The following is a 46,369-nucleotide window of genomic DNA, read 5'->3' as shown; positions in this document are numbered from 1 at the left end:
GCAAGCAGATTTTCAACGATATTCTTCACTTCCGCACGGTTGCGGCCGAGATTCTTGTCATTGTACACCGCTTCCACAATGTCAGCCTTGGTCAGAGCCTTGTTCATGCTTTCCTCCTGCCATTCCTTCCTGATACGGATTTACTATTCCAGACACGAGGCCACTTTCGCGGCCATGGCCTGCATGGCTTCGGCGTCAGGATAATTCCCCTGCTCCCACGCGCCGAGCCCATCCCCGTCGAAACGGGGAATGATGTGCCAATGGATATGAAACATGGTCTGCCCTGCGGACAATCCGTTATTCTGCATGACGTTGAACCCCGTGGCGCCGGTGGCCTTCATGACGGCCGCCCCCAGCTTCTTCAACGCGGAAAACACCGCAGGCGCGATGTCGCAGGATACTTCGAGCATGTCCTTGTAGTGTTTTTTGGGAATCACCAGCGTGTGGCCGGGATGCACGGGAGAAAGATCAAGAAATGCCAGGACAATATCATCCTCATACACCTTCGCGCAGGGAATGTCCCCGTTCGCGATGAGGCAGAAAACACATTTTTCTTCAGACATGACAGTACAGACCTCCAGAGACCCGCGTTTTTTGACACGGGGAAGACCTTGTCATCGTAAGCGCAAGCGATTAGAACATCAAGAGCTTTTCTCCCAAGGAAAAAAAATGTCACCTCTTTCGCCACATTCCGGTCGCGAGGCTCCCTGTGAAGTCCATTTCAATACAGGAGCCAGACAGCACAGAGCCGATCGCATCATTCCGGTATTTTTGCCTTTTCTCGGTTGTCCCTGTCACTGCGTATACTGCGCGCAGGACAAGCAGACAGGAGAAGACGCATCGGAAAACGTTCGTGACATTCTCGAAAAAGCCTGTGCCGCAACGTCCGAAATGCCTCCTTGCCGCGCCGGAGAAAACCGGGAACTCGCCTTTTACGGCGGCACCTTCACAGCTCTTCCATCCGTCGACCGCACATCGTGCCTCGACTTTCTGAGCAGACTTCGCAGGGAAGGACGCATCACGCGCGCCCGCTGCTCCACAAGACCGGATGCGCTTGCCCCAAAGGTGCTGAAAGAGCTTTTGCAAAACGGCGTGGACCTTGTGGAGCTCGGCATACAGAGCTTTGATGACGACGCGCTTGCCCTTTCCCGACGGGGCTACTCGGGCAGGGATGCTGAAGAAGGATGCAGAAAAGTGCACGAAGCCGGACTCTCGCTCGGCGTGCAGCTGCTTCCCGGCATGCCGGGAAGCACTCCGGAGGTCTTTCTTGCCGATGTAAGGAAAGCCCTTTCTCTCTCTCCTTCCTGTCTGCGCTTCTATCCCTGCCTCGTGCCCGAAGGCACCGTACTCGCGCGCTGGTACCGCGAAGGCCGCTACGTTCCATGGACGATAGAAGAAACCGTGAAAACACTGGGAGAAGCCCTTCGTCTCGCCTGGCAGGCGGATGTTTCCGTCATCCGGCTTTCCGTTGCTCCGGAACCAGCCTTCGACGCTGCGCTCCTCGCCGGCCCGAGGCATCCTGCGCTCGGAGCGCTCATTCAGGCGGAAGCGCTTCTTCTCTCCGCAGAAGATGCCGTTCGCAGGCTCGGGCATGCCCCCGTCCGTCTTACGCTGCCGCGTTTCTGTCAGGGTTTCATGTACGGCGACAAAGGCACGCTGAAAGAACGCTGGCAGGCACTCGGCCTGGGACCGGAACGCATCGTGTTCGACAGAAACACCCGCAGCGCGATGCTCTCCTGAGCGGCCCAATCGCACGCTTTCTGTCCCCGGATTCCCTGCAGGGGCAGGAGAAATGCGTCATTTGACCCGTCCGGGACTTGACGCTCCCCCCTTTTAACGTATGTTCCTTGACGACGGAGGCTCAACCTCCCTTTGAAATTCCTACTTGTGAGCGAGCTATGGGCAAGGATCTGATTATCGTGGAGTCACCGGCCAAGGTGAAGACCATCAAGAAATTTCTGGGAAACAAATACATGGTGCAGGCCAGCGTCGGTCACATCCGCGACCTGCCCACCAGAGAAATCGGCGTGGACGAGGCCCACGACTTTGCCCCTCACTATGAAATCATCAAGGGCAAGGAAAAAGTGGTGCGCGATCTGCAGGACGCGGCCTCCAAGGCAGACACCGTCTACCTTGCGCCCGACCCCGACCGTGAGGGCGAGGCCATTGCCTGGCACATCGCCGAAGTCATCAAGAACAAGGCGAAGAACATCAAGCGCATCCAGTTCAACGAAATCACCTCCCGCGCCGTGAAGAACGCGCTGGAACACCCCCACGACATCAACCCCAACCTCTTCGACGCGCAGCAGGCCCGCCGCGTGCTCGACCGTCTTGTGGGTTACAAGATTTCCCCTCTGCTCTGGAAAACCGTAAAGCGCGGCATTTCCGCCGGACGCGTGCAGTCCGTGGCGCTTCGGCTCATCGTGGAGCGCGAGGAGGAACGCCTTGCCTTCGTACCCGAAGAATTCTGGACCTTCCGCGCCCTGCTTGCCGGTGCCACGCCTCCCCCCTTCAAAGCGGAGCTCGTCAAGATAGAAACGAGCTTTGCCAAAAAGCTCAGAGAACTTTCCGACTCCGGCGAAGAGAGCAGGGACAAGGAAAAAAGCTCCCGCAAGATTCTCATTGCCAGCAAGGCCGCGGCGGACGCCATGGAACAGGCCATGGCAGGTCAGCCCTTCGTGGTGTCGCAGATGGAGGAAAAGGAGCGTTCCCGCAATCCGCTGCCGCCTTTCACCACCTCAACGCTGCAGCAGACGGCCAACCAGCGCATAGGCTTCACCTCCAAGCGCACCATGGCCACGGCACAGCGTCTGTATGAAGGCATAGAGCTCGGTGAACGCGGCACCACGGCACTCATTACCTATATGCGTACCGACTCCGTACGCATTGCCGACGAAGCCAAGAAAAGCGCCGCCGAGTACATAGAACAGCATTTCGGCAAGGATTACATGGCTCCCGGAGGCAAGGGGCGATCCTTCAAGGGCAAGACCTCCGCACAGGACGCCCATGAAGCCGTGCGTCCCGTCGACATCACGCTGACCCCTCAGGACGTGAAGGAATTTCTCACTCCCGATCAGTACCGCCTCTACAACCTCATCTGGTGTCGCTTCGTGGCCTCGCAGATGGCCGCCGCCACCTATCATGATACCTCCGTCTCCCTGACCTGCGGTCCCGGTCTGTGGAAGTCAAAGGGCGAACGCCTGCTCTTTCCCGGTTTTCTTGCGGTGATGCCCCGCTCCGTGGACGAAGAGGAAGCAGCGCTTCCCGCCCTTCACGAAGGCGAAGTGGTCACGCTGCAGAAGCTGGAAAAGGAACAGAAGTTCACGCAGCCTGCGCCGCGCTACACCGAAGCCTCCCTTGTCCGGGAACTTGAAGAACGGGGCATAGGCCGTCCTTCCACCTATGCCACCATCATTTCCACCATTGAAGATCGCGAGTACGTGCGCATCGAAGACAAGCACTTCGTGCCCACGGATCTCGGCAAGGTAGTCTGTTCCCAGCTGCGTGATCACTTCGCAAGGCTCATGGACGTGGGCTTCACTGCCGAAATGGAAAACAATCTCGACAAGGTGGCCGATGGAGAACTCGGCTGGGTGGACCTCATGAAGGACTTTTCCAAGGACTTCAACCCCACGCTGGAAGCCGCGGCAAAAAACATGGCCCCGGTGAAGGGAGGCCTCACCACCGACGTCCCCTGCCCCGAATGCGGCAAGCCCCTTGTGGTGAAGTTCGGCAAGAGCGGAGAATTCCTGGCGTGCACGGGCTATCCTGAATGCCGCTACACCACCAATTTCACCCGCGACGAAAAGGGCAGAATCATTCCTCAGGAGCGTCCGAAGGAAGAGCATCAGAAAATGGGCACCTGCCCTAAATGCGGCGGCGACGTCATTCTCAAGCAGTCCCGCACGGGAAGCCGCTTTTTGAGCTGTTCACGCTACCCCGAATGCGATTATGCCGCGCCCTTCTCCACAGGCGTGACCTGCCCCAAGTGCAGCAAGGGAACGCTGGTGGAAAAAAGCTCCCGCAAGGGCAAGCTGTTCTACTCCTGCTCCCGCTACCCTGAATGCGACTACGCCGTATGGGACTGGCCCGTGGCTGAAACCTGCCCGGAATGTCAGTCTCCCATTCTGGTCATCAAGACTACCCGCGCACGCGGTCGTCACATAGCCTGTCCCAATCCCAAGTGCCGGTACACAAGGGAGCTTGACGAAGGACAGAACTGACGTTCGTTTGAAAAATGGCCCGGAAACACATTCGCGGGCCATTTTTTTTGCCTCTGCCGGACTGCCGTCGCATCCGGCAGTCGAACCGACCTTTTCCCCTCCCCCAAACACTTTCACGGCTTCTTGCCGTCGCGACGACCGGCCCCACATCCATACCGAATCCCTGCCCCTTCCTTGGCCATGCTCATGCGCCAAAAAGCATCGTCCGTGCCTTTTCTCGAACATTCTTTATGTCAAGCAAAACTCAGGTCAGGAGTGAACCAAAAACAGACTCAACAACAGGACTTCCAGAACCATTTTTAACCATGTCTCAAAGACATGGACAAAGTTCCGCAAAACCTTACTCTAAGGGCACTCGTGAAGACCACCCTCAAATGGACGGTCACGTTCGTAGCAGGACGCCCTGCGCCCTTCTTTCCGTGCCTGTCCCGGAGCTCTGCCATGGAAAGCCCTTCCTACTGCGCCACCGTTTCTCAAAGCAACAATCCTCTGGCCACGAACGGCATGGTGACCTCTCCCAACCATCTGGCCACACAGGCCGGACTCGACATTCTGCGCCGCGGCGGCAATGCCGTGGACGCCGCCATAGCCACCGCCGTCACGCTTGCCGTGGTCTATCCGCAGATGTGCACGCCCGGGGGGGATAATTTCTGGCTCATCTACAACGCCGGAACCGGCGAACTTCGGGGCCTGAACGCCAGCGGACGCGCGGGAGCCGGGGCGAGCATCGACCTTTACGCCGCCAGAGGCCTTGCGGCCATTCCCCCCCGCGGCTACCTTGCCGCCATCACCGTGCCCGGCGCGGTATCCGGCTGGGACGAGGCCTACCGTTACAGTCAATCCGTTCTCAAGACGGCCATGCCCTGGAAGGAACTTTTCTCCTCGGCCGTTTCCTACGCCGAAAACGGCTTTCCGGTGAGCTCATCCCTGGCCTTCTGGAGCGCCGTGAATGCCGACCCAAACGGCAAGGTGTTTCGCAATCTTCAGAGATTCCCGGAGTTCGCCCGCGTGTTCATGAAGAACGGAAGCCCCCTGGCCGAAGGAGACCTGTTCCGTCAGCCGGATCTTGCCGCCACGCTGAGCATGATTGCTGAGAAGGGCTCTGAAGCATTCTACACGGGCGACATCGCAAAAAAGATTGTGGCGGATATGGAAAAGAACGGCGGCATGCTCACGCTCGAGGACCTCGCTTCACACAAGGCCGACTGGGTCACGCCCCTGCGCGTGAACTACCGGGGGCTTGAGGCCTGCAACCTGCCGCCGAACACGCAGGGCATGGCCTCCCTCGAGATTCTGAACATCCTGAACAATTTCGACGTAAAGGCCATGGGCGAAGGCAGCACGGATTACTATCATGCCATCATCGAGGCCACCAAGGAGGCCTTTGCCGACCGCGACCGCTATCTTTCCGACCCCGCCTTCGTCTCCATTCCTCTGGACGAGCTGCTTTCGGAAGCGCACGGCAAAAGGCAGGCTGCGCGCATCGACATGAAAAAGGCGGCCGACCCCAGGGCTCCTCTGGATCCCAAGGGCGACACCGTCTGGCTCGGCGTGGTGGACAGGGACGGCAACGCCGTCTCTCTCATCCAGAGCATCTATCATGACTTCGGTTCCGGCATCGTGGCCGAAGGTACGGGCGTGCTGCTCCAGAACCGCGGCAGCTTCTTCTCCCTTGATCCGAAGCATGTGAACCGTCTTGAGCCCGGCAAGCGCACCATGCACACGCTCAACCCCGCCATGCTCCTCAAAGACGGCAAACCCTGCCTTGTGTACGGAACCATGGGTGGCGAGGGGCAGCCGCAGACGCAGGCCGCCATTGTGACCCGCGTGGTGGACTTCGGCATGACGCCGCAGGAAGCCATTACCGCTCCCCGCTGGCTTTACGGCCGCACCTGGGGCGCAGCTTCCAACGACGTGAAGCTCGAGGGACGCATTCCCGCTGCCGTGGTCGAGGAACTTGCAAGGCGCGGCCACCCCGTAAGGGTCGTCAAGGACTTCACCGACACCATGGGCCATGCCGGTGCCATTCTCGTTCGTGAAAACGGCGTGCTTCAGGGCGCCGCCGATCCTCGCGGCGACGGCCTCGCGGCGGGATTCTAACGTCTGTTTCCTTCTGTGGAACGGAGCCGTATGCTCCGTTTCTCCCTCTCTTCCGTGAAAAAGTCAGGCAAAAGAGGTCCGAAGTGAAAGGCGGGACGGCTGTTCAGAGACTCTGAAACAACCGTCCCGCCTTTCATGCAGATCCAGCCTGCCGAAACTACAGTTCCACGCTGCCGTCCGGACGTGTCTGACTCTCCGGAGAGCGCTTCGGCTTCAGGCCTTCAACGGCGTCACCGAGTTCCCGCATGGCCCTGCCCATCTGACGCCCGAGGCTTTCGCCGAGCGCCGCCGCACCGTCGCGGGCATCATCCCATGCACGGGACACACGGTCGCCGGCACGCTTTTCCTCCAGAATGTCGAGCGTGCGGGAACCGAGACCTTCAAGACGCAGACCGAGCATTTCAAGACGTTCCCGCGACACCCTGCCGTCCACAAAGGCCTCGCGAACAAGCGGCAGAACTCTGTCCTCATAGTCCGCGGCGGAATACATGTCGCGCAGGATCAGCAGCCCGCCGTATTCGGCCGGCGTAATTTCCGCATCCCGCCACGCCTTCCGTTCCAGATAGACGTTTGCGGCAAAAAAAGCGCACGCCGCAGCCAGCACGACAATGATGATGTTCTTTCCCATGACTGCACCTCCTCGACAGAAAAAACAAACGAAAGACACGGCGTCAGGGCGGCCCGGTACTCAGCGTTCCCGGTACTCGAGCATGCCGCCGTAATATATGCCGTCCTCCTTCACGTGCACCACCGTGGGATACACTTCAACCCCGGACCGCACCGCAAGACGCAAAGCTTCGGCATACTCGGGATCGACGTAGTCGGCCGCGCCGAAACAGCGCCCGTCCGGACGCTGAATGACATACAGCATGGCGGCCCTGCACCCTTCCGACACAAGCCGCATGAGCGTGTGAAGATGCTTTGCCCCTCGGGTCGTGACCGCGTCGGGGAAGGCGGCCACATCGTCTTCCACAAGCGTCACGTTCTTGCATTCCACCCAGAGCTCAGGCAGAGACGGCCCGGAAAGAAGCCCGTCAAGGCGGCTCTCGCCGTTCACCGCCTCACGCCTGAGCGACGCATAGCCTCCGGCCCAGGCAAGCAGCCCTTTTTGAAACATGGCCTCGAGCAGTCTGTTGGGCGCGGACGTGTTCACGCCCACCCAGAAGAAGCCGCTTCCCCGGGGCTGTCCCAGAGCCTCCACCGTCCATTTGAGCTTGCGTGCGGGATTTTGGGCCGGCGACAGCAGTACCGGACAACCCGGACGAAGAAGACCGAGCATGGTACCGGTATTGTTGGTATGCGCCGTCACCACCTCCCCGTCCAGCTCCGCCATCACGAAAAAGCGCTTCTCCCTGCGGATGAACCGACCGACCCGGCAGCCTTCGGGGTACGACAGAAGCAGCGTTTCCATGACTTCCTTCCTTTTCCCTGAAAGGGACACCATGCTGCGACGCTGCATGGAAAGGCGCATGGCGTCCCGGGACAAAAAAGACGCGCAACCGTCTGCCGCAAGGACTTTCATGTACCAAACATCAATTTACAGGCCGCATTGAAGTTGATAGAGTTTATCGTGACCGTCAGGCCTTTTATTGCTCATATCAACCAGGAAGCGCAACCATGAACTTTGCCGAGAGAATGAAAAAGATAACCCCCTCCGCCACCCTTGCCATCAATGCCAAGGCCCTCGAAATGAAGGCGAAGGGCATAGCCGTCACCAGCCTCGCCGTGGGCGAGCCCGACGCCCCCACGCCGCGTCACATATGCGAAGCGGCCAAGAAGGCCATTGATGAAAACTTCACCAAGTACACCCCCGTCAACGGCATCATGGACGTTCGCAACGCGGTCTGCCACTATTTTCAGCGTCAGTATCAGGTGTCGGCAAAGCCTGAAAACGTCATTCTCACCACCGGCGGCAAGCAGTCTCTGGCCAACACGCTTCTCGTCATGCTCAACGACGGCGACGACGTGCTGCTGCCCTGCCCCTACTGGACCAGCTATCCCGACCTCATCCGTCTTGCCGGCGGCAATCCCGTGCTCGTGAAGGCCGACTCCTCCCGCGGCTTCCGCATCGACCCGTCCGATCTCGAAAAGGCCGTCACGCCCAGGACCCGCATGATGATCCTGAATTCTCCCTCCAATCCTACGGGTGTCGCCTACACACAGGAAGAGCTCGACGCGCTCGTCACCTGGTGCTTTGAGCATGATGTTTTCGTGCTGGCCGACGAAATGTATGAGCAGCTCGTATACGACGGCAAACCCGTGAGCGCCTCCCGCTGGTGGGAAAAATATCCTGAAAAGATCGCCATTCTGAACGGTCTGTCCAAGGCCTTCTCCATGCCCGGCTGGCGCGTGGGCTATACGCTCGGCCATGAAGATCTCATCAAGCAGTGCTCCAAGCTGCAGGGGCAGATGACCTCCCATATGTGCTCCATCGCTCAGAAGGCCGCCGTAGCCGCCCTGGACGGCCCCTACGACTGCGTGGAAGACATGCGCCTCTCCTTCCTGCGCCGCCGCGACCTCGCCATGGCCGAAATTTCCACCTGGCCCGGCGTGGTATGCCACCGCCCCGGCGGTGCCTTCTATCTGTTCCCGGACGTGAGCGCGCTCTTTACGCCCGAAATGCCCGACGGCAAGGCCGTCTGCTCCTACCTTCTGGAACAGGCCCGCGTGGCCTGCGTTCCCGGAGAAGCCTTCGGCGATCCGCACTGCATCCGTCTTTCCTACGCCGTTGCCGACGACGTTCTCATGGATGCCCTGCATCGCATAAAGGAAGCCCTGTACCGCTGACAGGACCGGTCCCCCTTGCTGCAGGGCCAAAGCCCCGTATACGTCGGACCTTCATTCCTTGACGAAACTTCGCTCAAAACCTCTTTACCGGATGGTATGTTTATGACTCAGGCTAAACTTGATTGGGCTCATGCATGGCTTGGCGGCGTTGCCGACCGTCCTTCCGACGACTCCCGCTTCATCGAAAAACTGAAGCAGGAGCTGCCGGTACTTCCCTTTCTCGCGCTTCCCTTTGCGGAAGATCTTATTCATCAGCTTGAAATTCATGAAGAATTTCTAAAAAGCTTCAAGCATATGCTGCTGCTTGGCATCGGCGGATCGGCGCTTGGTCCCCGCGCTCTCCAGCGCGCCTTCACCCCCGGACAGGACCGTCCCAACTACGACGGCCCGAGCCTCTGGATCGCCGACAACGTGCATCCCGAATGGCTTCAGGAGCATCTGGACAAGCTCGTGCCCGAAGACACGCTGGTGGTCGTGGTAAGCAAGTCCGGCGGCACCATCGAAACCATAGCCCAGTATCTCATCGTGCTGCCCTGGCTGCAGGCGAAGCTTCCCGGCACCTGGCAGGAGCATCTCTTCGTGGTGACCGATGCCAACAAGGGCTTTTTGCGCGACGAAGTGGACAAGTACGCCCTGCGCTCCCTGCCCGTGCCGGACAATCTCGGCGGCCGCTACTCCGTGCTCTCCGCCGTGGGCATGGTGCCTGCCGTGTTCCTCGGCATGGACTGGAAGGGACTCATTCAGGGCGCCATTTCCGTGGGGCGGCCTCTGGCAGAAAACCCCGACACACTCCTCGAGCATCCTTCCTGGAAGCTTGCCCGCTGGGCATGGCAGATGTCCGAAGCCGGCAAGAGTCAGATCATCTACTTCTGCTACATTCCCGCCTGGTCCACCTTCGGCCCCTGGTTCTGTCAGCTCTGGGCAGAAAGTCTCGGCAAGGACGGCAAGGGCACCATGCCCATTCCCGCCACGGGCGTGACCGATCAGCACTCTCTGCTTCAGATGTTCCTCGACGGTCCCAAGGACAAGATCTGCCTCTTCGTCAGCACCCCCGCCAACCAGAATCTGCTGCCCATGCCCACCAAGCTGCCCGAACAGTGGCAGTACCTGAAGGGCCACACCTTCGGCGACATTCTTGATGCCGAAACCCTGGCCACCCGCGCTACGCTGGCTCAGAAGGACGTGCCCGTCGTTCATCTCGACATGCCCGATGAAAGCGCCTTTTCCGCCGGCAAGATGATGATGCTGCTTGAAGCCGCCACCATCTTTACCGGCTGGCTCATGGGCATCAATCCTGTGGATCAGCCCGCCGTGGAAAACGGCAAGAAGCTGGCCCGCGCCCGTCTCGGCATGCCCGGTTCCGAGGAAGACGCGGCAAGACTGGCCATGTTCACCGCCATTCCGTCGCAGACCATGGACTTCTAGTCCCGACCGATGCAAAAGGCCGCATCTTCTGCCTGTGCCGAAGATGCCGTGCCTGACACCATGAACGCCCTCACACGCCGGTAACGACGCGAAGGCAACAAGACCCGGATTCAGGAGGGGGAGGCTCTACCTCCCCCTCTTCCATCGGAAACGTCCCGGCGACGCTTACGTTTTTTGAAGGAATTTCCATGGATGACGCAAGTCAGAACAGCGCAGAAAACAAACTGCCGTTCAATCTGGCCAAATTCTTTTCCTACATTTCGCTGGTGCTGATTCTCATTTCCAGCGTCATCCTCACGCTTTTCATAGGCAGCACCATGAACCGCTCCATGCTGGAAAGCCAGCAGGAATACGCGCTGCTGCTCGCGGACAACATCAACCGACAGATCTTCCGCAAGTTCACGCTTCCCGTCACTTACGCCTCAGGACGCGTGGCTCTTTCCAATCCCGCTCAGTACAAGCTGCTCGACGAGGTCATACAGTCGCAGCTGCATGGCCTTCAACTGGAAAGTGTGCGTCTTTTCGACGACCACTACACCATCCTGTATTCCACGGATCCCAAGGAAGTGCGCCGCACCGACATGTATACCGCGGGCATTCCGCTGGTATTCGAGGGCAAGCCCCATCACTTCGACGTGCTCTCTTCCATTCCCTACGCGCAGGCGCTCATCACGCCGAATCTGGAAAAAGGCACCTTTCTGCTGCGCACCATCTTTCCGCTTACCGTGGATTCCGACTTTCAGGGCCTCAGACTGCACGGTCAGCCCGTGCCCGTGCTGGGCGTGCTGGAAATCGTGCAGGACATGACTCCCCAGTACCGGGGAACCATCCGCTCTCAGTGGCTCATCATCACGGGTTTTCTCATCTCCACGCTCATACTCTTTTTCCTGCTTCACTTCGTGGCGCGGAAGGCCGAATATACCCTGAGTCGACGCATGGCCATGAATCGCCAGCTCGAAGCCCAGCTTCATCAGGCGGAAAAGCTGGCCAGCATGGGCCGCATGGTTGCCTCCATAGCCCATGAAATCAGAAACCCGCTGGGCATCATCCGCTCGAGCTCGGAATTTCTCATTCGTCGTCACAAGATCGAAGACGCCACCACGCAGGCCATGCTTTCCGCCATTTACGATGAATCCTGCCGTCTCGGCACCACGGTGAACGACTTTCTGGACTATGCCCGCCCGCGGCAGCCGAGACAGGACGTCGTGAGTCTTCAGGACCTCATCAACAAGGCCATGGCGTTTCTCGGCGGAGAGTTTCAACGTCAGGGCGTAGAGGTGCACATCAACGTCGCTCCAGACATCACCGTTCTCGGTGACGCCGACCTCCTTTACCGCGCCTTCTACAACATTCTTGCCAACGCGCAGCAGGCCATGCAGGGCAAGGGTGAAATTTTCATCGACAGCGTGCTCTCCACGGACGGACGGACAGTGCTCACCTTCCGGGACACGGGCCCCGGCTTCAGCGAGGACTCGCTTTCCAAGGCCATGGACCCGTTCTTCACCACCAAGGACAACGGCACCGGTCTCGGCCTGCCCATCGTACAGGCCATCATCGACTCGCACGGCGGCAGCATGAAGCTGGCCAACGCTCCGCAGGGCGGAGCCTTCATAACCATAAGCTTCCCCACACGACAGCCGTCGGAAGAACAAGGACAGAAACATGAGTGACATATCCCACATTCTCGTCATCGATGACGAGAAGAACTATCTCATCGTCATGGAAGCGCTGCTCAAGGACGCCGGATATGAGGTAACAGCCCTCAACGATCCGGAAATGGCGCTGCATTTTCTGGACGAATCGGAAGTCGACGTTGTCATCACCGACATGAAGATGCCGAAACTCTCGGGCAAGGAAGTGCTCCAGCGCATCAAAAAGTCCTGGCCCGATCTGCCCGTGCTCATCATGACGGCCTTCGGCAGCATTGAAAACGCGGTGGAAGCCATGCGCTACGGCGCCTTCGACTACATCACCAAACCCTTTGCCAACGACGAACTTCTGCTCTCCGTGCACAACGCCGTGGAGCTCTCCAAGGCACACCGTCAGTACAAGCTGCTTCAGGAGTCGCTGGAGGAACGCTACCGTACCCATCATATCATCGGAAAATCCAAGGCCATCAGAAACACGCTCTCCATCGTGGATCGCGTGGCCGTCAGCCGTTCCACGGTGCTCATTACCGGCGAATCCGGCACAGGCAAGGAGCTTGTGGCAAGAGCCATCCATTTCAGCTCTCCACGCAAGGAAGGTCCCTTCGTCTCGGTCAACTGCATGGCCTTCAACTCCGGCGTGCTGGAAAGCGAGCTCTTCGGCCATGAAAAGGGATCCTTCACCGGCGCGGTAGCCACACGCCGGGGACGCTTCGAACAGGCGGACCACGGAACGCTGTTTCTCGATGAAGTGGGCGAACTCAGCATGGATCTGCAGGTAAAGCTGCTGCGCGTGCTGCAGGAACGCGTGTTCGAGCGCGTGGGCGGCACCGAGCCCATCAGCGTGGACATCCGCGTAGTGGCCGCCACGAACCGGGATCTTTCCAAAATGGTGGAGGAAGGCACCTTCCGCGAAGACCTGTTCTATCGTCTCAATGTGGTGCAGATCCACATTCCGCCGCTGCGCGAGCGCAGGGAAGACATTCCCCTGCTTATCGCCCACTTCACGGAAAAAATCGCTGAAGACAACGGCATTCCCACCAAAAGCTTCAGTCCCGAAGCGCAGAACTACCTTACCGGCTATGACTGGCCGGGCAACATCCGCCAGCTTCAGAACGTGCTTGAGGGCTGCATGGTCATGGTCCCCGGTCCGGTCATCGGCGTGGAAGATCTGCCTCCGGAAATACGCGGCGAGGAATCGCAGTTCAAGAGCGCCGTGGACCTGCTGCCCGTGGAGCTCAATCTGGCCGATACGCTGGACAAGATAGAGGCCGCCCTCATCAAGCGTGCTCTCGTGCGAGCCGACTTCGTGCAGGCCCACGCTGCGGAACTGCTCGGCATATCCCGCAGTCTCATGCAGTACAAACTGAAGAAGTACAACATCACGGGTCACTGATCGACTCTTTGTGCCGGAAGGCCGCCCCGCGCATCCAAGTACGCACGGGACAGCTCATTTACCACACCTGAAATACCTTCCAGGGAGCGGACGTCAAAAGTCCGCTCCCTTTTTCGACCTGACGAAACACCGGACGCCGCGTCCGGATAAAAAGGCCTCTGACCTTCCCCGCTTGAAACAGCACCGCTCTGCGTTCATGCGGCATGCCTGCGGCACAGGGTATCCCGGGACACACGTTTTCGGCACAGCATTTTCCTGTCCTTTCCCGAACCGGAGCGGTCGAATTCCCCGTTTCTTTCGAGCAGCACTCCCGCTTCTTTCCGAAAAACTTCTTCCGTCAACAAGATTCCCTTTCTCATACGGATGCTAAGGCCAGCAAAGCTCCGGCCTTCCAGAGCCGTCTTGCTCCCGCCCTCTAAAAAAATAATGATTTCTGACGACAAGCCCCCTACACGGCCAAAACGCCTCCCCCTGAGTTTTCAACGCTCAGGAGTGTTTCACGTGAAACATGATCAATGTTCGGCTTGAATGTTTCACGTGAAACACTCCTTGCATTTACCCATGGCAGCGTTTATGTAAAAAAAGAATTTGGGAAAGGAGCTTGAAACTTGGCCAGAATCATTGCTGTTGCCAACCAGAAAGGCGGCGTGGGCAAAACCACCACGTCTGTCAACCTTTCCGCCTCTCTGGCTATCATGGAAAATCGTGTATTGCTGGTCGATTGCGACCCACAGGCGAACTCTACAAGCTCGCTCGGCTTCGATCAGCAGAACCTTTCGCGCAATCTCTATACGGCGCTCTGCGGCACGTCCACACTGGAAGAAACGCTTCTTCCCACGGCGACGCCCTATCTCTCGCTGCTGCCCTCATCCACGGATCTCGTCGGCATTGAAATAGAACTCGTAGACAAGATGGCCCGGGAATTCTATCTTGCCGACCTGCTCGGACAGATAGCCGACAACTACGACTACATCATCATCGACTGCCCTCCCTCCCTCGGCCTCATCACCATCAATACGCTGTGTGCCGCTCACGAAATTCTCATTCCCCTGCAGTGCGAATTTTTCGCCCTTGAAGGCATCGTCAAACTGCTGCACACCTATGAGCAGGTGCGCAAGCGCCTCAACAAGGAACTGAAGATTCTGGGAGTGCTTCTCACCATGTACGACTCGCGCAACAAGCTGGCCCGTCAGGTGAAGGCAGAGGCGGAACGCTGCTTCCCCAAGCATATGTTCAAAACCGTCATTCCCAGGAATGTGCGCCTGTCCGAAGCTCCCAGTCACGGTAAGTCCATACTTCACTACGACATCAAGTCAAAAGGAGCGGAAGCCTATCTTGAACTTGCCCGCGAGGTCGTGCACAAAACCGCACTGCCTTAGCCCGGACAGACGTTTTCTGCTCCCTCAGCTCTCTGAGCTGCCCTTCACCGACACCATGAAGCGTCGAAAGGACGAAAGCCGCGGAGCGCCTCCCTGCCATGAGGGACACCTTTTTCCACACTATGTTTCAGTCCACCGCAGGCGCAGAACGGAAAACGCCCTGCGATAATGGAGGTTCCATGAACATCCCTGAACGCGGCCTCGGACGGGGCCTGAGCTCTCTGCTCAGCTCCGCCGCAGAGACCAGCAGCGAAGAGCCCAGAAAGCTGGCCCTCACCCAGCTTGTCCCCGGCAAGCATCAGCCCCGCAAGGTTTTTGACAACAACGCCCTCGGAGAGCTGGCCGTTTCCATCAAAAATCAGGGCGTCATTCAGCCTCTTCTGGTACGTCTTCTGCCCGGAATGCCCCAGCGGTATGAAATCGTGGCAGGCGAGCGGCGCTGGCGCGCGGCCCGCATGGCAGGTCTGACGGAAGTACCCGTCATCGTGACGGAATACGACGACAAGGAAGCCATGACCGTGGCTCTTGTGGAAAATCTTCAGCGTGAAGACCTCAACCCCATGGAAGAGGCCGAAGCGCTCCAGGCCCTGCGCAAAGCCCATAATCTGAGTCAGGAAGCCCTGGCGGAGCAACTGGGAAAAAGCCGCTCGGCCGTTGCCAACGCCCTGCGCCTGCTCCAACTCTCCTCCGCCATGCAGGACGCACTTGCACGCGGCGACATCAGCGCAGGACACGCCCGCGCCCTGCTCTCCATAGGCGACGACAAGCTCCGGGAGGCATTGTACGAGGCCATCGTGCGACATAATCTGTCCGTTCGTGAGGCCGAAGCCGCCGCCGATACCTGCAAGCGCACCGGAAGGCTTCCGGAAAAACTCGCCCCCGAGCAGAGCCCCACGCCCCGAACGGCCCGCGCCCCGAAGCCCGAGCTCATCAAAAAACTTCAGAATCTCCTTCGACAGAACAGCGGTACCAGAGCCACCATCAGAGGCAACGAACAGCAGGGCCGCATACAGATTCCCTACACAAGTCCCGAAGAACTGGCCCGTATTCTCAGCCTTCTCGGACTGAACGAGGAAGAGAAATAAAAAGAGAAGAAACAGAAAAAACGGGTAAGCGCAGGGCTTCGCCCCGCACTCCGCATGGGAAAATAGTGTCCCCATGCTCCCTTGTTTTCGGGCGCGCCTCTTCGGCGCGCCCTCGACATTAAAAAGGCCGCGGAGCGCAACGCGACCTGAAAAATTACCAGGAAAGCCAGCAGCGCACAAACGCCCCGCTCAATCGGCTTTTCTAAGAACGGCCAGAAAAAGGGCGTCCTGCCCCGGGAAAAGGGGAAGAACGAGCCTCTGTTCCTCCAGACGGCAGGTGCGGCCCTTGCTTGCAAGAAAACGGGAAATCTGCTCCTCGTTTTCCTCGCGATTCAGCGCGCAGGTCACATAGAACAGCGCGCCGCCGGGCAAAAGCCGTTCCCAAGCGTGTTCAAGTATCTCGGCCTGCACGCGCGCAACTTCGGCACAACGTTCCGGGGAAAGGCGCAGCCTAAGCTCGGCATTGCGCGCCAGCGTTCCTGTACCGCTGCATGGAACATCCAATAATATCAATGGGAAAGACTCTTCAACATCCTGTGCCTGGCCATAGTGTAGCCTCGGCCACGGCAGACCAAGGCGCAAGAGGGAAGCCTTGAGTTCCTCCAGCCGGAAGTCCGCCGGTTCGCTGGCAAGCTCCACCTTTACCCCTTTTTCCAGAAGGGCCGTGGTCTTGCCGCCCCGCCCGCAGCAGGCATCCCACAAAGGAGCTTCGGCAAGCGTTTCACTGCCGAGAATCCACTCGGCCAGGTGTTCTGCGACAAGCTGAGACGATGCCCCCTGCCGCGTCAGGTTGCCCTGCTTTTCAAAGGTTGCCAGAAGCCCCTGTTCCTTTGCTGCTTCCGCCCTATTTTTGTCCAGCCCCTGCGCAGAAAAACCGCCCAGCCCCACGGGAGCGTATCCGCGTTCGATCCAGTGCTGAACGAGCATTTCGCCCCACGCCCTGGACAGGTTCGCGCGCCAGCACGGCGCAGGATGTTCAAGCGTATTCGCCGCCATCAGGCAGGCCTGTCTGCGACCGTAGTGCTTCTCCCACATTCCGGTGAGCCAGAGAGGCAGAGACGCGGCCCGGGCCATGCCCTCCGCGTCGAGAGTTGCTCTCATGAGCGCCTCTTCCTCCTGACGCAAAGCGGAGCGAAGCGCCTGGGATTCCCTGTCGACGGCGCGAAGCACGCCGTTGACCAGTCCGCCCAGTCCCTGTCCGAAACGACGCCTGGCCAGATTGACCAGCTCGTTCACCGTGGCCCGGGCGGGAATGCCGTCCATGAAAAGAATTTCATACGCGCCGAGCCTGAGCAGCATGCGCACCTGAAAGGAAAGCGCCTCCGGCTTTTTCAGAAAGCCGGCCAGGGCAAAGTCCAGCGCCGCGTGACGACGAAGCACGCCGTACGTCAGCTCGGAAAGCAGTGCCGTGTCACGCCCGTCCATGGCGACGGACTGCGCATGCCGGGCAAGCATGACCGGAAGAGGCGTCGAGTCTTCAGGATGTCGGAAGAGCTGATGCAGAATGTCCAGAGCGCCTTTTCGGGCGCCGGAAGAAGTCTGATTCTGAGGCGTTTTTTTCTTTTTTTCGACCATTGACTCGCGCCTTCGCTCATTCGTGTCTTAAAAAGGATTCTGGAGCGTTTTTCCATTTTTCAGGCTGACGGTTCCACCTTCAGGCAAGGAGACGGCACGGAGCGTTCCGCCGAATGCGGAGCGCTCCCGTGACGGTCAAATCCTACGCGTCCTTTCCGAGCAGCCTGCCCCAGGGCTCGGGCAGTCCACGCAGCCGACCGTTGCGGAAGTCCGCCGCACTCATGGTGGACTTGCCCGCCGGACGAAGATGCGTCATACGGTACGCGCCCGAACCGCAGGCCACAAGGAGCGCGTCGCCGTCCATACCTACCAGCGTGCCGGGTTCGGCGTCCGGCGTCTTGTCCACGGGCTCACCGGGCTCAATGCGAAGCATGACGGGGTCCCGGCCCTCGACATGGAGCACGCTCTTTGCACCGGGCGCAGGAGTAAGACCGCGAATGATGTTGTGAACGGTTTTAGCGTCCATGGACCAGTCCACATATTCCTCGGCTGCGGAAATCTTGGCCGCATGGGTGGCAAGCGCCTCGTTCTGAGGAACGAAGGCCGCCCTGCCCTCGGCTATCATGCCGAGCGCGCCGACCATGAGTTTTGCCCCGTGTTCGGCCAGCGTGTCGAACAGCGTGCCTGCCGTGTCGTCGGGCTCTATGCTCACCGCCTGCTGCAGAAGTATGGGGCCGGAATCGAGCCCGGCTTCCATCTTCATGATGGTCACGCCGGAAATGGCGTCACCGTTCATGACGGCGCGCTGTATGGGAGCGGCTCCCCGGTACTGCGGAAGCAGTGAGCCGTGCACGTTGTACGGACCCATGACGGGAATGTCGAGCACGCGCTGAGGCAGAATCAGGCCGTAAGCCGCCACCACAAGCACGTCGGGTCTGAGCTCGGCAAGGGCCTGCACGTCGGCGTCGTCACGAAAATTGCGAGGCTGAAGCACGGGAATCCCGAGCTCAAGGGCAAGCTCCTTGGTGGCGGAAGCCTTCAGCTTCTTTCCCCGACCGGCCGGCCTGTCGGGCTGAGTGTAAACGGCCACGACCTCTCCGCCCTCCCAGGCGGCCACGGCTTTCAGAATGACCGCCGCAAAATCCGGCGTGCCCATGAACACGATGCGCAGTTTCGACATGGCTTCTCCTGCTTGAAAAAGAAAAGGCTGCCCTTTTCCTGATGATTCGTTGTCTTCTGCAAAAAACAAGGCGGAACTCGCCATGCTTTCTCCTGAAAGAAGTCATCACACTGTACGGCCTAAGCCCTCCCCCGTCCAGCCTTCCATCAGACTGTTTCCATCCGGTGCAAAGAATGCAAAAGCCCGGACCGACGGCCCGGGCTTTTGCTGAATGATGCGGAGAAGCGGCTTTTCGACTACTTTCTGCCCTTTCTCATCTTCTTGTCGTAAAGAGAACGCTTCAGATAACTCAGGTAGTCGATGAAGAGCTTGCCGTCGAGATGATCGGTCTCGTGCTGCATGCAGGCGCCGTAGTAGCCTTCGCCTTCGATGTGGACGGGATTGCCGTCGAGATCAAGCGCATCGAGCGCCACGCGGCGGGGACGCTTCACCTTGGCGCGCAGCTCCGGTACGGAAAGACAGCCTTCGTTTTCCTCATGGCCCTTCGGATCGAGCACGGTGACCACGGGATTGACGAATACCCGGAAATCCTGAGGCAGATCAGGATCGTTCTTTTCCTGCGACACATCGATGATGACCACGCGCTTGAGCACGCCTATCTGAGGCGCGGCAATGCCCACGCCGCCCACGGTGGTGAGGGTGTCGAGCATATCCTTGGCAAGAGCGCGGATTTCGTCGTTGATCTCCGCCACAGGTTCGCTGACCTTGGCAAGCGTGGGATCGGGATACTGAAGAACGGGACGAAGCATGATTTACTCCGCGGAAGCGCTGGGGGCGGGAGCCGCCTTTTCACGCAGTCGAATGCCCAGTTCACGCAACTGCTTGTTGTCCACAGGGGACGGAGCTTCGGTAAGCAGGCAGGCGGCCTTCTGATTCTTGGGGAACGCGATAACGTCGCGGATGGAAGAAGCACCGGTGAGCAGCATGGCCACGCGGTCGAGACCGAAGGCTATGCCGCCGTGAGGCGGGGTACCGTAGTCCAGTGCCTGAATGAAGTAGCCGAACTGAGCCTTGGCGGACTCTTCGGTGAAGCCGAGACCTTCAAACATACGGGTCTGATCGGCGGGGTTGTGGATACGGATGGAACCGCCGCCGATTTCGTTGCCGTTCAGCACCATGTCGTAGGCGCGGGCCTTGGCGCGGGCGGGATCGGTGAGCATTATGTCGTAGCTGTCGTCCTGCGCGGCGGTGAAGGGATGATGGCAGGCCACCCAGCGGTGTTCTTCCTCGCTGTATTCAAAGAGCGGGAAGTCCGTGACCCAGAGCAGGTTCCAGGTATTTTCGGGAATGAGGCCGAGCTTGTTTCCGAGCTTCACGCGCAGGCTGCCGAGGGCATTGTTCACAAGACCGGGCTCTCCGGCCTGGAAGAACACGATATCGCCCACTTCAAGGCCGCAGACTTCGGCAATGCCCGCCCTTTCCTGATCGGAAAGGAACTTGGCGATGGGAGACTGCCACTCGTTTTCATGAATCTTGATCCAGGCCAGCCCCTGAGCGCCGAAGCCCTTCACGAAATCGGTAAGTTCGTCGATTTCCTTGCGGGTCATGGTAGCGCCGCCGGGCACGCGCAGAGCCTTTACCAGCCTGGCGCCGGCAAAGAGCTTGAAAGCGGAGCCGTGCACAATTTCAGTCACGTCCTTGAGCTTGAGATCAAAGCGGGTGTCGGGCTTGTCGGAGCCGTAGTCGCGCATGGCCTCGTCGTAGGGCATACGCTTGAGAGGCAGCTCGATGTCCACGCCGAGCGCTTCCTTGAACACGCGGGCAATGAGGCCTTCGGCCATGCTCATCACCTGCTCTTCGTCCACGAAGCTCATTTCAATGTCTACCTGCGTGAACTCGGGCTGACGGTCGGCACGCAGATCCTCGTCGCGGAAGCAGCGGGCCACCTGATAGTAGCGGTCCACGCCGCTCATCATGAGCATCTGCTTGAACTGCTGAGGCGACTGGGGCAGCGCGTAGAATTCGCCCGGAGCCATGCGGCTCGGCACGAGGAAGTCACGGGCGCCTTCGGGGGTGGACTTGGTGAGATAGGGAGTTTCGACTTCAAGGAAGTCGAGATCGTTCAGATAATTGCGGCAGGCCTTCACAATGTTGTGACGCACGCGCAGATTGTGTGCCATGGAAGGACGACGCAGGTCGAGATAGCGGTACTGCAGACGCACGGACTCAGAGCAGTCGGTACGATCCTCCACGAGGAAAGGCGGCGTCTTGGCAGTGTTGAGCAGCTTCCATTCCAGCACAACGACTTCGATTTCGCCGGTGTGCAGGTTGGGATTGGTCATACCCTCGGGACGGGGACGGACGCGGCCCTTGATGGCGATGACGTATTCGCTGCGCAGAATATGGGCGTCCTTGTGGGCTTCCGGAGCGACTTCGGGGCTGAACACCACCTGGGTGAGGCCGTCGCGGTCGCGCAGGTCCACAAAGATGAGGCCGCCGTGGTCGCGGCGATACTGAACCCAGCCCATGAGGCACACGATCTCACCGTTGTTGGCAATGGTCAGATCGTTGCAGTGATGACTGCGCTTCCAGTCGCCAAGCGGCTTGATGTATCGGGCGTGTTCCTTCTGAACATCCACGACGGTCTTTTCGTTTTCTTCAAACTGGCTCATGACCATTCCTCTTTATTGTTCGGCATTCAGGCTGGCGGCCACATCGGCGCAGGACACTTCACGCTGCTCGCCAGATTCCATGTTTTTAATGATGACGCTTCCGGAGGCCAGCTCGTTGGTCCCCATGATGAGCGTGAAGCGCGCGCCGGATTTGCCGGCCTGACGCATGGTGGACTTCATGCTGCGGCTCTCGTAGCCCATGGTGCCGGAAAATCCCTCGCGGCGCAGGCTCTGCGCCAGAGCAAAGGCAGCATCACGGCAGGAGTCGTCCAGCACGGCCACATAAAAATCGGGATGAACTTCGGGAAGTTCCCGGCCTTCCAGCAGAAGGGCCAGGCGCTCCATGCCGCAGGCGAAGCCTATGCCGGGCACGGAAGGACCGCCGAGCTGCTCCACAAGGCCGTCGTAACGGCCGCCGCCGGCCACGGAGCCCTGAGAGCCTATTTCGTTGGATACCACTTCCCAGGTCGTGCGGGTGTAGTAGTCAAGACCGCGTACCAGACGATGATTGATCTCGTAGGGAACCTTTTCCGCATCGAGGTGACGAAGCACGGCCTCGAAGTGAGCGCGGCAGTCAGGGCACTCGTTTTCCAGAATCACTGGAGCGTCGGCCGTAAGCGCCTTGCAGTCCGGAACCTTGCAGTCCAGAACGCGCAGCGGGTTGGTTTCCATGCGGCGGCGGCAGTCCTCGCAGAGCTTCGACTGATCAAGGGAGGTCAGCCAGTCGTGAAGCTTCTGGCGATACTGAGGACGGCAGCTGGAACAGCCGAGGGAGTTGATCTGAAGCGTCAGATTCTTCAGTCCGAGCTTTCCGAGAAATTCCATCATCATGCAGATGATTTCCGCATCGGCCTCGGGTTCCTGGGGGCCGAGGCATTCGCAGTTGATCTGATGGAACTGACGCATGCGGCCCTTCTGGGGGCGTTCATGCCGGAACATGGGGCCGATGGTGAAAAATCTGCTCACGGCTTCGCGGGCATAGATGCCGCTTTCAATGTAGGCGCGCATGACGCCGGCCGTGGCTTCGGGACGCAGAGACATGGAACGGCCCTTACTGTCGGGAATGCAGTACATCTCCTTCTGCACCACGTCGGTTTCCGTACCGATGCCGCGGCAGAAAAGGTCGGTGTATTCCATGAGCGGAGTACGAAGTTCACCAAAGCCGTAGCGGGGAAACACCTCGCGGGCAGTGGCTTCCATCATCTCAAAAAGACGGCTCTGCGCCGGAAACTGGTCGGCAAAGCCCTTGATAGCCTGAATCTGTGCCATGAACGGACTCCAGCAATGTAGAAATAACGCATGAGGATAGGGCCTTTTTTTTCCGTTGTCAAAGAGCCTCCCCCCTGAGAACGAAGGGAGCCGGGAGTCTTCTGCGGACGCGTCTGCAGACGTCGGAGTCTGAATGGAAGCTCCGACGGAACTCTTCCTGTCAGGGCACGCAGCCCTTCAGGGCATTACCGGCGCTCCGGCCTCGTTCCCTGCATCTGACCCCGGATAGGAAACCAGCAGATAGTCCCAGAACAGCTGTTCGACAGCGGAAAGGTGTGCCGCCCGCACGGCATGAACAGGCGCAACCTTTTCCACGCCGGGAAACGGTATGTCCTTCTCCACCAGCGCCCCCGCGCGGACAAGCCGGCTGCATCGAAGCGTCTGTGCGGGCAGAATGACCACAGCCTCGTTGCGTATGGCGAGCGAAAGCACGTCCTCAATGTCCGCCAGACGGTACTCGCCGGCGAAGTAAGACGTGTAGTGCCTCGATATATGATTCAATCCACCGGAATAGTAGGCTATGTACTCATTTTTCAAGTCCTCGGGCGTGAGCGTATCCCGGGCGGCAAGCGGATGTCCCGCACCGAGAAACATCTTCCGCGTGACCGTGCCGAGAAAGACCGCCTCACAGCCGAGCCCCTTCACACGTTCAATCACCCGTCCTTCTCTGCCGTCCAGCACGACGGCAAGTCTGGCGCCGCGCCTGAATTCCTCCACGACGTCTCCGATGTATACGGGCCGCAGCCGCACCCCCATGTCTGGATGACTGCTTTTGAACGGATTGACGACAGTCTCCTTCAGATACTGAAGCATGGATACCTGTGTGTCCACGCAAAAAGAAACCGGCACATTGGCATTGCCGCATGAGCGCATCTCTTCGGTGAGCGCCATGATCTGCTGCGCCATGTCGAGCACCCGCTCCCCTTCCGGGGTAAGAGACACTCCTGCCCTGCCCTTTAAAAAAAGCTCCTGACCGACGTCCTGTTCCAGCTTTTTGAGAGCGGTTGAAACTGCTGGACGCGTCATCCCCAGCCGTTCCGCCGCGGCGCTTATGGAACCAGCGTCCGCTGTTGTGATAAAATATTCAAGCCATTCCAAACGCATACTGTGTTTCCTTTTAGGCTGTTAGTACTACAAACACCCCTTCCGGGCAACAAAAGATTGTGAAACGTCTAACGTAAACAAAACTTTCCAGATGGCCATAAAAAATTAATATTTCCCTTTTCGAACATTAAAGAGCATAGAATTGTATTGGATATCAGCAAGATACCTTCAGAGGGAAGCACTGCGCCCATGTTCCGGCTTGTGATTTTAATTCCTTTTGCAAAAACAGCGCCTTCCCTTTGGCTACAGAAAAAAAATACTGACATGTGTCATTTAGTACAAAGGTAAGAAAAAAGCTCACGTCCTTCATCGGGGGAAAGAACACCGCGGATTCTTCTCCTGCTGAAGGATCAACCTTCAACTACACACTGGGGAGTCCGGGCATGCTGAATCAACTGAGCAAGAACAGCCCATGGTATTACCTGCATACTGTAGTCACGCTGCTGATCATCTTCTGCTTTTTCAATGTCGTTCCCGCGGTGGAACCGCTGACGCCGCTCGGCATAAGGGTTCTGGGCATCTTCATCGCCGTCCTGTACGGCTGGGTATTCTGCGACGTTGTCTGGCCCAGCCTTATGGGACTCATTTCACTGGGACTTTGCGGCTACGGCAGCATAACCAAGGTCTTTGCCAGTGCCATGGGCAACAGCACCGTCATCATGCTTGTTCTGTTCTGTGCCGTGACGGCCATCCTGAGCTCTGCGGGCATCGCGGAATACATCTCCGCCAGAATGGTCGGGCTGAAAATAGTACGCGGTCGCCCCTACATGCTGACATTCATGCTCATGCTGGTCATGGTGGCCTTCAACCTGCTCGTGAGCGCCACGGCCGCCATCATGATGTTCTATCCTCTCGTCAAGGAAGTAAGCAAGCAGTTCGGCTTCAAGGCCGGTGACAAGTGGCCGATATTCGTCATTCTTTCCGGTTCCTACATCGGCTGCCGCGCCTATCAGCTGCTGCCCTTCAAGTCGGGCCCCGCCGTAGTCTACGGTTCCTACACGCAGTTCTTCGGCGTCAACGACATCAACTACGCCGCACATATGGCCTGTGCCTTCGCCATTCTGGCCGCCAGCATCGGCATCGTCATGCTGCTGTGCCGCTTCGTGTTCAAGCCCGACGTCACCCCCATCATCAACGGTTCCGCCTCGCTTTCCGGCGCCGACGTGGAGCTGACCGGCCATCAGAAGTACGTGCTCATTTCCTTCCTCGTTCTGCTCGTTCTGCTGCTCTGGCCCAACGTGGCTCCCAAGGACTGGGCCATCACCAAGTTCCTGAACACGATGACCACCAACGGCATTCTCATGGCCTACATCGCCATTTATGTCTTCATTCACTTCCGTGAAGGCATCGGCTTCAAGGAAATCCTCTGCAAGGAAATGTCCTGGCCCGCCCTTTACGTGACCATGACCTCCCTCACCATGGCCGCGGCATTCCAGGCCGACTCCACCGGCATCATGACCTGGATCAAGGAAGCCATGGAACCCTTCATGGCGGGCAAGAGCGCCCTTGTCTTCGTGGCCATCATCACCTTCCTCTGCATGGTCGTCACCAACGTTGCCAACAACCTGGCCTGCCTTGCCATGTTCTCTCCCCTCGCCTGCACCATCGGCATGAGCCTCGGCGGAGACATACAGATGCCGGCCATTCTCTTCAGCATTCTCATGATCGGTTCGCTCGGCATCATCACGCCTCCCGCCTCCACGCTCACCGCATACCTGTACGGTGAAAAGGAATGGCTCCCCGGCAACTGCGTCATGACCTATGGCATCCTGTACAGCCTCATCAACTGGGTTGTCGTCATGGTGCTCGGCTACGGTCTCGGTTCCATTCTGTTCTAATTCTTTCAGTGCTTCACTAAAAAAAAGAGAGTTTCATTCATGATTCCCGCGTACATCAAAAAATATCCCAAGATGTTCGAACCTCTGACCATCCGTCGCGGCAGGAACGAGTTCGTGTTCAACAACCGCGTCATGATGTCCCCCGTGGGCATCTGCGCCACCGGCGGCGGTGCGGACAACGGCCGTATCAATATCTTCGGCGTGGACTACTGGACCGGCATCATCCGCGGCGGTTTCTCCTCCGTGTGCCTGCCCATGGAAATTCCCTCCAACGGCAGCCATGAAGGCGTGTTCGACTTGAACCCCAAGAAGTGCAACTACATGAACATGCACCTTCTGCAGCGTTCCGTTCACGCCTACAACGGAAAGACCTTCGCCGAACTCATCCACGGCGGCCGCTGCATGACCCGTCCCGACGTGCCGCTCATCGGCGCGAGCGACTCCGAGTATCAGGGCCGTCACGTGAAGGGCATGGACGCCAAGGACATGCAGGACATCATCGACATGTGCGTGGAGTTCGCCCATCAGGCCAGACGCGCTGGCTTTGACGGCATCATGATTCACTTCGCCCACGGCTGGCTCTTCCACGACTTCCTCTCCCCCCTCACCAACAAGCGTACCGACGAATTCGGCGGTTCCGTGGAAAACCGCTGCCGCTTCCCGCTCATGGTGCTCAAGGCCGTGCGTGAAGTCATAGGCGACGACCTTCTCATCGAACTGCGCCTGACCGGCAACGACGAAATGGAAGGCGGCATAGAACCTGAAGACGCGGCCCAGCAGGTCCTCATCTTCCAGGACTACGTGGACATGATTCACATAAGCTGCGGTACCCGCATCGACGTGACCAGCCGTCCCCGCATGACCCCCACGAGCTTCTTCCCCACCGAGCACAACGCCTACGCGAGCGCCATCGTGAAGAACACTCCCGGCGTGCGTATTCCCATCGGCACCGTCGGCGCCATCGGCGACCCGGTCCGTACCGAAAAGCTGCTTGAAGAAGGCAAGGCCGACTACGTGCTCATCGCCCGTGCCGCCATTGCCGACAATGAATGGGTGAAAAAAGTCAAGGAAGGCAGAGAAGAAGACATCCGTCCCTGCCTGCGCTGCAACATGTGCCTCGACCACGGCCGCAGAAAGTCCAAGATCAAGGGCAAGGAACTGGTCATGGCCTCCGAAGTGAGCTTCGACCGCCGCTGCGCCGTGAACCCCCTTTCCATGCAGGGCGCCACGAAAAAGATGTTCCCCGCTCCCGAGCGCAAGAAGAAGGTCGTGGTGGTCGGCGGCGGCGTGGCCGGCATGAACGCCGCCCTGAGCGCCGCCGAACGCGGACACGAAGTCACCCTGTACGAAAAGACCAACAAGCTCGGCGGTCAGGCACTGCTTTCCGACGGCATGTGGTTCAAGCAGGAAATGAAGGCCTATCACGAATGGCTGGAGCGCCAGGTACGCAAGAACGGCAACATCTTCGTGGTGCTCAACACCGAAGCCACCCCTGAAATGGTGTCCGACATCAACCCCGACGCCACCATCGTGGCCGTGGGCGCAAAGCAGATTGTGCCCCCCATCCCCGGCATCGAAAAGGCCACCATGGCCTTCGACGTGTTCGGCAACGAAGACAAGGTGGGCAAGAAGGTCGTCATCATCGGCGGCGGCGACATCGGCTGCGAACTTTCCATCCATCTGGCCGAAAAGGGCCACGACTGCACCGTGGTGGAACTCACCCACTTCCAGGCCGGCAACGCCGAACTGTGCATCCGCATGTCCATCCTCCAGTTCATGGAAAAGAACAACGTCACCACGCTGCTCGACACCAAGGCCACGGAAATCACCGACGAAGGCGTGTGGGTGGAGAACGAGAACGGCAGAACCCTGCTGCCCGCCGACACTGTCATCGTCTCCGTGGGCACCACGCCCCTCAGGGAAGAACGCGACAGCTTCCGGAACGTTTCCTACGACGTCATCAACATCGGCGACTGCAAGAAGGCCTCCAACATGCAGCACGCCGTGGAAACGGGCTTCGACGCGGGCCTTATTCTGTAACTTTCCAGCTTCACAAGAACTCCCCGCCCTCTGTCTCTCCCGGAAGGCGGGGAAAGCCGGGCGACGCGGCCCTTTCAGCTACTCCTGCAGCGCAGAGCCGCGTCGTCCATAAAGGAAATTTCCATGAAACCCATCTATAAGGAAAAGTATCCTCATCTGTTCCAGCCCATGTACGTGGGCAAGAACAAGGTCCGCTTCAACAACCGCGTGCTGGTCGGCCCCATGGGCTCCGGCGCCACGGGCGGCGGCGAGGACAGCGACGGCCGCATCAACACCTTCGGCATCGACTTCTGGATGCGCTACATTCAGGGCGGCTTCTCCTCCGTGGCTCTTCCCATGGAAGTGCCCATGGAAGGCAGCCATGAACATATGTTCAACCTGAACCCCAAAACCTGCAACCAGATGAACTTCCAGCGCCTGCAGCGCGCCGTGCACGCCTTCAACGGCAAGACCTTTGTGGAATTCATGCACGGCGGCCCCTACATGCGCGACGGATTCAAGAAGATTTCCGCCGATGACGAACCCCATCTCGGCGCCGTTGCGGCCACGAAGGAAGAACTGGAAGAAATCGCAGCCATGTTCGGCGAATACGCCCACTGGGCGCAGATTGCCAACTTCGACGGCATCATGCTCCACTACGGCCACGGCTGGCTGTTCAACTACTTCCTCTCTCCCCTCACCAACCACCGTACCGACGAATTCGGCGGCTCCATCGAGAACCGCTGCCGCTTCCCGCTCATGGTCATCAAGGCCATCCGCGAGACCGTGGGCGACAGCATGCTCATCGAGCTGCGCATGAACGGCAACGATGAGGCCGAAGGCGGCATCACTCCCGAAGAATGTGCCGAACAGGTGAAAATCTTTGAGCCCTACATCGACATGGTGCACATCACCTGCGGTCATCGCGTGGACGCCATGACCCGTCCCAAGCAGTGCCCCACCGGCTTCGACCGCACCGCCCACAACGCCTACGCCAGCGAAATCGTGAAGAAGTCCGGCGTAAAGATTCCCGTGGGCACCATCGGCGGCATCTACGATCCCGCCGTGGCCGAAGAAGTGCTGGCCAAGGGACAGGCCGACTACGTGCTCATGAGCCGCTCCGCCATGGCCGATCCTGAAATCATCAAGAAGGCCAAGGAAGGCCGCGAAGACGACATCCGTCCCTGCCTGCGCTGCAACTACTGCATGGACCACGGCCGTCGTGTGGCCATTTCCAAGGATCTGCACCTGCTCGCCTACCCGAGCTACGACCGTCACTGCATGGTCAACCCCCTGCAGTTCCAGAGCGCCCAGAAGCTTCGCATTCCTCCGGCGGAACGCTCCAAGAAGGTCGCCGTCGTGGGCGGCGGCGTGGCCGGCATGGAAGCCGCCATCAGCTGCTCCATGAGAGGCCACAGCGTGGTGCTCTATGAAAAGACCGACCGTCTCGGCGGCCAGGCCCTTCTCTCCGACCCCATGTGGTTCAAGAAGGAAATGAAGAAGTTCCACGAATATCTGGAACGCCAGGTAAAAAAACGCCCCTCCATCACCGTGGTATACAACACCGAAGCCACGCCCGAAATCATCGACCAGAACGACTTTGACGCCGTCATCGTGGCCGTGGGTGCGGAACAGATCGTTCCCCGCATCCCCGGCGTGGAAAAGGCCAAGATGTCCTTCGACGTGTTCGGCCATGAAGACATCGTGGGCAAGAAGGTCGTCATCATCGGCGGCGGCTCCATCGGCGTGGAGCTCGGCATTCATCTGAACGGCCTCGGCCGTGAGTGCACCGTGGTGGAAATGGGCGAATTCATCGCCGCCAAGGCCCAGCTCACCGAACGTACGGCGTATCTGAACGCCCTCAACCAGTACAATGTCAAAACCATGGTCAACGCCCGCTGCACCGAAATCACCGACAAGGGCGCCCAGGTGGAAACCCCCGAAGGCCCGAAGTTCCTCGAAGCCGACACCGTCATCATCGCCGTGGGCACCAAGTCCCTCGCGGCGGAACGCGACAAGTTCATCGACACCGCCTTCGACGTCATCAACGTGGGCGACTGCGTGGAAGCTTCCAGCATCGTGCATGCCGTGCACTCCGGCTTCGACGCCGGTCTCACGCTCTAAAACTCTTTTCCCTGCGGCATCCGCTTCCATTGCGTGCCGCAGGGAAACATGACACAATAACAGGCTCCGTGAACTTCACCGTTCACGGAGCCTATTTTTTTCGAAAGAGACTGCCCATGGAAGACATGATACTCCGCGAGATTGTCGTTCTCTTTATTCTTTCCATCATCGTTGTGCTCGTCTGCCTGCGCTTCCGCCTGCCGTCCATCGTGGGCTTTCTGCTCACCGGCGTGCTGTGCGGCCCCTCCGCCCTCGGGCTCATCCCGAGCCCCGAAGCCGTGGATACCATGGCCGACGTAGGCGTGGCTTTCCTCATGTTTTCCATAGGTATGGAGCTTTCAGGCAAGGAACTTGTGAGACTCAAAAAGCCGCTTTTTCTGGGCGGCTCCTCCCAGGTACTGCTCACCATGGCGTTCGTGTTTCTGCTCACCTTCTGGTGGAGCGGACCGAGGCTCGGCGTCGTGTACGGCTGCATGGTCACGCTTTCTTCCACGGCCATCGTGCTCAGCATTCTGCAGCAGAAGGCGCTCACCGAATCGCCTCAGGGACAGGTGTGCCTTGCCGTACTCATTTTTCAGGATCTCGCCATCGTGCCCATGGTGCTCATCTTCCCTCTGCTTGCCGGAGGGCTCGAGCTTGACACCAATTCCATGATCTTCGCCGTCGGCAAGGGCGTGCTCGTCATCGGCGCCATCCTTCTTTTCGGCAAGTACCTGCTGCACCGGCTCATGTTCAGCGTGGTGAGCACGCGCAGCCGCGAGCTCATGCTCATGACCACACTCGGTCTCTGCCTTGCCGTCGCGCTCATCACTTCGTGGCTCGGCCTCTCTCTCGCGCTCGGCGCGTTCCTCGCCGGGCTCATGATGGCCGAGTCGGAATACAGTCTGAACACCCTTGAAAGCATCATGCCCTTCAAGGAAGTGTTCTCAAGCATCTTCTTCATCTCCGTGGGCATGCTGCTCGACATACGGTTCTTCCTCACGCATCTGCCCATTATCTCTCTGTGCGCCGCAGCCATCATCATCGCCAAGATACTCATGGTCGTTCCCGCCGTGCGCGTTCTCCGCTATTCCATGCGCACAGCCCTGCTTGCAGCCTTCAGTCTCGCGCAGGTGGGCGAATTTTCCTTTGTGCTTGCCAAGTCCGCCCTTGGCCTCGAGCTTATCAGCAACGACGCCTACCAGGTATTTCTCGCCTCCAGCATTCTGACCATGGTGCTCACCCCGCTGCTCATCGGCGTCGCTCCCAAGGTAACGGCAAAAATTCTGAGGCGCCCCGACATGCAGACGGCAGAAGCCGCCACGGACGACGGCTCCGAGCATGACGATACGGAAAATGCCAACGGCATCATCCGCGACGGCAGGCTGCTCAAGGATCACCTCATCATCATAGGCTTCGGCATCGGCGGTCAGATCATGGCTCACGGCGCGAAAAGCTGCGGCATTCCCTACATCATTTCGGAAATGAATCCCACAACCGTGGAAAAATACCGTTCCACCGAGCCCATACGTCACGGCGACGCTTCGTTCCCGCTGGTGCTCGAGCATCTCGGCGCGTCCACGGCCCGGGCTCTTGCCATTCTCACGTCCGATCCCGCAGGCAGCCGGGCCATCATCGCCAACGCACGCGCCATGAATCCGTCGCTGCACATCATCGTGCGCACGCGCTTTCTCGGCAATCTCAACTCCTACAAGGAAGTGGGGGCCAACGAAGTCATACCCGAAGAATTTGAAACCTCGCTGGAAGTATTCGCCCGTGTGCTCAACCACTACCTCGTGCCGCGCCAGACCATTGACCAGTACGTCTCCGCCATACGCCGCGAGAACTACGGCATGCAGCGCAGACTCGGCATGGGCGGTTCCATCATGGACAGTCTGCCGGATCTTCAGCTTGTGGCCTACGCCGTGGAAGAAGGCTCTCCCCTCGCGGGCAAGACCATAGCCGAGGCCGCGCTGCGCAAGGTGCACGGCGTCACGGCAGCGGGCGTGCGCCGGGGCGATGCCATCAACAACAATCCCGACGCACAGACACAGCTTCTGGCCGGGGACATAGTCTACCTGCTGGCCACGCAGGAGGCTCTTGCCAAGGCTGCTCATCTTTTCCAGACCGAAGGCATGGAAGCGGCCTGAGATGACTGTCCGTCCCTCCTCCGGCACCGGTCTTGCCGCACTCGATGACGACGAACGCCGGGAGTACTGGGCAGCGCTTGCCCTGCGCCACACCGCCGGTCTCGGCGCACGGGGCGCGTGCCTGCTCGTTTCGCACTTCGGCTCGGCCTACGATGCCGTGATGAATGTGCCTCTGTGGCCCGAAGCGGGTGTGCCGTCTCAGAAGGCGGAAGGCTATCTGAACAACGCCTGGCGCCTCAAAGCCCGCCCGGAGTGGGAGGCGTCGCGCACGCTTCAGGCCTCCATCATTCTTTGGACCGACAAGCGGTATCCTTCTCTGCTGAAGGAGCTGCCGGACGCGCCCGTACTTCTGTACGCCGCAGGAGATACGACACTGCTCGCAGCTCCCTGCGTGGCGGTGGTGGGCTCCAGAAACAGCTCTCCCGCCGCTCTCGACTTCACTGCGGCCGTAGCGGAAGAGCTCTCCCTGGCCGGCGTGACCGTGGTTTCCGGTCTGGCCTTCGGCGTGGACGGCTGTGCCCACAAAGCCGCCCTTTCCGGCCCCGGTCGTTCCATCGCTGTTCTGCCCGGAGGCGTGAACAGGGCCTTTCCCGCCGGGCACCGGGAACTTTACGAACGCATGGCCGAACGCGGCCTTCTCGTCAGCGAAATGCCGCCCGGCTGGGTGCCCGGTCCCGGAGCATTCCCCGTGCGCAACCGCATCATAAGCGGGCTCTCCCTCGGCGTTCTGGTCACGGAGGCCGTGAGTGCACGAAGCGGCAGCATCATCACGGCGCACCTTGCGGCCGAGCAGGGCAGAAACGTGTACGTCCCCTCGCCGAACGCCCTGCGCGTCCCCTGCCGGGAAGGCACAAAAAAGCTGCTTCTGGAAGGCGCTCGCCCCATCTTCCGTGCCGACGACATTCTGGCCGACCTTCTTCCGCACCTCAGAAGGGCCGCAGGACGGCCAGCTCCCGTGCCGCACAAATCTTCCGCAGATCACGCCGCATTCTCTGAAACGCAGCCAGCGCCGGCCTGCAGAACTGTCGTTCCGGATCAGATCAAGGCCCCTGCAGTACCGGCCCGGCCATCGCAGGCCCCCGTCTCCCCGGTCGTCGCCGAGGCAAAGAAATCCCTCGCCGGAAAGACACCCGTCTCAGCGCCTGCCCGTGCAGAGACAAAGGCGGATTCCTGCGCTCCTGTTCCCGCCCCCCAAAAAACAAAAGAGAAGCCGCGAACGCCTGCCTCCTGCCTCTCCCCGCTCACCGAAGAGGAAGAGACCATTCTCGCCCTGCTGAAAAACGGCCCGATCTCGCAGGATGAGCTGCTCTACGCCGCACAGAAGGAAAGCTCCTCGTGGACGAGCGCCTCCGTAAGCGCCGTACTCATGATCCTGGAAGTGAAGAGACTCGCGCGCCGTCTTACCGATACCCGCTACGAGGCCCGGACATGAGCCGACTTTCCGAGATCACCGCTGCCCTGCCCGTTCCCGCCGCCACCTTCCTGGCCTGGATGGAGTTTCAAAAAGGCGCCTCCGAAGCCACGGTGGAAGCCTACGCCGTGGACATTCTGGAATTCGAGACCTATCTGCACGGCATGGGAGCCTCTCTGGAAAGGCCCTCTGAAATCACAAGGCAGATGATTCAGGGCTTTTCCGCCTCTCTGTTTCGCGAGGGCATGGCCCGCTCATCCATGGCGCGCAAACTCTCGGCTCTGCGCTCGCTGTTCCGGCATCTTCTGCGCCTGCACAAGATAGAGACGGATCCCTGCGCCGGTGTGCGCAATCCCAAGCAGGACCAGCGCCATCCCGCCATGCTCAACGTAGATCAGGTATTCAGCCTGCTGGACGAAAAGCCGCCCTCCCCGGGAACCGCCCCCTCATCCCCGCCGGATATCGACGAGGTGTTTCGCCTCAGGGACATGGCCCTTCTGGAACTGCTCTACGGCTCGGGACTGCGCATCTCCGAGGCGCTGGGGCTTGACGTGAACGACGTCCGTCCTGAAAGCGGACACGTTCAGGTCATGGGCAAGGGCAGCAAGGAACGCATCGTGCCGCTCAGCGACACCTGCAAGTCCGCGCTCACCCGCTGGCTTGCCGCAAGAAGCAGCGTGCCTCCCGCACACGGCGAACGGGCCGCATTTCTGGGGCGTCGCGGCAAAAGACTCGACCGCCGTCAGGCCGCGCGCATTCTGGAAGAACATGCGGCCGAGGCGGGCATTCCGCAGCACATCTCCCCGCATGATCTGCGCCACTCCTTTGCCACTCATCTTCTGGAAGGAGGCGCGGACCTTCGCGCCGTACAGGAACTGCTCGGCCACAGCCGCATATCCACCACGCAACGCTACACGCACCTCAACCTCGACGCCCTCACACGCATCTACGACGCCGCGCATCCTCTGGCGCAGAAAAAAGAAAAAAAATCGTGACTCCGGGCTCCCGGCTCCGAAAAAGGGCCGCGGCAGCCGGACATAAACACGGGAGGCTTTCGACGTCCGTCGCGTCCCCGGCGGAAAAGCTCCCCCTTTTACCCATTGCGCGAGAAGCAAAGAAAGGATAAACTCTCTTGTCTTTTCTTTTTACGGGTGGTGCACGCATGTCTGAACATCTCATCCTTGCCGACATCGGCAATACCTGCATCAAGATAGTCTTCGCCCGCCCAGATGCGCTGGAAGCCTCCTATTCCCTGCCCACCAGGGCGCAGCACACGGCGGACAGTCTCGGACTCTCCCTGCTCCAGCTTCTGTCCCTGCGCGGCCTTGCGACAGAAGAAATCACCGCATGTCTTGTCTGCTCCGTGGTGCCCGACGTAAGCACGCTTCTTCATGAAGCCCTGCAGAAATACCTCGGAAAAACGCCTCTCTCCTTTCCCGGCGACTTCGACATCGACCTTGTGAACGGCTACGATCAGCCGCAGGAAGTGGGAGCGGACAGACTTCTGGCAGCCTTTGCGGCCAGAAAGCTCTTTGCCGACGCGCCGTCCATCATTTCCGTGGATTTCGGCACCGCCACCACCTTTGACTGCGTGTCCGGCAACACCTACCTCGGAGGACTCATCTGTCCCGGTCTTTTTTCCTCCCGCAACGCGCTGGCCTCGGGCACAGCCAAGCTTCCGCGCATTTCTCTGGAAATGACGGAATCCTCCGTGCGCATAGGAAAAAACACCATCACGAGCATGAACCACGGCTTTCTTTTCGGCTTCGCCGCCATGACGGAAGGCCTGTGCGAACGCCTCAAGGCCCAGCTGCCCGGCCCCACACTCGTCGTGGGCACAGGCGGCGCAGCGCATGATCTTTCCAGAATATGCCGCGCCTTTGACATCGTAAGACCCGATCTTATTCTTGAAGGGCTCCGGCTTCTCTGGAACCGTCGCGCATCATCCTAGCATTCTGTTCTCTTACCCGGACTTGTCCGGCATATTCCAAGGAGTTTCCTCAATGAACAACAGCACCATCACTTCCGTATGGGCCCGCGAGATCCTCGACTCCCGCGGCAATCCTACCGTTGAAGTGGAAGTCGGACTGGAGTCCGGCCACGTCGGCCGCGCCGCCGTTCCTTCCGGCGCCTCCACCGGCAGCCGCGAAGCCCTCGAACTGCGCGACGGCGACAAGGGCCGCTACAAGGGCAAGGGCGTGACCCGCGCCGTGGAACACGTGAACGGTGAAATCGCCGAAGCCGTAGTCGGCCTCGACGCCCTGCGCCAGGTGCAGGTGGACAACACCCTCATCGACCTCGACGGCACCGAAAACAAGTCCCGCCTCGGCGCCAACGCCATGCTCGGCGTGTCTCTCGCCACGGCCCGCGCCGCCGCCGAATATCTCGGCCTGCCCCTGTACCAGTATCTCGGCGGCGTGAACGCCAAGATCATGCCCTCCCCCATGATGAACGTCATCAACGGCGGTGCGCACGCTCCCAACAACCTGGACATCCAGGAATTCATGATCATGCCCGTGGGCGCCAAGACCTTCGCCGACGCCCTGCGCATCGGCGCCGAAGTCTTCCACACCCTCAAGGGCATCCTCGCCAAGGACGGCCACGTAACCTCCGTGGGTGACGAAGGCGGTTTCGCCCCCAACCTGAAGAGCCACGACGAAGCCTTCAGCTACCTCATCAAGGCCATTGAAGCTGCCGGCTACATTCCCGGTGCGGAAGTGGCCCTCGGCATCGACGCCGCTTCTTCCGAATTCTACAAGGACGGCAAGTACGTCATTGCCGGCGAAGGCCTCGAACTCACCAGCGAACAGATGGTGGACTGGCTCGAAGACTTCACGAAGCGCTATCCGCTCATCTCCATTGAAGACGGCATGGCCGAAAACGACCGCGAAGGCTGGAAGCTGCTCACCGACCGCCTCGGCGACCACATCCAGCTCGTCGGCGACGACCTGTTCGTGACCAACCCCGACATTCTGGCCGAAGGCATTGAAGACGGCCTCGCCAACGCCGTGCTCATCAAGGTGAACCAGATCGGCACGCTCACCGAGACCCTCGACACCATCGAAATCGCCAAGAACGCCGGCTACGCCACCGTCGTGTCCCACCGCTCCGGCGAAACCGAAGACACCTTCATCGCCGATCTTGCCGTGGGCACCAACTCCGGCCAGATCAAGACCGGCTCCGCCAGCCGTTCCGACCGCATCGCCAAGTACAACCAGCTCCTCCGCATCGAGGAAGAACTCGGCGACGTCAGCTTCTTCTTCGGCCCCATCCTTGCCGACAATTACGGACTCACCCAGTCCGACGAAGACGCTGAATAAGCATTCTGCGGGGAGGTCTGCCTCCCCGCACCCTTTCCACGGCCCGGCATTCCCGGGCCTTTTTCAGCCGCATTTGCGGCTTCTTCCGCCGCCTGCGCTTGTCTTGCGGCATGAGGAACATTGTCATGAGCAGACTGCTGCGTATCCTGTTCTGTACCTTTCTCGCCCTCGGCCTTTTTGCCGGGGAATCCTCCGCTGCCGACATCGCCGCCGCGATGAACAAGATGCAGACCGCCTACGCCGACATGCAGAGCTTCCGCGCAAACTTCACGCAGCAGCTTCTGCAGCGGGAAAGCGGCGTCGTGGAAAAAAGAGACGGCGTCATTCTCTTCAAAAAGCCCCTCTTCGTGCGCTGGGAGACCGCTGCGCCTCATGCCGAGCTTCTCATGGTCACGGACAAAGAGATCTGGAACTATCTTCCCGACGAAGAGCTCGCCTACCGCTACTCCCGCGCCCTTGCCGAAGACTCCCGCTCCCTCATCCAGGTCATTACCGGGCAGAGCGCCCTTTCCCGCGACTTCGATGTGGAATCCGCCCAGTCCCCGGAAGACGGCAACCTCATTCATCTGCTGCTCTACCCCAAGGAACCCACCACGGAGCTCACCGAAGCTCAGCTCTGGCTTGATCCCTCCACATTTCTGATCCGTCGCGCCATGGTCATGGACTTCTACGGCAACACCAACACCATCGAGCTTACGGATCTTACGCCCGATGCGAAAACCTCTGCAAAAGACTTTCAGTTCACGCCTCCCAAAGGTACGGAAGTGGAAGATCACGTGGAAGCCCAGCATCCCGTATCGCGGCCGCTTCTGAACTGACCGCGACGGCTTTTCGCGGCAGCCGGCTCAAAAGACTCCCGCGTCCCGGCTGCGCGTGCCCCTCCTCTTCGTTTTTCCGGGGCAGGGAAAAGCGTGCGAAAAAAGAACGCGCAACGCGTTGCCAACAACGTGACTCTTCGTTATTTTTTCAATCATTTCAGGAAAAAGTCCTCATCCTGGCGCCCAAGACTTGAGCACTCACCGGGACTGGACTATCCCGATAATTAAAGGTACATAGACTTCTCGCATGGAACAGCAGCACGGCATACTGGTACTCAACAAGCCCAAGGGGCTCAGCTCCGCGCAGGCCATTTCCCGCATAAAAAGGCTCGGGCAGAAAAAAATCGGTCATGCGGGCACCCTTGATCCCATGGCGACCGGCGTGCTGCTCGTGCTGCTCGGCAACGCCACAAAGCTTTCCGGCTATCTCATGGAAGGCGGGGTAAAGACCTACGGCGGCACGCTGCGCCTCGGCGTCACCACCGACACGTGGGATGCCGAAGGAACCGTGGTTTCCGAAAAGGCTCTGAGTGAGGAAGACCTCGCTCCGGGCTCCGAACTTGAACAGGCCGCCCGACGCGAAGTGACGGCCTGGCTGGATGTGACGGAACAGCCCGTTCCGCCCTATTCCGCCGCAAAGCACCAGGGGCAGCCCTTATACAAGCTGGCCCGCGCCGGCAAGGAAGTGCCGGTCAAGGTGAAAAGCATACATGTTTCGCACGCCTCTGTTCAATGGGTGAACATGCCGGACGTGCGATTCCGGGTAACGTGCAGTTCCGGTTCCTACATACGGTCCCTGGCCCACAGCTTGGGGATTCGACTTGGGTGCGGAGCCATGCTCACGGAACTGACCCGGGAATACAGCCACCCGTTTGGCCTGGAGATCGCCCACACGCTGGACGAAATCCTTGCCGAGCCCGAAAGGCTGCCGGAATGGATCATGCCCATCAGCGCCGCCCTGCCCGGATGGAAAAACATTTCCGTCGGAAAGCTGCAGGAAGCGAACCTGAAAAACGGCATACCCGTTCCCCATCTGCCGGAATTCGGAACCTTTGAATCCGGCGAACGCGCCGTCATACTGGCGCAGGATGGCTCGCCTCTGGCTCTGGCAGAAGCCCGCATGGACAGGAATCGCCCTGTCTGGGCAGTGCTTCGGGGGCTTTTTACCCACTAACCTCTGGCAGATGCCAGAGAGGAGGATACCGCTGTGGCTATGGATTCCGCTCAGAAGCAGGCCGTTATCGCCCAGTTCGCCAAGCACGAAGGCGACACCGGCTCCGCTGAAGTTCAGATCGCCCTTCTTACCGCCCGCATCAACGGTCTTGCCGACCACTTCAAGGCCAACAAGAAGGACTTCCACTCCCGCACCGGCCTGCTCAAGCTGGTCGGCCAGCGTCGCAAGATGCTGAACTACCTGAAGAAGACCGACATTCAGAGCTACCGTGCTCTGATCGAAAAGCTCGGTCTGCGCAAGTAGTCGGAGAACGATCCGGAAACAGGGGGGAGCGGGAGACATTCCGCTCCCCCATCCTGCATGAAAGGGGATTTTTCCCCTCAACCTCAACGCGAGGAAGGAGCATCCGCGAACAGAGGCGAAGCTTTCGTCTTTCTTCACGGAGTCTCCTTCCAGGAGTAACCATATGGGTCTGCTCAACAGCACTCGTGTGTCCGCCACCGTGGGCGGCAAGGAAATCATTCTGGAAACGGGCCGCGTGGCCCGTCAGGCCAACGGCGCCATCTGGATTCAGTGCGGCGGCACCGTGGCTCTCGTCACCGTCTGTGAAGCCCAGCTCGAAACGCCCAAGGACTTCTTCCCCCTCACCGTGGAATATGCCGAGCGCATGTACGCCGCCGGTCGCATTCCCGGCAACTTCTTCCGCCGCGAAATAGGCCGTCCCAGCGACCACGAAACCCTCGTGGCCCGTCTCATCGACCGCCCCATCCGTCCGCTCTTCCCCAAGGGCTACGGCAATGAAGTGCAGGTGCTCGCCACCGTCATTTCCGCCGACGGCGAAAACGACCCCGACGTGCTCTGCATCACCGCAGCTTCCGCGGCCACCTGCATTTCCAGCATTCCCTTCGCGGGCCCCGTGGCCGGCGCCCGTCTCGGCCGCGTTGACGGTCAGTTCGTCCTGAACCCCACCAATGAGGAACTCAAGCGCTCCGACATGGACATCGTGCTCGCCGCTTCCCGCGACGCCGTGGTCATGGTGGAAGGCGAAGCCAAGCTCGTCAAGGAACAGGATCTCATCGACGGCCTGAACTGGGCCCACAAGGCCATTCAGCCTCTCATCGACGCTCAGGAAGAGCTCGTGAAGCTGGCCGGCAAGCCCAAGACCGAATTCACGCCCAAGCAGGACGATCCCGAACTCTTCGCCTATGTGGAAGAGCTCGCCATCAAGTCCGGCATGGAAGACGCCCTCCGCACTCCCGACAAGCTGCTCAGAAAGGACGCCCGCAAGGCCGTCAAGGACAAGGTGAAGGCCCTCATGGCCACCGACGAGCGCTATGCCGACGACCCCGTCGCTCAGGCTGCCATCGGCGAAGTGCTCGAGCACCTCGAAAAGAAGCTCGTGCGTCAGAGAGTCATCAACGAAGGTACCCGCATCGACAACCGCGACACCAAGACCGTCCGTCCCATCGAAATCGAGACCTCGGTACTGCCCCGCGCCCACGGTTCCGTCATCTTCGCCCGCGGCGAAACCAAGACCATTGCCGTCGCCACTCTGGGCAGCACGTCCGACGAACAGAAGGTCGACACCCTGAACGGCGACGAAACCAAGCGCTTCATGCTGCACTATAACTTCCCGCCCTTCACCGTGGGCGAAGTGAAGTCCGTGCGCGTGTCCCGCCGTGAAATCGGCCACGGCCATCTGGCCGAACGCGCCCTCAAGGCCGTTCTGCCTTCTCCCGAAAGCTTCCCCTACACCATCCGCGTGGTGTCCGATACCGTGGAATCCAACGGCTCCTCTTCCATGGCCGCCGTGTGCGGCGGCTGCCTGTCCCTCATGGACGCGGGCGTGCCGATCAGCGCTCCCGTGGCCGGCGTGGCCATGGGCCTCATCAAGGACGGCGACAGCTATACCGTGCTCACCGATATTCTCGGTGACGAAGACGCCCTCGGCGACATGGACTTCAAGATTGCCGGCACCGCCGAAGGCATCAGCGCCATTCAGATGGACATCAAGATAAACGGCCTTCCCACCGAAGTCATGGCCCGCGCCATGGAACAGGCCCGCGTGGGCCGTCTGCACATTCTCGACGTCATGGCCAAGGCCATGCCCGCCGTGCGCGAACTCTCGCCCTACGCTCCCCAGCATGAAGAAGTGTTCGTGAACCCCGAGATCATCCGCATGATCATCGGCCCCGGCGGCAAGAACATCAAGGCCATCACCAGCGCCACCGGCGCCGCCATCGACATCGAGGATTCCGGCCGCATCACCATCTTCGCCCCCACGCAGAAGTCCATGCAGGCCGCCAAGGAAATGGTGCTCTACTACGACCAGCACGCCGAACTCGGCAAGAACTACAACGCCAAGGTCAAGCGCATCCTTGAAATCGGCGCCATTGTGGAAATTCTGCCCAACCTCGAAGCCCTGGTGCACATTTCCCAGCTCGATACCAACCGCGTGGAAAAGACCGAAGACGTGGCCCACCTCGGCGAAGACATGATGGTCAAGGTCATCGAAATCAACGGCGACCGCATCCGTGCCAGCCGCAAGGCCGTGCTGCTCGAAGAACAGGGCATCGAATGGAAGCCCGAAGACACGGCCCGTCCCGCACGTCGTGAACGCAACGACGGCGAACGCCGCGAGCGCCGCGGCGAACGTCGCGGTGAGCGCCGCGAACGTCGTGAACACAAGGAAGACTAAAGACGTGCGGAGGCGCACCGCTCCTCCCGCGTTTTCGTGAAAAGAAAGCCGCCGTCCTTTTCAGGACGGCGGCTTTCTCCTTCTTCAACAAGAGGGCCATTCCTCTTCCCTGCTTCCTATCCCAGCCCGTCCATCTTCAAAAACTACGACGGCGGCTGCCGGAACTTCCCCCCTGTTCAGTGCCGCTATGTTCTTTAACGCTCCCTGTTATCGCCGCGCTGCCCATGCGCTCGGGCCTCATTTCTTCACCGACCATGAAGCCATGCCAGCCCATCAGGCCGGAGCGTACACGACATCTCCAAAGCGCTCCCAGAGCCGCCAGGACCTGTCCCTTGCCATAACAGGCGTAACAAAACGTTTCTGTCCCGCGGACATAGCGCATAAAAAGGACGATGCCCTCAACGAGGGCGTCGTCCTTTTCAACATGGACACAACTCAAGAACCGTTCAGCCCGGGCGCTGCCGTCTAGCTGAGCAGTCTTGCCCTCCACGCCTTAACGGTGTTCACAAGAAGCTGAGAAATGGTCATGGGACCTATGCCGCCGGGCACAGGCGTGATGGCGGAAGCCAGGGGAGCCACGTTCGCATAATCCACGTCGCCGCAGAGCTTTCCGTCCTCGCCTCGGTTGATGCCTACGTCGATGATGACGGCGCCCTTCTTCACCATGTCGGCAGTGACAAAGCGCGGCCTGCCGAGCGCGGCGATGATGACGTCGGCCTCTCGGCAGATGGAGGCAAGGTCTGGCGTACGGGAATGACAAATGGTCACGGTGGCGTTGCGGTCGCGGCTGCCGAGCATGAGAGCAATGGGACGGCCCACCAGATTGCTGCGGCCTATGACCACGGCTCTCTTGCCGCTTACCGATATGCCGTAATGATCAAGAATTGCGAGAATACCTGCAGGCGTACATGGCCGAAGACCGGGTACGTTCATGGCCACGCGCCCCTGATTCACCGCCGTAAGGCCGTCCACATCCTTTTCCGAACTGATGGCGTCGATGCACGGCCTCGCGTCCAGGCCTTCCGGAAGAGGAAGCTGAAGAAGAATGCCGTCCACGGCGGGATCGGCATTAAGCTCGGCAATGAGAGCTTCCAGCTCTTCCTGAAGTATGGACGCAGGTCTTCTGTAGGAACGCGTTTCCATGCCCGCATCGGCGCAGGCCTTTTCCTTGTTGCGCACATAAACCTGCGACGCCGGGTCATCGCCCACCAGGATGACCGCCAGACAGGGTACGCGTCCGGCCTTTTCCCTGTCCCTTGCTATGTCCTCGCGCAGGGCGGCACGTATGGACGCCGCAGTGGCCTTACCGTCGAGTATCGTCGTCATGGCAGTTTCTCCTTTCCGGTCTTGCCGGAATCATGAATTACGCAGTTGCGGGCCTGTCCGCAGCCCCCGGCATCAAAGCGCCGTTACGGGCAGCGCCCTTTCTTCGTGAACGCCGGAAACTTCCGCGCAGGCCGATCAGCGATGCACGACGCTGCGCGGACGCGTGCCGTCGGCCTGACTGAGCAGTCCGTCCTTTTCCATCTGCTCCACGAAGCGGGCCGCACGGTTGAAGCCTATGCGGAAACGCCGCTGAAGCAGAGAAATGGAAACCTTGCCGTTGTCCAGAACAAACTGGACGGCTTCGGCGTAAATGGGATCGTCCACAATCTCGTTGCCGCGGGACGCGGGCTGTCCGAAGTCCTCGGCGTCGTCCGAATCGTCGTTGCCGAACGCCGCAAAGTCCACCTTGTAGTTCGGCTGCTGCTGCTTTTTCCAGAATTCCACCACGGCAGACACTTCCTCGTCGCTCACGAAGGCGCCGTGCAGGCGCTGCAGCATGCCGCCGTTGGGCTTGAAGAGCATGTCGCCCATGCCGAGCAGCTTTTCTGCGCCCGCGCCGTCGATGATGGTGCGAGAATCCTGACCGCTCGTCACCTTGAAGGCGATGCGGCAGGGGAAGTTGGCCTTGATGAGACCCGTGACCACGTCCACGCTGGGACGCTGCGTGGCGATGATGAGATGGATGCCTGCGGCTCTGGCAAGCTGAGCCAGACGCACTATGCTGCCCTCCACTTCCTTGCGCTTCACCATCATAAGGTCGGCCAGCTCGTCCACGATGATGACGAGGAACGGCATGTTGGACAGATCTTCCGGCTCGCCGGTCTCCTCGTCCACAGGCACGGGGCCTCCGGCCTCCACCCCGGCGCGAAGCCGGGCCTGCCGGTCGTTGTAGCCGGTGATGTTGCGCACCTTGACCTTGGAGAACAGCGACAGTCGCCTGTTCATCTCCTCAATGGCCCAGAGCAGGGCGTTCTTGGTAAGATCCATGTCCGTGACCACGGGATGCACGAGATGGGGAAGATCGGCGTACATGGAAAGTTCCACGCGCTTGGGATCCACCAGAATCATCTGAACTTCATCCGGTCTGGCGCGATACAGAAGGCTGAGAATGATGGCGTTCAGGCACACGCTTTTGCCCGCGCCGGTCGCGCCGGCCACCAGAAGATGCGGCATCTTGGCCAGATCTGCGGAAACGGGATGGCCGCCGGTATCCTTGCCGAGCGCCACGGTAAGAAGCGACTTGGCATGCCGGAAGTTCTCGTTCTCCACGATTTCGCGGAAATGCACGGTGGTACGCTTCTCGTTGGGCACTTCCACGCCTACGGTATCGGTACCGGGAACGGGAGCCTGCATGCGCACGGACACGGCCTTGAGCGACATGGCCAGATCGTTGGCCAGATTGGTGATGCGCGTAGCCTTGACGCCGGGAGCCGGACGCACCTCGAACATGGTGACCACGGGGCCGGGCGTGATGCGGGCAAGGGTGGCGTTCACGTTGAAATTCTTGAGGCAGGTGATGAGCGCATTGCCCTGTCTGGCCAGCGTCATTTCATCGGGCCGGTTGGCCTTCTCGTCCTCCGGCAGGGGGGAAAGCAGGTCAAGTGACGGAAGCATGAGCTTCCTGCGCTGCGGCAGTGCGGGCGCAGGTGCAGCAGGCACTGCGGCCTCAATCTCCTTCTGCTCGGCCAGTGCTCCGGCCACGGCGGTGTTGACGGAGGCATATGCCGCATCCCTGTGCTCCGACGCAGAAAAAGATGAGAAGGAAGACGCAGGCCGGGACATGAGCACGGGGGCAGGCTGTGCAGGCTCGAGCTCTCGTACGGGAGCCTGAGAAACGGAAGGGGCGGCGGCTATGGGCTGCACAGGCTGCGCCGTCACGGGAGAGGCCAGCACCACGGCAGGAAAGTCCTCCGCAGACACTGCGGGAGCCGACGCGGAAAGCGCGGCCAGCGCCGAAGGAGAAAGCTCTTCTTCCGCCGGTTCGACGGCCGTCGGAACAGGCTCCGCCGGCACCGGCGAAGTCTGAACGGACACAGCTTCCGCAACGGGCTGGGCAACGGGTTCCGAAGTCCATGCGGCGGGAACTCTCTCGATGACGGGAGCAGAGGAAACGTCAGGCGTCACCGGCTGAGAGACGGCAGGAGCAGGCGTTTCGACGGGATCCTCAAGCTCAAGGATGAACTCTTCCTCTTCCCGCACGGACACAGGGGCACTCTTCACGCCCATAACCGAAGCCGGCATATGAGCGGAGACGCTTTCTCCCGCAATGTCCGACGTCAGAGAAACGGCCTGCGCAGCGGCACCGGAACGAAGGTCTTCCCCGTCAGACGCCCCCCGGTTTTCGGAAACCTGAGGATGTTCCACCAGTCGCAGAAGATCACTCAGATCCTCGTCTCGAATGCCGGAGTCCGTCGGCGTCTGTTCCGGTGTCGGAGCCTTTTTCGGCCCGGGTTCCAGTTCCGGCATCTTTATTTCCAGCACGGGAGCAGGAGTCGCAGGCTCGTCCGCATCCTTCCTTCTGCCGAACACGATGTCGAGTACCGCACGGGGGCGAACATTGCCGGAATGCTGCCTTCTCCAGCCTGCGGCCAGTCCAGACAGGCGGGAAAACGCCTTGGGAAGATGCGGAACGGGCAAGTCGTACGTGGTGCCGAAGGAAGGAATCTTCTGCATCACCCAGGCAAAGGCCGTCGCAAGGAGCGTAAGCCACGATATGCTGAAGGAAAGCTCCATGGCTATGAGGAACACAAAGAGCCACAGCAGAAACGAACCCACAGGACTGAAGAAAAGATAGGAAAAGGCAGACAGCCACTGACCGCCGAGGCCGCCGCCGTGTATGCCGTGCAACGACACGTCAAAGGTGCTCGAGGCAACGAGCACGCAGGAAAACAGCATGAGATAGCCGATCCAGCGATACCACTTGAGCACCAGCCAGCGCGACACGAGCCCCGCGCCCACGGCCAGAAAGAATATGACCCAGAGGAAGGATGCTATGCCGAAGCAGTCCACCAGAAAGCCCGCCAGATAGGCTCCGAACAGGCCCGCGGAGTTCTGCACGGCCGAGGCATCCATGCTGACGGCCTGATTGAAGGTAGGATCACCGGCGTGGTAGCTCCAGAGACTGAGCAGCATGAGCAGACCGCAGAAAAGAAAGAGCAGTCCCAGCAGTTCGCGTACCAGTCTGTGTCCGTACATTGATGATCCCCTTCACGCTTGAGTAAACCGCTCCGAAAAGGCTTCAGAGGGCGTTTTTCTCCCGAAAAACGAAAGCGCTGCCGGAAGGGCGCGAAACGTCCTGCCGACAGCGCGAAAGAAAAGAGTGCGAATTAATCGCGGCCGAGATATTCGCGGGTACGGGTATCGACCTTGACGCGGTCGCCTTCGTTCACGAAAATCGGCACCTGAATGGTCACGCCGGTTTCCAGAGTGGCGGGCTTGGTCACGTTGGAAACGGTGTCGCCCTTCACGCCGGGTTCGGTCTTCACTACGGTCATCACGAGGCTCACGGGCACTTCAATGTCGATGGGCTGTCCGTTGTAGAGCAGCACACGGCACTGCTGGGATTCCAGCAGCCAGTCGGCCTTGCCGTCAGTATCGGACACGGGCAGGGAAATCTGCTCGTAGGAGGTCATGTCCATGAAGATGAGGTCGTCGCCTTCACGGTACAGGTACTGCATGTCGCGCTGTTCCATGTCGGGCTTGCCCACCTTTTCACCGGAACGGAAGGTGTTGTCCACCACGCGGCCGTTCAGGATGTTGCGCAGCTTGGTGCGCACCATGGCGCCGCCCTT

Annotated in this window: 33 protein-coding genes; 21 read left to right on the top strand and 12 right to left on the bottom strand. The window is 59.8% G+C overall.

All coding sequences use genetic code 11. The annotated features are described in order from the left end of the window. Nucleotides 1-143 precede the first annotated feature (143 nt). On the bottom strand, nt 144-563 hold the full coding sequence (locus tag Q0J81_RS02430; protein ID WP_294445848.1) for an HIT family protein: 420 nt from the start codon (nt 561-563) through the stop codon (nt 144-146). Nucleotides 564-669: 106 nt separating this feature from the next. Between Q0J81_RS02430 and Q0J81_RS02425 the strand changes: the two genes are divergently transcribed. The 3 genes from Q0J81_RS02425 to ggt all read left to right on the top strand — a co-directional run bounded on the left by Q0J81_RS02425 (nt 670) and on the right by ggt (nt 6,323). Further along, the gene (locus Q0J81_RS02425) at nt 670-1,740 is read left to right on the top strand and encodes a radical SAM protein (protein WP_294445846.1); all 1,071 of its coding nucleotides are present in this window, start codon (nt 670-672) and stop codon (nt 1,738-1,740) included. A gap of 158 nt (nt 1,741-1,898) precedes the next feature. Then, the gene (gene topA, locus Q0J81_RS02420; protein WP_294445844.1) at nt 1,899-4,223 is read left to right on the top strand and encodes a type I DNA topoisomerase; all 2,325 of its coding nucleotides are present in this window, start codon (nt 1,899-1,901) and stop codon (nt 4,221-4,223) included. Between the two features lie 441 nt (nt 4,224-4,664). Continuing rightward, entirely contained in the window at nt 4,665-6,323 is a 1,659-nt protein-coding gene (gene ggt / locus Q0J81_RS02415; protein WP_294445843.1) for a gamma-glutamyltransferase, read from the top strand. A 157-nt stretch (nt 6,324-6,480) separates the two neighbouring features. Here the strand turns inward: ggt and Q0J81_RS02410 are convergent, their stop codons facing one another. Beyond that, nucleotides 6,481-6,951: a hypothetical protein gene (locus Q0J81_RS02410; RefSeq protein ID WP_294445842.1), complete on the bottom strand. Its 471-nt coding sequence runs from the start codon at nt 6,949-6,951 to the stop codon at nt 6,481-6,483. A 60-nt stretch (nt 6,952-7,011) separates the two neighbouring features. Continuing rightward, on the bottom strand, nt 7,012-7,734 hold the full coding sequence (gene sfsA / locus Q0J81_RS02405; protein WP_294445841.1) for a DNA/RNA nuclease SfsA: 723 nt from the start codon (nt 7,732-7,734) through the stop codon (nt 7,012-7,014). Between the two features lie 206 nt (nt 7,735-7,940). Here sfsA and Q0J81_RS02400 point away from each other — a divergent pair, with 206 nt between their 5' ends. The 6 genes from Q0J81_RS02400 (at nt 7,941) to Q0J81_RS02375 (ending at nt 16,041) form a co-directional block, all read left to right on the top strand. Next, nucleotides 7,941-9,110 (top strand): pyridoxal phosphate-dependent aminotransferase, encoded by a 1,170-nt coding sequence (locus Q0J81_RS02400; protein WP_294445840.1) that lies wholly within the window; start codon nt 7,941-7,943, stop codon nt 9,108-9,110. Nucleotides 9,111-9,212: 102 nt separating this feature from the next. Beyond that, entirely contained in the window at nt 9,213-10,535 is a 1,323-nt protein-coding gene (locus Q0J81_RS02395; protein WP_294445839.1) for a glucose-6-phosphate isomerase, read from the top strand. Nucleotides 10,536-10,723: 188 nt separating this feature from the next. Continuing rightward, complete coding sequence (locus Q0J81_RS02390) at nt 10,724-12,205, top strand: ATP-binding protein (protein WP_294445838.1); 1,482 nt, start codon at nt 10,724-10,726, stop codon at nt 12,203-12,205. Continuing rightward, the gene (locus Q0J81_RS02385) at nt 12,198-13,577 is read left to right on the top strand and encodes a sigma-54 dependent transcriptional regulator (RefSeq protein WP_294445837.1); all 1,380 of its coding nucleotides are present in this window, start codon (nt 12,198-12,200) and stop codon (nt 13,575-13,577) included. The genes Q0J81_RS02390 and Q0J81_RS02385 overlap by 8 nt, the downstream gene beginning before the upstream one ends. Before the next feature lie 608 nt (nt 13,578-14,185). Continuing rightward, a complete protein-coding gene (locus Q0J81_RS02380; protein ID WP_294445836.1) occupies nt 14,186-14,956 on the top strand; it encodes an AAA family ATPase in 771 nt (256 codons plus the stop codon). 179 nt (nt 14,957-15,135) lie between these two features. After that, the gene (locus Q0J81_RS02375; protein WP_294445835.1) at nt 15,136-16,041 is read left to right on the top strand and encodes a ParB/RepB/Spo0J family partition protein; all 906 of its coding nucleotides are present in this window, start codon (nt 15,136-15,138) and stop codon (nt 16,039-16,041) included. Nucleotides 16,042-16,230: 189 nt separating this feature from the next. Here the strand turns inward: Q0J81_RS02375 and Q0J81_RS02370 are convergent, their stop codons facing one another. The 6 genes from Q0J81_RS02370 to Q0J81_RS02345 all read right to left on the bottom strand — a co-directional run bounded on the left by Q0J81_RS02370 (nt 16,231) and on the right by Q0J81_RS02345 (nt 23,721). Beyond that, the gene (locus Q0J81_RS02370) at nt 16,231-17,616 is read right to left on the bottom strand and encodes a transcription antitermination factor NusB (RefSeq protein ID WP_294445834.1); all 1,386 of its coding nucleotides are present in this window, start codon (nt 17,614-17,616) and stop codon (nt 16,231-16,233) included. 142 nt (nt 17,617-17,758) lie between these two features. After that, nucleotides 17,759-18,736, bottom strand: coding sequence for a methionyl-tRNA formyltransferase (gene fmt, locus Q0J81_RS02365; protein WP_294445833.1), 978 nt, complete (start codon nt 18,734-18,736; stop codon nt 17,759-17,761). A gap of 236 nt (nt 18,737-18,972) precedes the next feature. Beyond that, nucleotides 18,973-19,485 carry a peptide deformylase gene (gene def / locus Q0J81_RS02360; protein WP_294445832.1) on the bottom strand — a complete coding sequence of 171 codons (513 nt, stop codon included), beginning with the start codon at nt 19,483-19,485 and terminating at the stop codon, nt 18,973-18,975. A gap of 3 nt (nt 19,486-19,488) precedes the next feature. Beyond that, nucleotides 19,489-21,348: an aspartate--tRNA ligase gene (gene aspS, locus Q0J81_RS02355; protein ID WP_294445830.1), complete on the bottom strand. Its 1,860-nt coding sequence runs from the start codon at nt 21,346-21,348 to the stop codon at nt 19,489-19,491. Nucleotides 21,349-21,360: 12 nt separating this feature from the next. After that, entirely contained in the window at nt 21,361-22,617 is a 1,257-nt protein-coding gene (gene hisS / locus Q0J81_RS02350; protein ID WP_294445829.1) for a histidine--tRNA ligase, read from the bottom strand. 177 nt (nt 22,618-22,794) lie between these two features. After that, complete coding sequence (locus Q0J81_RS02345) at nt 22,795-23,721, bottom strand: LysR family transcriptional regulator (protein ID WP_294445828.1); 927 nt, start codon at nt 23,719-23,721, stop codon at nt 22,795-22,797. 383 nt (nt 23,722-24,104) lie between these two features. Between Q0J81_RS02345 and Q0J81_RS02340 the strand changes: the two genes are divergently transcribed. From Q0J81_RS02340 to pnp, 12 genes are all read left to right on the top strand, one after another. Next, nucleotides 24,105-25,559 carry an SLC13 family permease gene (locus Q0J81_RS02340; protein WP_294445827.1) on the top strand — a complete coding sequence of 485 codons (1,455 nt, stop codon included), beginning with the start codon at nt 24,105-24,107 and terminating at the stop codon, nt 25,557-25,559. Between the two features lie 39 nt (nt 25,560-25,598). Further along, nucleotides 25,599-27,599 (top strand): NAD(P)/FAD-dependent oxidoreductase, encoded by a 2,001-nt coding sequence (locus Q0J81_RS02335; protein WP_294445826.1) that lies wholly within the window; start codon nt 25,599-25,601, stop codon nt 27,597-27,599. 123 nt (nt 27,600-27,722) lie between these two features. After that, a complete protein-coding gene (locus Q0J81_RS02330) occupies nt 27,723-29,702 on the top strand; it encodes an FAD-dependent oxidoreductase (protein ID WP_294445825.1) in 1,980 nt (659 codons plus the stop codon). A 116-nt stretch (nt 29,703-29,818) separates the two neighbouring features. Beyond that, entirely contained in the window at nt 29,819-31,831 is a 2,013-nt protein-coding gene (locus tag Q0J81_RS02325) for a cation:proton antiporter (RefSeq protein ID WP_294445824.1), read from the top strand. 1 nt (nt 31,832) lies between these two features. Next, nucleotides 31,833-33,263, top strand: a complete 1,431-nt coding sequence (gene dprA / locus Q0J81_RS02320) for a DNA-processing protein DprA (protein WP_294445822.1) — start codon at nt 31,833-31,835, stop codon at nt 33,261-33,263. Further along, nucleotides 33,260-34,237, top strand: coding sequence for a tyrosine recombinase XerC (locus Q0J81_RS02315; protein WP_294445821.1), 978 nt, complete (start codon nt 33,260-33,262; stop codon nt 34,235-34,237). Before dprA ends, Q0J81_RS02315 begins: the two co-directional genes overlap by 4 nt. A gap of 167 nt (nt 34,238-34,404) precedes the next feature. Next, complete coding sequence (locus tag Q0J81_RS02310) at nt 34,405-35,193, top strand: type III pantothenate kinase (protein WP_294445819.1); 789 nt, start codon at nt 34,405-34,407, stop codon at nt 35,191-35,193. Nucleotides 35,194-35,245: 52 nt separating this feature from the next. Next, nucleotides 35,246-36,562 carry a phosphopyruvate hydratase gene (gene eno, locus Q0J81_RS02305; RefSeq protein ID WP_294445818.1) on the top strand — a complete coding sequence of 439 codons (1,317 nt, stop codon included), beginning with the start codon at nt 35,246-35,248 and terminating at the stop codon, nt 36,560-36,562. Between the two features lie 125 nt (nt 36,563-36,687). After that, the gene (locus Q0J81_RS02300; protein WP_294445817.1) at nt 36,688-37,380 is read left to right on the top strand and encodes an outer-membrane lipoprotein carrier protein LolA; all 693 of its coding nucleotides are present in this window, start codon (nt 36,688-36,690) and stop codon (nt 37,378-37,380) included. Between the two features lie 247 nt (nt 37,381-37,627). Beyond that, complete coding sequence (truB, locus tag Q0J81_RS02295) at nt 37,628-38,554, top strand: tRNA pseudouridine(55) synthase TruB (RefSeq protein WP_294445815.1); 927 nt, start codon at nt 37,628-37,630, stop codon at nt 38,552-38,554. A 39-nt stretch (nt 38,555-38,593) separates the two neighbouring features. Then, nucleotides 38,594-38,857: a 30S ribosomal protein S15 gene (rpsO, locus tag Q0J81_RS02290; RefSeq protein WP_178581227.1), complete on the top strand. Its 264-nt coding sequence runs from the start codon at nt 38,594-38,596 to the stop codon at nt 38,855-38,857. A 163-nt stretch (nt 38,858-39,020) separates the two neighbouring features. Then, the gene (pnp, locus tag Q0J81_RS02285) at nt 39,021-41,252 is read left to right on the top strand and encodes a polyribonucleotide nucleotidyltransferase (RefSeq protein WP_294445814.1); all 2,232 of its coding nucleotides are present in this window, start codon (nt 39,021-39,023) and stop codon (nt 41,250-41,252) included. A 465-nt stretch (nt 41,253-41,717) separates the two neighbouring features. Here the strand turns inward: pnp and folD are convergent, their stop codons facing one another. The 3 genes from folD to efp all read right to left on the bottom strand — a co-directional run. After that, entirely contained in the window at nt 41,718-42,578 is an 861-nt protein-coding gene (gene folD / locus Q0J81_RS02280; RefSeq protein ID WP_294445813.1) for a bifunctional methylenetetrahydrofolate dehydrogenase/methenyltetrahydrofolate cyclohydrolase FolD, read from the bottom strand. 135 nt (nt 42,579-42,713) lie between these two features. Further along, nucleotides 42,714-45,773, bottom strand: coding sequence for a DNA translocase FtsK (locus Q0J81_RS02275; protein WP_294445812.1), 3,060 nt, complete (start codon nt 45,771-45,773; stop codon nt 42,714-42,716). A 131-nt stretch (nt 45,774-45,904) separates the two neighbouring features. After that, a partial coding sequence (gene efp / locus Q0J81_RS02270; RefSeq protein ID WP_294445811.1) for an elongation factor P occupies nt 45,905-46,369 on the bottom strand: 465 nt, incomplete at its 5' end.

Origin of the sequence: uncultured Mailhella sp. (genome assembly GCF_944324575.1) — a bacterium.
In the GTDB taxonomy this organism is placed as follows: Bacteria; Desulfobacterota; Desulfovibrionia; order Desulfovibrionales; family Desulfovibrionaceae; genus Mailhella.
Note: the sequence above shows the minus strand (reverse complement) of the source record. Positions and strands in the feature narration are given on the sequence as shown.

Coding starts and splice junctions, on each gene's coding strand:
- Q0J81_RS02430 (WP_294445848.1), bottom strand. CDS start 563: ATGTCTGAAGAAAAATGTGTTTTCTGCCTCATCGCGAACGGGGACATT.
- Q0J81_RS02425 (WP_294445846.1), top strand. CDS start 670: ATGTCACCTCTTTCGCCACATTCCGGTCGCGAGGCTCCCTGTGAAGTC.
- topA (WP_294445844.1), top strand. CDS start 1,899: ATGGGCAAGGATCTGATTATCGTGGAGTCACCGGCCAAGGTGAAGACC.
- ggt (WP_294445843.1), top strand. CDS start 4,665: ATGGAAAGCCCTTCCTACTGCGCCACCGTTTCTCAAAGCAACAATCCT.
- Q0J81_RS02410 (WP_294445842.1), bottom strand. CDS start 6,951: ATGGGAAAGAACATCATCATTGTCGTGCTGGCTGCGGCGTGCGCTTTT.
- sfsA (WP_294445841.1), bottom strand. CDS start 7,734: ATGGAAACGCTGCTTCTGTCGTACCCCGAAGGCTGCCGGGTCGGTCGG.
- Q0J81_RS02400 (WP_294445840.1), top strand. CDS start 7,941: ATGAACTTTGCCGAGAGAATGAAAAAGATAACCCCCTCCGCCACCCTT.
- Q0J81_RS02395 (WP_294445839.1), top strand. CDS start 9,213: ATGACTCAGGCTAAACTTGATTGGGCTCATGCATGGCTTGGCGGCGTT.
- Q0J81_RS02390 (WP_294445838.1), top strand. CDS start 10,724: ATGGATGACGCAAGTCAGAACAGCGCAGAAAACAAACTGCCGTTCAAT.
- Q0J81_RS02385 (WP_294445837.1), top strand. CDS start 12,198: ATGAGTGACATATCCCACATTCTCGTCATCGATGACGAGAAGAACTAT.
- Q0J81_RS02375 (WP_294445835.1), top strand. CDS start 15,136: ATGAACATCCCTGAACGCGGCCTCGGACGGGGCCTGAGCTCTCTGCTC.
- Q0J81_RS02370 (WP_294445834.1), bottom strand. CDS start 17,616: ATGGTCGAAAAAAAGAAAAAAACGCCTCAGAATCAGACTTCTTCCGGC.
- fmt (WP_294445833.1), bottom strand. CDS start 18,736: ATGTCGAAACTGCGCATCGTGTTCATGGGCACGCCGGATTTTGCGGCG.
- def (WP_294445832.1), bottom strand. CDS start 19,485: ATGCTTCGTCCCGTTCTTCAGTATCCCGATCCCACGCTTGCCAAGGTC.
- aspS (WP_294445830.1), bottom strand. CDS start 21,348: ATGAGCCAGTTTGAAGAAAACGAAAAGACCGTCGTGGATGTTCAGAAG.
- hisS (WP_294445829.1), bottom strand. CDS start 22,617: ATGGCACAGATTCAGGCTATCAAGGGCTTTGCCGACCAGTTTCCGGCG.
- Q0J81_RS02345 (WP_294445828.1), bottom strand. CDS start 23,721: ATGCGTTTGGAATGGCTTGAATATTTTATCACAACAGCGGACGCTGGT.
- Q0J81_RS02340 (WP_294445827.1), top strand. CDS start 24,105: ATGCTGAATCAACTGAGCAAGAACAGCCCATGGTATTACCTGCATACT.
- Q0J81_RS02335 (WP_294445826.1), top strand. CDS start 25,599: ATGATTCCCGCGTACATCAAAAAATATCCCAAGATGTTCGAACCTCTG.
- Q0J81_RS02330 (WP_294445825.1), top strand. CDS start 27,723: ATGAAACCCATCTATAAGGAAAAGTATCCTCATCTGTTCCAGCCCATG.
- Q0J81_RS02325 (WP_294445824.1), top strand. CDS start 29,819: ATGGAAGACATGATACTCCGCGAGATTGTCGTTCTCTTTATTCTTTCC.
- dprA (WP_294445822.1), top strand. CDS start 31,833: ATGACTGTCCGTCCCTCCTCCGGCACCGGTCTTGCCGCACTCGATGAC.
- Q0J81_RS02315 (WP_294445821.1), top strand. CDS start 33,260: ATGAGCCGACTTTCCGAGATCACCGCTGCCCTGCCCGTTCCCGCCGCC.
- Q0J81_RS02310 (WP_294445819.1), top strand. CDS start 34,405: ATGTCTGAACATCTCATCCTTGCCGACATCGGCAATACCTGCATCAAG.
- eno (WP_294445818.1), top strand. CDS start 35,246: ATGAACAACAGCACCATCACTTCCGTATGGGCCCGCGAGATCCTCGAC.
- Q0J81_RS02300 (WP_294445817.1), top strand. CDS start 36,688: ATGAGCAGACTGCTGCGTATCCTGTTCTGTACCTTTCTCGCCCTCGGC.
- truB (WP_294445815.1), top strand. CDS start 37,628: ATGGAACAGCAGCACGGCATACTGGTACTCAACAAGCCCAAGGGGCTC.
- rpsO (WP_178581227.1), top strand. CDS start 38,594: ATGGATTCCGCTCAGAAGCAGGCCGTTATCGCCCAGTTCGCCAAGCAC.
- pnp (WP_294445814.1), top strand. CDS start 39,021: ATGGGTCTGCTCAACAGCACTCGTGTGTCCGCCACCGTGGGCGGCAAG.
- folD (WP_294445813.1), bottom strand. CDS start 42,578: ATGACGACGATACTCGACGGTAAGGCCACTGCGGCGTCCATACGTGCC.
- Q0J81_RS02275 (WP_294445812.1), bottom strand. CDS start 45,773: ATGTACGGACACAGACTGGTACGCGAACTGCTGGGACTGCTCTTTCTT.